Below are 57,671 nucleotides of genomic sequence, written 5' to 3' on the forward strand. Positions count from 1 at the left end.
CGAGCAATTTTTTTGTAAAACATGTAGTCACAATGGCTGTTAGTCTGTTTCTCATGCTGATTGTAAAGAATATACCTTTCAGTTTTTATGAAAGGTACGATAAATGGCTCTATGCGATTGGTATTGTTTTGCTAGGGGTAGTATTTCTATTCCCTCCGATAAATGGTGCACACAGATGGATACACATCGGAGGGTTCACATTACAACCTTCCGAGTTTGCTAAAATCATACTAATACTTTATCTATCGATTTATGCGAAAAAACACAAAGCAAAGATGTCTGAAGTTTGGACAGGAATGTTATTACCGCTCTTATATGCATTGGTTTACGTCGGTTTGATTGTCCTCGAACCGAATTTAAGCACAGCCATGTTTACGTTTTTGATAGCCGCAGTTACTTTGTATTACGGTGGTACGAAGCTAAGGTATTTTCTTGTAGCTGTTGTAGTAATTGTTATTGCAGTTGTAATTGCTTCAACGACAGGTCTATTGCATTCTTACCAGCTTGGTAGGTTGCGATACTTCTTCAGTGGGGAATTAGCACCGCAGGTAGAGATAGCGCTGAAGACTTTGAAAAACTCAGGACCAACAGGTGTGGGAATAGGTAACAGTTGGTTGAAGGTTTATGTTCCTGAAGCGGAGAGTGATTTTGTCTTGGCAGTCATTGGAGAAGATTTTGGCTTTTTTGGTATAATCCTTGTTTGTGTGATGTACATGTTTTTGAGTTATTCACTCATGAGATTGGGAAGTTACATAGAAGACACAGCACTTCGTGTCTTTACTTGGTCGTATGCAACAGTTATACTTTTCCATGTGACAATAAATCTTGGAGTTTTCGCCGGGCTTTTCCCGGTGACTGGTATCCCGCTACCTTTTATAAGCACAGGCGGAAGCTCCATGATGGCACTTTTGATAGGCTTTGGGATAATACTCTCAGGATTATTTGGAAAAGAAGAGAACGAAAAACGGGAGAATATAAAAATTTCAAAAGAAGGAGAGAGCATGTAAAATATGTTGGAGAAAAAAATAGCAACAGATAGACCGTTAAAGATAGCTGTTGCCGGCGGGGTTACTGGCGGGCATTTTTACCCAAATCTAGCGGTGTTGGAGGAGTTCCAGAAAAGAAGAGAGATTGAAGTATTATATTTCTGTGTTGAAGGTAAAATAGAAGAACGGGTACTTCCAAAGTTTCATCCGGAGTTCAAAAGGTTCAGTGTAAGGGTAAAGGGCTTGCGTAGACCGATATTTCATCCAGAAAATGTGCTAAGGTTTTCGAAGTTGGTTTTAAATTCGATAATCATAAGAAGAGAACTTGAAAGATTTTCTCCTGATTTTGTCTACGTATCTGGTGGTTATGTAAGTTATCCAGTTGCTTTAGCAGGTAAAAAGCTCGGTGTTCCTGTATACGTCCAAGAACAAAATACTATACCAGGGAAGGCGAACGTAACTATTTCGAAATTTGCTAAAAAGGTCTTTGTCTCATTTGAAGAATGTGTGGAAAAATTTCCCCAAGAGGTGCGAGAAAAGATAATGGTTACTGGTAATCCTATCTGGGCAAGGGAAGGGAAGGTAGAGCTAGTTTACCCCACGGTGATAGTTATAGGTGGTAGTGGCGGTAGCGAGTTTCTAAACAAAATTACGTTAGATATTGCAAAGTTACTGCCAGGTGTGCATTTTATTCTGTCTACCGGTGGCAAGAAAGTAGAAGGAGATGTTCCTGGTAACGTTCAAGTCGTGGATTATATAGAAAACATGTACGCATACTGGCGGAGTGTTGACTTGGCGATAACACGGGCTGGTGCAACAACTATTTCTGAGCTGATTTACTTTAACGTTCCTGCTGTTGTTGTACCTTGGGAAGGTGCTACTGAATCTCACCAGGTTGTAAACGCAAAAATCATTGAAAGAAAGGGACTTGGAGTAATGATTAAGGAAAGTGAGTATGAACCCGACAAGTTGGCTGAAACGATAAAACAATTACTGGCAAAAGGTAGGAATTTTCAAGAGCGCGAAAATCCTGCGAAGAGAATAGTAGATGAGATAGAACGAGACATATTAGCCATTTAGTCCTGTGAAAAACGAACATAATCTACAGCATGGAGGCATGGAAGATGGGATTTGAAAACGGCAAGAGAGAAAAGAAAGAAAAGATACACTTCATAGGTGTTGGCGGCATTGGAATGAGTGCACAAGCGATGCACGAACATTTCACTGGGAAAGAAGTCTCGGGTAGTGACCCCTACAGTTCTGAGAGAACGCAGTATTTGAGAAGTCTTGGAATAAAAGTTTACGACAAACATGAAGAAACGAATGTAGAAGGCGTGGATGAAGTCGTTATGACTCCCGCTATTCCCAAGGACAATCCGGAATACGTTGCGGCAATTAAGAACAACATCAAGATAACAATGCGCATAGACCATTTTAGAAGGATTTTGGAACCGTTCAAAGGTTTCGCTGTAACTGGAACGGATGGCAAATCTACAACTACTTCGATGCTCGCAAACAGTTTGATAAACCTCGGTGCTGACCCGTATGTTTTCTTAGGTGCGTTGCACAACAAATTGGAGCACGGAAACTACAGAAAAGGATCGGAAGAAACAAAAGTTGTGGTTTACGAACTTGACGAAAGCCAACCAGGATTTGAGCAGTTTTGTCCTGATTATTTAATAATAACCAACATACGTGAGGACCACTTAGAGAATTATCGTGACTTGGAACATTATTACAGCTGTTTCGAAACGCTTATCAAAAATTCGAAGTTCGTGGTCACATTTGCGGACGAAGGTAAGTACAAAGGACATGCAACATTTGGGTTATATTCTGGTGATTTCAAAATGGTTGAACGTAAACAAGAAGGCTTCAGGCAAATTGTTACAATAATTACCCCATGGGGGGAGAAAAAACTGTTTTTACCCGTGCCTGGATATCACAACGCTTTAAATGCACTTGCTGTTGTCACTTTACTCTCAAGTGTGGGGTACAATATAGATGATGTGCTGAACTCTTTCCATGATTTTACACTGCCTGGCAGAAGGTTCAACGTAAGTTACGACAACCCGAGCAGAAAGCTTACGATCGTGGATGATTATGCGCACACAGCGGAAGAAGTTGAAGTACTCTTAAAAACAGCCAAAGAGGTTTATCCAGACAGAAAGGTCGTTGTCATATTCCAACCACACCGTTATACAAGACTGAAGAGGGAAGCTGAGCGGTTCAGTAAGGTTTTACAGTTAGCTGATGAAATATATGTCACGGAAGTTTACGGTGCATTTGAAAGCAAGAACGGGGCGAGTGCAAGAAAAATTGTAGAGAGTATCCCCAAGGCAATTTTTGTAGAACAATTAGATGAATTGAAAAACCTGAAATTCGAAGATGGAGCAGTCTATATGTTTGTAGGAGCAGGGGATATATATAATGTATCGCAAGAGATAATAAAAGTTTTAAGTGTTCAGTGATACCAAGAATGTCCACATTAAAAGATATGGCAGTCCCTAAGAATGGGGAGGGTGGTCGGTGGTATTAAAGGAGATTTTCATAAAAGGTTTCAAGTCGTTCGCTGACCCAGTTCGATTGGAGGTATCAGATAGAGTAACAGTTGTTGTAGGTCCCAACGGCTCTGGAAAATCAAACGTGGTCGATGCGATACGTTGGGTGCTCGGTGAACAATCTATGAAAGAAATCCGTGCGCAAGAGCGCGAAGATGTGGTATTTTGGGGAAATGAGAAAAGACCACCCGCACAATATGCTTACGTGGAACTTGTTTTTGAAGATAACGGGAATAAAGTTTCTATTGCTAGGGAATTATCACGTGACGGGACAAGTAGGTATCTGCTCAACGGAGATGAAGTAAGGCTTAAAGATTTGAGAGAGCTACTGATGACACACGGGTTTGGAAAAAACCCGTATTCTATTATTGGTCAAGGTCAAATCGATAAGATAGTATCCGCCACACCCGAAAGTTTGCGTGCAATAATAGAAGAGATTGCTGGAATTGGTATCTATCGAGAAAAGAAGAAAGAAGCATTAGCAAAACTCGATGCAACGCAAATCAACCTCAGTAGGATAACAGATGTGCTTTTTGAGGTTGACAAAAATAGAAAATCACTCTACTTGAAAGCAAAAAGAGCAGAAAGATATCTTGAGTATTCTCAGGAATTAGAAAATGTGAAGAAAGAATATTATGGAGGAGTCTATCGTTTAGAAACCCAAAGACTTGCCGACATGGAAAGTTATTTCAATGAGTTGAACATCTCTTTGAAAGAGAAACTAAAGCAGCTTGCGCAACTTGAAATGAATTGGTCTACTCTCCGTGAGGAATTCAACCAGATAGACGTGGAAATGGAAAGTTACACAAAGACTTTGGAAGAGTTCAAGATACGAGAAGACCAGCTCAGGGAGATTAGAGAGAAATTTACAAAGAAACTCAATGAGCTTGAAAGTAAGTATATTGAAATAACAACACGTCTTGACATGTTGACGGATGAGGCAAATTCACTGAAAAATAGATACGAGGAAATAAAACTCATCGTCTCAAAAATAACGGAAGAGATTAATGAGAAAGAATCCGAGCTCTCAAAACTTGAAAAAGAAAAGAGCGAAATATACACGCAGTATTCTGAGCAAGAGAAGGAGATACTGAAAAAGAAACAAGAATACGAGGAGATAGAAAAAAGCCTTGCAAAAATCCACAATGAGATAGTTCGTTTGACGGAAACAAACCAAGATATCAAGCACCGACTTGAAATGATTCAGAGTCAAAGAACGTCCAAGGAAACAAGGAAGCAAGAGCTGGAGGAAGAAATAAACGACCTTGAGAAACATTTGCTTGAAATCGTAGAGAAAGAGAACGAACTTGTGAAGGAATTAGAGGTTGTCAAAAGTTCACTGGAAGAGTACAATCAAAGTAAAGAATTGAAAACTCATCAGCTGGATACGATTGTGCGAAGGCAGAAAGAAATACTAGCAGAAATCGATGTTTTGAATAAGCAAATCTCAGAGTATCAAGGATTTGGTTATTCAATAAGGAAGATATTCGAAAACAAAGACATATTTAAAGGACTCATAGACGTTGTTGCCAATCTTATTGACTTTGATAAATCGCTCTCTACAGCTTACGAAACACTTTTGGGCGGAGCGGTGCAACATGTTGTTGTAAAAACCGCAGAAGATGCAAAACAAATAATCGACTTCTTAAAAGCGGGTGAGTATGGTCGTGCCACTTTCATACCCTTGGATTTGATAGACGCTTCATTTTCGCCTATCAGCGGTATTGAACACGAGCCGGGATTCATTGGATATGCCGCGAATCTTGTAAATGTATCAGCAGAATACAGGAATTTACCACTTTATTTATTTGGTAACGACATAATTGTCAAAGATATCGACTGTGCAATAGAGATAAAAAGAAAGTATGAAATCAGGTCAAGGATTGTTACACTCGATGGTGAACTCATCTCAGGTCGAGGGGCTATCAGTGGTGGAAAAGCGAAGGAAGATTATTCGAACTCGTTGATAGCAAGAAAGGTTAGACTAAAGACACTACAAGAAGAACTTGAAAAGTTAGTTAATGAGAAGAGCAAAGTCGAAAAGGAGATTGAAGAAATCAGTAAAGAGATAAAGCAACTTCAAGAAAATATGGCAATAATAAGAGAAGAGCTTGCAAGTGTGTCAAGTAAGTCTCTCTCATCCAAACGTGTGCTCGAAGAACTCCAGAAAGCACTAAGGGATGTTACAAACGAACTTTCTGACTTAATCAAACTCGAGGCAGAATACAACGGAAAGTACGAAGGTAATATTGCTCGAATAGAATATTTGGAAGAAGAAAGCAAAGTGCTGGAAGAAAAACGAAAGGTTTTACAAGCAGATGTCAGCGAATTTTCAAAAGAACTAGAAGAGCATAGGAAAAAATTGGAGATTCTAAATGAAAATATCGCAACATTACGTGCGGAGTTGAAAAACCTTGCTGAAAGAAAACTACAATACACAGCCGAGAATGATAGAATAAACAACAGGTTGGAAGAAATTGCTAAAGAGGTGGCCGATGCTAAGTACAATATATCGCAACTTGAGCAGGAAATAAATGACACGAAGAACTTCCTAATAGAAAACGAAAGGGAACTGGAAAGTTTAAAAGCAACGGCACAGGATATCTTCACAAATATTAGAGAAAGAAAGAGCGGAAAAGAGGAAAAACTACAACAACTCCAGACATTGGAAGAGGAGATAAGCCGAATAAAAAGTGAGATAGAATCAACAAGGGAAAGAATCCATGAAATGGATTTAAGAATACAAGAAATTAGATTCAGGATTTCAAATGTTCCCGAGGAATACAGAAATCCCGTAGAGATAGAATCTGAGAGATTGGATGAACTCGCTCAGCTAATGAAGGATTTGGAGAATAAAATAAAGATGCTCGGTGCCGTTGATTTGAGTGCTATTGATGAATACAAGGCTGTTGAAAATGAATATAACGAGCTTGTGAAACAGAAATTGGACCTGGAAGAAGCAAAAAGGAAGTTGGAAGAACTCATTGAACAGACCGATATCCAAGCAAGAGAGCAATTTTTAAACACATACAACAGAATTAACGCAGCCTTCAAAGGATACATAGAAAACCTGTTCTATGGTGGAACGGGTAGTATGAGATTAATTGACGACGGGAATATATTTGAATCAGGCATAGAAATCGTGGTTTCAAAAGCTGGTAAAAAGGTCCAGAAACTCCAATTGCTCTCTGGTGGGGAGAAAGCGCTTGTTGGAATTGCACTTATAATGGCGATGCTTGAATCTAACAAAGGGGTTTTTTACGTTCTTGATGAGGTTGATGCCCCACTTGATGATTACAACTCAGAAAAGTTCAGAAGACTTTTGGAACAACAACAGTCGCAGTTCATAGTAATAACGCACAACAAGCTGATTATGGAAGCTGGGGATATTGTGCACGGGGTAACTATGGTTGATGGCATTTCAAAAATCATTCAAGTGAAGATGGAGGAGGTAACAGCATGAGGTATCTATACTTTTTGCAACAGTTTTTTGAAAGACTTCCAGCACCTGCGTTTATTAAAGACAATAAAGGACGTTACCTGTGGATAAATAAAGAACTTGAAAACGTTCTGGGGTTGCCGGAAGAAAAGATTATAGGAAAGCTCGAGAGCGAAATTTTTGGTATTGAAGAAATTGAGGAAATCGATAGGAAGGTCAAAAGAACTAGAAGAAACCACTCACATGAGATAGTTTACAACGGAAGACATTACAACATCCAGAGAATGCCTATCAGACTTGGTGATGGGAACTACGGTGTTGCCGGTGTGATGTTCGATATCACACAAAAGGTTCTTGAACAGAGCTTGTATAAACTACTGTCTTTTGTTGAAGAAAAAATTATGGAAGCTTTGGGTGAAGCTGATGGAGATATAGTTACGTTTGTAACGTCTTTTTCCAGAAAATTCCATGCACAGTATCCTCACGTTGCAGTTGTTCTTCTAATGAACAACGAATATTTAATAGGGACAAAAGATGAAAAGATTATAGAGAAGGCAAAAGAGATTAACGAAGTTAAAACATTCGTCCACGATAAGAAGACTTATCAAGTTGTTCCTATCGACCGTTTCAAATTTGTTGTTCATGTGCCTGAGCACTATACAAGCATGGCAAAAGCGCTGGCAGGATTCTTAGGTTCTTACGTGCTTGCTGCGTTAAAAGTTTTGGAAAATCAAAAGGTCTACAAAGATGTTATAGAAAAACTCAATTCAGTTACCAAGATTATCGAGCTTTGGAACAAAACCCAAACACTCGAAGAATATCTAACACTCATGCTCGATGAACTTGTAAAAGTTATCCCAGAAACGCAAAAGGCTTCTGTGTGGCTTTTAGAAAATGACGAATACAAGTGTGTCGCAGTTTACAACTACGATGATGAAGTTAAGAATCTTGTTATAAAGGCTTCCGAAGACAGTTATGGACCGCACATTGGCGAAAACAAAGTTGTGGAGTTGTTGGATGCATATAAGTTAAACAGGGAAAGTAAATACAAGGACCTCTGGGAAAAAACAGGGGTTACCTCTCCGAACTTTATTCCCTTGATTGGTAGTGTTAAGGTTGGTGATAAAAAGGTAATAATTATATCGCTTGATAATTTTGAAGGTAGTCGTTTTTCGGAGGCCAGTAAAAAAGTTTTGCAGATTTTTGTTGAATTGCTCTCAACATTCTTGTCTTCAAAGGAAAAATAAGTGGGAGTAAAAGGAGAGCAGAGAATTTGTCATTCCGCCTTGAAAAGTTACTGTCACTAAGGCAAAAGGAAGAAGAAGCTTTAAAAAATGAGCTTAGCAGAATCAGGGCAGAAATAAGAAAGTTAGAAGAAGAGATAGAACAGGTCAGCAACTCGAAAAAAATCACAGAAGAGCAACTGCGCAGTGGTGTTCAAACCGGTGCGCAGGTTGCTTTTTTAATCTACCTTGTTCAAATGTACGATGAACATTTGAAAAAGCTTAAGCTGAAACTGAGTAACATTCGTAAGATAGAGGAAGAAACCTTAAGAGCTTATCTTGAAAAACGAACCGAGCGCAGAAGTTTCGAAAAGCTCAAGGAAAGATATGTCAGAGCGCAGTTGCTGGAAGCTGACAGAAAAGAAAGAAAAATAATAGATGAAGTGGCTCTACAAAAGTACATAAAAAGTTTAGAAGGGCGTTGAAAAAGCGTGCTGAGTAGGAGGCGTTTAACGTTCAAATATGCTTGAACTCACGAAGATAATATCTGCTTTTATTGTATTTCCAGGATTTTTCGTTACATTTTTTGCGATTTTAGCATTTTATTTTTTTCTTAAGAAGAAAAAGCCATTAAAACCTCTGAGAGGTGCTTGGTTACCTATTCTATTCCTTTCACTATCTGTGTTCTTTTACATGGCTTCCTCAACCTGGTTCGTGAATTTGTTTTCTAAGGTTCTATACATTCCAGATACAAAAGACAAAGGGGATTACATCGTTGTTCTTGGTGGAGGAATTGATGAATACTCTGGAAGTGTTGAGGTAGGGAAACACACACTTAGGAGGTTGTATAAGGGGTATTTACTTTACAAGTCAAAACCAAGAAAGATTGTTGTTACGGGTGGAGTGGTTTCAAAAGGTATTCCGGAAGCTTTTGTTATGAAAGATGTGTTAATCTCATTTGGTGTACCTGAGGAAGATGTTATTGTTGAAGATAAAGCAAGGAACACCTTCCAAAACGCACAGTATACTCATAGTATAATTGGAGACAGACCTATTACTCTTGTGACGAGTGTAACACATATGAAGAGAAGTTTGCTGTCGTTCAGGAAATTTTTCAAGGAAGTTTACCATATCCAAAGCGACGTGCCTCTTGATTTTCGAAATGCCTTTCTTGATTACATACCCACATACAGAGCCTTTTATACTTTTTGCAATATAGTGTATGAGTTGGTTGGGATTCTTCAGTATGCGATTTTTAAGAGCTAATTTAATTTCTTTTTATTAGAGAGGTGAGAGACAAATGTTTCCACTTTACGATACAATACCAAGTTTGAGAAAACCTGTTGTGAATTATATGATTGTGATAACCAATATCCTTGTTTTTCTCTATGAATTAACATTATTTTGGGATCCAGAACTTCTCCAGGAATTTTTCTACACGTTCGGATTTGTTCCAGAGCGTATGTTCTATGCATTCCCTGTCTTACAGATTTTCACACATATGTTTGTCCATGGTGGGTGGTCGCATATAATCGGTAATATGTGGTTTTTGAAGATATTTGGCGACAACGTCGAAGATGCCATGGGGCATTTTAAATTCTTTCTGTTTTACATAACGGGTGGAATTTTTGCTTTGTTTTTCCATGTAATATTTAACCCGTTCTCCCCTTATCCATTGGTGGGTGCTTCTGGTGCAATATCCGCAGTTATGGGTGCTTATTTCATTTTGTTCTACTATTCACGCATAGTTTCTCTTGTCTTTTTCATCCTTCCATTTATCGTGGAAATTCCCGCGGTGATTTACTTATTTGTCTGGTTCTTACTGCAAGTATTGAACGGTATGTTAGCTGATGTCACAGGAACAGGTGTTGCCTACTGGGCACACGCTGGAGGTTTTATCTACGGCGTTCTTGTTGGAATGAGAATCAGGAAGAAAAGGTACTGGTATTGATTGCCATCGGTAAACTTTGAAAGGGGAGAGGGATTTATGATTTCTGGTAATTGGATGACCAAAAGAAAAAAGAAGATAATTATTATAAGCACAGGTGGAACAATAGCAATGGTGAAAAAAGGTAGGACTGTTGTTCCGTATGACAAGGGGAATGCACTTGTTACAGACATACCCGAACTTTACGATATCACCGATGTGGAGCTTTACGAATTCTCTAATATTCCAAGTCCTTACATGACTCCAAAGTTGATGTTTGAACTTGCAAGAAAGATAGATGAATTTTTAGAAGAAAAAGGATACGACGGAGCTGTCGTGACGCACGGAACTGACACATTGGAAGAGACAGCTTACTTTCTTGACCTCGTGTTGAAGACGGAAAAGCCCGTTGTCTTGACAGCGTCAATGAGGAACATCAGTGAGCTTAGCACGGACGGTCCACGAAATGTACTTTCATCTGTACTTGTTGCTTCTTGTGATGATAGCTACGGAATGGGGGTTGTTGTGTGTTTGAATGACGAAATACATGCGGCGAGGGAAGTGACAAAGACATATACGAGTAATGTGGCAACGTTTGATTCTCCAGGTTACGGTCCACTTGGCTTGGTGGATGAGAACAATGTGATATACTTTAGAAAATCACTGACAAGAGAGAAGATACCGACCGATAGAGTAGAGGAAAGGGTAGCTGTTGTTAAGACTTTTACAGGTGATGATGGCACAATTTTGCGTACTGTATATGAAATGGGTTACAAAGGGATTGTATTGGAGGGTTTTGGACGCGGTAACGTTCCACCAGAACTTGCTGATGTGGTTGAAGAGATTGTAAAAAAGGGAATTCCTGTGGTAATTACATCGCGATGTTTCAAAGGAAGGGTGTATCCAATATACGGATACACAGGTGGTGGCGCTGATTTGAGAAGACGAGGTGCTATACTCAGTGAACACCCACTTGCTCAGAAGGCAAGAATTAAACTGATGGTTGTCCTTGGAATTACGAACGATATAGAGGAAATAAGGAAATACTTTGAAAAGCACATAGGAGGGGTGGTAAGTGAAGTTGAGCATTAGACAACAAGCACTTCTCATAGTGCTTTTGTATGCTGCGATATTTTTCATAGCATTTGCAATTTCAAAAACATTGTTATACGTCTTCGTTTTTTCGCTGATATCCATATTAGTGGTAAATTTCATCTACAAAAATTTGCTGAAGATAAAAATCCCGCATCCTATCTCTGTGACTTTATCACTGATTATATATTTTGGAGTGTTAGTCTACGCATTTGTCAACATCATACCCTTAGTTGTTAACCAAATAGGCTCTTTCTATGAGTTCATGAAGAAGATTCTAGATTCAAAATATTGGGAAAATTACTTGGTTGACAATCCAGAACTGTCCAAAGTTATAGGTAACTTAGCTGACTGGGCAAGCCCAAGGATTTCAGAGCTGTTCAACAATTTCCTTTTGGATTTTGCTAAGAAACTTCCCGGTATTGGCGTTATTATTTTTTATAGCATACTCTTCACAGTCTACGTAACGATATACACTAAATGGACAACAAAATCACTACCAGGACTTTTCCCCAAGCGAGTTAGACCTCTGATAGAGGATTTCCTTACAAAATTGGGAAATTCTTTGCAAAGTTATGTTGATGTGATTCTTCTTGGAGCACTTATCGTAGGCGTGAGTTTCTATTTCCTTTTCACGATTTTCCTTCCAGAGTATACAATCCTACTTTCCTTTTGGGGATTCATAACTAATTTTATACCAATAGTCGGGGTTGTTATTGAGTGGATACCTATTCTGATAGTTACACTGGGATTGGGTTTCAAGAACTTTTTGATAGTGAATTCAATCGTTGCTATAGTTCATTTAGGTGCGTTTTTGTTCTTCATCTTTATCATGAAACACAAAGCTGATATCAACCCGGTTTTGATGTTGATATTCATCTTCTTAGTAGGGTTGGTCTACGGATTAGTTGGAACATTCTTCGCTGTGCCTGTTGCCATATTTTTTGTGACATTGTGGAACGAATTTATCAAAAGCGAGTTGGATGAAACAAGAATTTGATATCTTTTGATATCTTTGTTATTCAAATATGTGTTTTTCTTCAGGGAATAGTTTAGATTTAACCTCTTCCCTATATTTTTTAATAGCATCTAACATTATCTCGTAAGTGTTTGCGTATCTTTTTACGAATTTCAAATTCATTTGAGATAGACCTACGATGTCATGGAATACAAGAACTTGTCCGTCGCAAAATCTTCCAGCTCCAATTCCTATGGTTGGTATATTTATGCTTTCCGTTATCTTTTTTGCCACGCTCTCAACAACGAGCTCAAGAACGATTGCAAAACATCCAGCTTCTTCCAAAGCTTTTGCATCTCTCAAGAGCTTTTCTTTGCTTTCGTTTGTCTTACCTTGTACTCTGTGACCACCGAGTAGATTAACCGACTGGGGAGTAAAACCAAGATGTCCCATGACTGGTATTCCAGCACGGATAATTTGTCTTATTGTGTCTGCGTATTCTTCTCCACCCTCGAGTTTTATTGCGTTTGCACCGGCTTTAAGCATGAGTCCTGCATTTTCAACAGCTTTTTCGATGCTAACCTCATAGGATAAAAATGGCATATCCCCAACGATAAATGCTTCAGGAGCACCTCTTCGAACAGCCTTGATGTGCATTAGCATTTCTTCCATACTCACAGGTATTGTGGAATCGTAACCAAGCACAACGTTTCCCAGGGAATCACCAACTAAGATGATATCAACACCAGCTTCTGATGCTATCTTTGCAGTTGGGTAGTCGTAAGCTGTTACCATAACAATAGGTTCTTTGCCCTTCATATCTATAATCTTCCTCGTGTTAACTGCTCCCATTTTCCATCACCCCTTGCATTTTGGAAAAACAACTTCAGATAACAAAATTATACCACCTTTGTGGTATAATGACTACACATGGAAGATGTGTAGGAAAATTGAGAATAGACTAAAGGGGGTTAAAAAGATGAGATGGGTTTTGACAAATATCTATTCTTCATTTGAATCAGAAGATTTCAAGTCTGATTTAGTAAAGTTTGAAAAGGAGCTTTCAGAATTTCTAACGTGGATGGATGAGGAACTTCAATCAACAGAAAGAGTTGAGGAAAAGTTAGAGTACGTTATCAACAAACTTAACGAACTTTCCTTGCTTGGAGGGAAGTTGTACAGTTTCGCCAGCTTGACACTAAGTGCGGATGCGAACAACGAAACAGCAGCAAAGTATCTTGACATTATAAGAAGTAAATTTGTAGACCTTTCAATCGCAAGGACAAAGTTTAGGAAGTTTTTGAAGCAGGTAGAAATTGAAAACCTCGAAAATACCTCTTCAGAGGTTATTAAATCGCACATGTTTGTGATTAAAGAACAAAAAATGTTGTCAAAATACATGCTTTCTGAAAATGAAGAGAGAATCATCAATATGATGAGACTAACAGGTGGAAACGCATGGAATAACTTATATGAAAAAACAACATCAAATCTAACCTGCGAAATGGAAATAGACGGCGAAAAGAAAAAATTGCCTTTAATGAAAGTTAGAAATTTGGCGTACGATAAATCTCCAGATGTTAGAAAGAAGGCGTATGAATCAGAACTCAGGGCATGCGAAAGTGTTGCTGATGTTGTGGCACAGTGTCTAAACAGTATAAAGGGTGAGTTTTTGACTGAGGTGAAACTCAGGGGATATTCATCACCTCTGGAACCTATGCTTTTTGAGAATAGAATAACTGAGCAGACATTCAGCGCTATGATGGATGCTGTTAGAGAAAGTATGCCAAAACTGAGAGAATACCTAAAAAAGAAGGCAAAAATGCTTGGATACGATAAAGGTTTACCTTGGTATGACTTATTCGCACCACTTGGTGGATACGAACGAAAATGGAGTTATGAAGAAGCTAGAAGATTCATAGTGGATAATCTCTCAACATTTTCAAAAGAGCTTGGAGACTTCATAGATGATGCTTTTGAAAAAAGCTGGATTGATGCAGAGACAAGACCAGGAAAACGTGGAGGAGCGTTTTGTGCATCAATAAAAGCACTTAAAGAATCAAGGATACTCATGAGTTTTGACGGAACTTTGGATAATGTTCTTACACTTGCCCACGAGCTTGGGCATGCTTTCCATAACTATTGTCTGAAAGATGAAACACCTTTGAACAGTACTACCCCCGCTACTTTGGCTGAGACGGCATCGATTTTCAATGAGACGTTGCTTCTGAACATGATAAAGAAAGATGCGAAAAGTAGTGAAGAAAAGCTTGCACTTTTGGATAAAGAACTATCCGATGCAGTCCAGATAATAATAGACATATACAGCCGGTTCTTGTTCGAAAAGACAGTCTTTGAAAAACGCATATCAGGTCCTCTTAGTGTAAAAGAGCTTAAAGAGATTATGATAACTGCTCAAAAACAATCCTACGGTGATGGACTAAACGAAGAGATTCTTCATCCGTTCATGTGGCTTGTAAAACCGCACTATTATTCTCCAACATTCCACTTCTACAATTTTCCATACACGTTTGGTATGCTCTTTGCATTGGGTGTTTATGCCAAACGCGATGAACCAGGTTTCTTTGAAACTTACAAAAAGCTCCTTGCTTCCACAGGTAAGGGCACGGCAGAAGAAGTTGCAGCCAGCGTAGGGATAGATATAACCAGAAAAGAATTTTGGCAGTCTTCTCTGAAAGTGATAGAAGAGGCTATAGAAGAGTTCTTAAAGATTTAGTTTGGGACTATTTTAAGTGGTGGGGTGGTTTATTTGAACAACACAAGTGTTTACGGCTCAGTTGAACAAAGCCTGTTCGGACATACGCAAGAGGGTATACCTGTTCACGAATACACACTAATTAATAAACACGGTTTAATGATGAAAGTCCTTTCGTTGGGTGGCATTGTTCGTGAGTTATGGGTACCGGATAAAAACGGAAGGTTTGTTGACGTTGTACTTGGGTTCAACAGTGTTGAGGAATACGAACGCAATCCGGGATACCTCGGGGCTATTATTGGTCGGTTTGCAAACCGAATTGATAATGGAAGATTCCAAATTGATGGGGTTACCTATCAACTGGCATTAAACGACGGTGGTGGGAAAAGACCCAACGCGTTGCATGGAGGTGTGAAGGGTTTTGACAAGAGGGTTTGGAAAACCTTTGCTGAAGTAACTCCGGAAGGTCCGAAGGTTATCTTGAAACTCCGCGGTCACGATGGAGAAGAAGGTTATCCTGGAAATCTGGACGTAACAGTTATTTACACTTTAACTAACGAGAACGAATGGAAAATAGAGTATTTTGCAACGGCTGACAAACCTACGATCGTAAATTTAACGCAGCATACATACTTCAACCTAAATGGTGGTGGTAAAATCTACAATCATTGCGTTCTAATAAGAGCAGAAAAATATACCCCAGTTAATGAGAATTTAATTCCAACAGGAGAAATTGCACCAGTTGAAGGCACATCCTACGATTTGCGAAAGCAAATAAGTATAAAAGAAGCTATCGCTCGGCTAAGGAATGAATATCCAAACCTGAAAGGATTTGACATTAACTATGTGCTTTCGGAAAACCACGAAAACATTGAAAGATTTGCAGGAAGCGTATACAGTGAAGTGACCGGAGTAAGAATGGAGGTCTACACAACTCAGCCTGGGTTGCAGTTTTACACGGGAAATTACTTACAGGGGTTCCAAGGAAAATATTGTCAAATCTACGATGAGCATACGGGTTTCTGTCTTGAGACTCAGCATTTTCCGAATTCACCAAACCATGAAAACTTTCCAAAAACAGTGTTAAGACCAGGGGATATATACCACTACGTAACACGTTTCAAGTTCTTGATAGGCTAACCCTAAGGAAAATTGTAAACAAAAGCCCCCGATTAATTATTCCGGGGGCTTTTGCAATTTTCTAGTTAGTGACTTACGCATTCCCTGCTATATCAAGGTTACTGATTAAAACTGAAGGTGTTATTATTCCCATAAACGCGCGTATATCATTTCCAATATCTTCAATATTACCAAGCATTTCTAAAAAGTTTCCAGAGATTGTTATCTGCTCAACTCCATGCGTGATTCGACCACCTTCAACTCTGAACGCCTTAGCACCCAGTGAGAAGTTACCGGATATTGGATTAGCTCCCGAGTGCATGCCTTCAACCTCAATGATTACAAGTCCATCGTCCAAGGATTTGAGTAATTCGTCAAACGACTTGTTACCGGGCTCAACATAGAGGTTGATTGGTTGAATACCTGTTCCCATAGCATTTCCGGTTGGTTCAACACCTTCTTTTTTCGCGGTCTTTAGATTATGCAGGAACGTTTTGAAGACACCATTTTCGATGATTGTTTTCTCTTTCGTCGGAACGCCTTGTGTATCAAAAGGCGCACAGCTTATGCTCAATGGATGATACGGCAAATCCTTGACTGTCAGAATGTCACTACCTATCTTTTCTCCAATCTTCCCTTTCAAAGGTGATAAGTTCTTCTGTGCGTTCTCAGCACTAATCATAGAAATGAGCATTCCTAAGATATCTGAAAAAACATCGTTTCTAAGAATTACTCGATACTTTCCACTTTTAACAGATTTCGACCCAACGAGTGCAAGAGCTTCGTCACGGGCTTTTGAACCAACGAGGATAGGATCGATTGCTTCCGGTTTTCTTCCAATAGCAAATTCTACCGCTGACCTCGGTGATACATCTTTTGCAACTGCCATCGCGTACATGAAGCCTCCACCGTTTGTGTAGGACAAATCAAGTCCAAGTGTGTTGGCTAATCTCATTTCGTTCATCTGTTGCCCATAGACCGCCATATCGTTTATTATATCCGAGCTTTTCCTAATTTCTTCATGAGCTTTCTCAACGTAAGATAACCTTTCTTTCACAGAGAGTTTTTCAAAACTACCATCGTACGGTTCAATCTTTGGATATTCACCTTTACCATCGTAAAAATACTCTACATCTTCACTATCGATTATTGCGATATTGCTCAGTGCATCTTCAAAAACCTTTTCGGGGTCGTCCAGAGTTTCTGTATAAGACATTCCCAGCTTTCCATCTTTCAAAAGTTGTAGAGTGATTTTGAATTTACCGGCGTCTGTGTATTGGTCCATCGTGCCATTTTGATACCTAACCTGGAAGTTTTTGTTTTGAGAGTAACTTAACTGTGCTTCCACACCATGTGCTTTTGCAAGTGCAAATATTTTATCTTTGAATTGTTCAAATGTCATGCATTTCGCCCCCCAACGATGATTTCCCTAACCTTTATCGTCGGTTGCCCAACGTCTGCTGGTATTGAACCACTGTAAGAACCGCACATACCTTGACCTCTTGCAACATCGTTTCCAACCATCTCTATTTTCTGGATGATTTCGTATCCTTTTCCTATCAATGTGGCACCCTTTACTGGTTTTGTTATCTTTCCGTTCTCTATTAAGTATCCTTCGTTTACAGCGAAATTGAATTCTCCCGTTGCCGGATTCACAGAACCTCCGCCCATCGTCTTTGCGTACAGACCATATTCTACCGAGGCGATGATTTCTTCTGGATGATAATCACCCGGAAGGATGAATGTGTTACTCATTCTCGATGTTGGTGCGAATGTGTAGTCTTGACGTCTTCCACTTCCCGTTGAAGGCATTCCCATCCTTCTTGAACCGAGTTTATCTATCATGTAACCTTTGAGAATCCCATTTTCGATTAGCACAATTCTTTGTGTAGGTGTTCCTTCATCGTCGATGTTTGCGCTTCCCCATGCGTTCGGAATTGTTGCATCGTCAACAGCGCTGACGCATTCCGCTGCCACTTGCTGACCAAGTTTCCCAGCGAAAACAGACATTCCACGCGCAACAGAAGATGCTTCTAACGCATGACCGACAGCTTCGTGGAAAATAACCCCGCCAAATTCGTTCGAGATTACGACGGTCATCTTTCCGGCAGGTGCTGGTTGAGCGTCAACCATTCTTACTGCGATTCTTGCTGCCCTCACACCAGCTTGTTCAACATCGATTCTTTCCAAGAATTCTGGTCCCATGGCAGCACCTGGTCCATAAAATCCGGATTCCATCTGCCCATCTTTTACAGCAACTGCGTTAATCATCAGCCTTGTGCGTACTCTGTTGTCTGTCACAAATACGCCTTCTGTGTTGGTAATTAGCACATTTTGATCGTAATCCCAGTATCTTACAACAACCTGGGCTATCGTTGGTGAATATTTCTTAGCTGCCTCGTAGGCTCTTTTCATATAACCAACTTTCGTCTCTTTTCTAACTTGTTCTGGTTTCCACAAAACAAAATGCTTGTTTTCTAACTCTTTCTTTCTCAAATCGATGGAGAAATCCTTGAATTTAACCTCACCAAGAGCTTCCCCTACTCTCTTGGCAACAGCGAGGATGTTATCTTTCGATAGGTCGTTTGTGTATGCGTATATTGCCTTATCCCCGAGAAATCCCCTTATACCAATTCCGAACATTCTACCCGTTTGTGCCAGCTCTACTTTGCCATTTTTTAATTCGATGTTCGTAGAATACCTATCTTCTACAAAGACTTCTGCAAAATCCCCCCCGTATCTGAGAACCGTTGCCAAAATCTCTTCAACAAATGGTTTGTCAAATCTGTCCAACACAATCTCACCCCTCTTCTCACAGTTACCAACAGCATCACTACCTCGTAACTACATAGTTCGCTTTTCGAACTAATTGTTTAGATTATTATACCATATCTAAGGAAAGTTTGTCAAAATCTGTCATAAACTGTTATCTTCTTTCAAAATAGCTATCCAATTGGTCAAACGTGATTTTCATCATTATTGGTCTTCCGTGAGGGCAAGTGAGGAGATTTCTACGTTTTATCTCATCCAGCAACATTTTTGCTTCATCTACGCTGAGTTTATCACCGGTTTTTACAGCTGTTTTGCATGCTTTTGATGCAAGAACGTGTAAGATGCTCCTTGGTTTGTTGAAAGGAATGCGGTATTCTTCGAGCATCTCAATTAACGTTTCCTGAGCCTGCGTTATTTTTAAAAGCGAAGGGATTGATTTCAGCACAACCTTTACGCTGTTCTCAGATTTCTCCGTTTCTAAACTGAACCCGAGTTCTTTTAATTCATTTTCTAAACTTTCCAAAACACTTGCCAAGCTCTTTCCAATAGAGAACTCCACAGGTATCAAAAGATTTACTACTTGGAATTGGCGTTCCTTTAGTTGTTCGTAGATAATTCTTTCGTGGGCGGCGTGGAAGTCGACAATGACGATTCCGTCACTATCTTCGAAAAGGATGTATCTATTTTTTATTATTGTAAACTCGCCTACTTTTTCTAAATTTGTGGGGCTCACAACGTGCGGAAAGAGAACAGATGGTTGTTTTGAAGTTGTGAAATCAAAAGGTTTTTCATAATTTTGGACATTTCGATATTTTTCTTCGTATCCGGTAACACCTTCGAATGAATAGCCTGGTTCTCTAACTCTGTGAGTTTCTGACCGCTCAACAATTCTTTCAACATCCCTAAAAACGGTTTCGTTGTTGATATGGAATATTTTGGATTCATCTTGGTTATCACTTGTTGGAGCAAACGGTTTTGGTACATGATTCTCAATTTTTTCAACGAGCATTTGAAATCCTTCGAATTTTCTCAGTGTATCTCTTACACATCTGGCTATAGCATCGTAGACCATGCGAGGTTCGGAGAATTTAACCTGCAACTTTTGTGGGTGGATATTCACATCTACTTCTCTTGGGGAAACTTCGATGAAAATTACAGCGAATGGATGAGTGCCTTCGATAAGAGCTTCCCCATACCCACGTTCAAGAGCGATATGGAGAAGGTTATCTAAAACGAAACGCCCATTTACAAAAAATAATTGACCAGAACGATTTTTTCTAAAAAACTGAGGTGAAGAGATTATGCCAGAGACTCTGATTATTCCATCTTTGCAATCCTCGATTATCTCAAAAGATTTCACTTCGGGGAAAATCAATTTGAATCTTTCTAATAAGTTTGATGAAGGTGCGTTGTAGATAATTTCGTTGTCGACTTTGAATAGGAATTTTATTTCAGGTTTTGTGAGCAAAAACCTTTCAATTACTTCAGTCACCATTCTTCTTTCGATTTTTTCCGATGAAAGGAACTTCCTTCTGGCAGGAATGTTGAAGAATAAATCGAACACTTCAACGGTGGTCCCTCTTTCTCTGAGGGTTTCACTGACCCTTACAACCTTTCCTCCAACCATCTCAAGCTTGTTGGATTCATTACCGTTGGATGTAGTTATCACCAAGCGCGATACTTCTCCAATAGAAGCAAGTGCTTCTCCTCTGAAACCATAGCTTGTGATATTGTAAATATCTTCTATAGAGGAGATTTTACTTGTTGTATACCTTTGAACAGCAAGCAGAAGGTCTTCTTTTGACATACCGGACCCGTTGTCGGAGACCTTAATATAGCTTTTCCCACCATCTTTTATCTGCACTTCAATATTGCTAGCACCCGCATCTATGGAGTTTTCCACAAGTTCCTTAACAACTGATGCAGGGTTTACAACCACTTCACCAGCAGCGATTTTTGAGACAACTTCTTCTGGTAATTTGATTATCCTTCGCCCATCGTTCATACTTGGGTACCCCTTTCTTGGCATTATCTCAAATCAATTATATCATCTCCACTGCAAATGAAAAAAGCCTGCCGAATCTGATTCCGGCAGGCAGAATACATATCTGAACATTTTTAATCTGTTTAGTAGATGTATTAGTAGATGTAATATTTACAGTCCGCCTGACATCGTTAAAGCAAAGCCTATTCCAGGTGTTGAATTGCTTGATGGTAGTAAAGAATTTGTTGTCGCTGTGAGCTTTAAATCTGCATTGAGTAGGAAAAGGTTCATTCCAACACCTATGGTGTGTGAGTAGTTTATCTGGTTATATCCAAGCATATAATATGCTCTCGCAATACCGATGTTCAATCCTGCGTAACCTTTTACAGCCCAATTACCGTCGAGCCAATAGCTTCCCATAACTCCCCACATGATGAATCCGTCATTTTTGAAATAACCTGTTATTTGAATTGGTGGAGTGATACTAGCAGGAGTTAACAATCTTGCGACCGTTGGTTCAGAAATGGAATAAGTTGCTTCAAACGTAATATCTGTTCCTTGTGCAGTGTATGTAACTTTTCCATCACCGGTTACTTCGAATGCATACCATGCCTTTGCGGGAGTTATAACAATATTCCTCACTGCGACACCGAAGTTATCATTTCCATACCCAATCTCAACGGACAAACCATAGTTTTCAAAATGGTTGAGTTCATCCATTAAGCCGTCGATGTTCCCGGTTCTGACATCGTTCAGTGATACGAGGCTGTAAGCGCGAATCTTTCCAACACCGTTAAGCTCAGCGTATGCTGGAGTTGAAGAAGATGTGTAACTTACTGTCATCATAGTTTGTGACGGGTCGCTGAAAAGAACAGGGACAAACGCATTGCCTGCGACGTAGAAATCTCCAAGCAGTAAAGCAATACCACCATTTGCCATGATACTTGCGTTGAGAAAGTCTTCTTTTGTGTCATTGTAAGTGTGGTCAATGAGAGTATCTTCTACAAGCAGCTCAGCAAATGTCTTTGGCAGTTCCAAGGATATATTACCATCTACACGCACATAAGGAACAAGCCTGAGTGCCCCGAGTTTTAAGTTAAGATACGTTCCAAGACTGATAGGTGCAGACAGTTTAAAACCATTCGCTAAGGCATCAGCAAAAGCGGATTCATTGATGTTAACTTGTTCTTCATTCAAGAGAGCGTTGATGTTGTCCAGTGTTAGGATATTTTGCCCGAGTTCAAACTCCACAAAAGGAACAACCTTGATAAGTGCCGTTAAATCGTGTCTTACGAGCTCCACATTTCCGAAAAGGCCAAACGGCTGAATCACAAAGGAAAACGCTGCTGAAAAAACAACGAGCAAAAAGACTAATATACTAATTCTTCTCATCTCAATCACCTACCTTCAATTTCCAAGTTTGACTTCTGTTGCAACCTTCAAATCAACAGCGATGTAAGGAGCAATATTCAATTTACCGTTGTAATTCAATGAAATTGTTGAACTTGCGGGAAGTAGTATTTTATACGGTACATTGCTATTGGAAATTACTTGAAGCTTGTCGTTCGGAATTGTAACAATTGGCTGAGACACCCCAATTAACGTTGAAACCTCATCGTTAGAACCAAGTTTTAACACCGCTTGTAATCCCGTGGTATTTGAGTAATATCCGAATTTGAGCTCTACTTTGTTCAAAATATCTTTGACGTTATTGAGTGTGCTTAAATCAACTGTTCCAGATTTTATCAATATCTCGTTTTCTCCTGTTGATGCGCTAAGTGGCAGTGCAAACTCTAGAGATGCAGTGATTAAGCTATCTTTTGTCAATGTACCCGTGCCGGTTTCTATAATTATGGATAAGCTTAGAGGTGCACCTTCACTAATTAGTTCTTCTATAATAGTTCCAATATTTTCTTTTTGCCCTTTGCTGATTTTAAATTCTTTACCAGAAACGTTTAGAGTTACTGTTGCCGGAACAGTTGTTTCGGTTATATTAAAAGTTACTGTGGCGTCAACGTTTATATCTAAGTCCTTAACGAACGCAAAATCATCTTTAAAAATATCTCCGAAGTTTATTAACGTTCCAAGGTCTTGCTCAAACGTCTGACCTTTTAAATTAACCTCTGAAATTTCGAATTGTTCTATTACTGGTTGCACTATCAGCTTTACTCCTTCTCTTATATCCACGTTACTTACCGTCACAGTAGTAGGGACAACGGGAGTTATTGTCATTGTAAAGTTAGTAAACGTTGAAAAATCGAAGACTTTGTCTACAGCACTCAGGACGATAGTGCCAACTCCAGACAGGTTATGTGTTCCATTTCCGGTGTCGAAAATATTGGAGGTAACATTTAAAGAAACACCTGAGATATTTGTTACATCGTAATTGAGTTTAACTTTAATAGTTGCTTTAACAGAATTTGCAAAATCCTTTACCGATGAAGGTACTGGTTCATTGATTGTTACAGGATCAATGCTAATACCTGTAATTTCTGCGTTTGAAATTTTTATCGTCTGGTCTTCAGGCAGTTCAAGAGTGTAAGATATTTCATTCGAATTAACATTACCACTTATTTGCGCGTTTATAGTTGAAGGTAAAGAAATTCCCCCAAATGGTAATACGATTCCACCTGAAAGAGAAAGATTGTTACTTCCAAACGTGCCTGATACAGCTGTAAGTGTTACTCCGCTTAGTTTCAACAACATATAACCACTGTCGTTGGTAAAACTTACCGATTGGACATTGCTTGGCAAAGGTACGGTTACATTTAATGGGTAGTTTTCTATCTTTGTTACATTAACATTTGGTGTGATTGTTATTGAAGGTGGTGTTCTTAAATCTGCACTGACTGTTCCCGACAGTTCTACAACACCGTCGAGCACGATACCGTCACCAACTGTGAATAATTTGGTGCCATCAAATCCTATATTGCATGTTAGATTTAATGAGGAACCAGAACCTATCGTGATTGTTCCTGATTTTGCTGTGTAGCTTTGTGATATATTTCCGCTAAATCCTAATATGTTCAAATTCACATCAACGTTACCACCTAGTGCCAATTTCCAGGTGCCAGTTGTAATCGGTATATTCTGTGTCACGTTGATTGAAATTTTCCCGTCAGAGAGCTGAGTTGTATCAAGGTTCTTAAAGTAGTCCACCTTTTGATTTAAGAACTTCAATGTAGCTTGGGCTAAGCCGCTGCTTGATGAATCGAATTTTATTTTCACGGTTGATGTTTTTTTAATCATAACGTTAGTTAAATTTTTTGTGCCATTCACTGTAATTGGATAGCTTACTCCATCGACTATCATGAATGCGTTAGAAGCGGAAACACCATTGATTGTAAATTGCACATCGACACTTTTCAGATTTGCTTCGCTAAATATCAATGAGTTTAGCACACTTGATGGTAATTCGATAATATTTGTCCCGTTCGCCACAGGCATGGACTGATTTTCAGCAATTGTGAAACTGCCTATATCTACTGCATCAACAGATACTGACTGTTGAATTGGCTGAAGTGTTGGCAATGTAACTTTTCCAGTGACCGTTGAGAGAAAATATGAACTATCGACTCTATACTCAAAACTTTGCTCAAAGCTTTGGAATTCTGTTTGTATGGAATTCTCTATATCTTGTAAAAATGTCCCTGGGCTGTATTCGATGGAAGTTGCGTATTTGATACTTATAGGGTCTGCTTTGACAACAGATAAACCGGGGATACTTTCCTGTAGCAGACTATCTACAAAATCCGATACTTTCAAGTCCAGTGTTGTAATTGGGAACTCCAAATACTTCGTATACTGGACTTTTACCTTCTCAGGTGCTTTCGAAGGTAGTTTCAAACCGCAGGAAAACAAAAAAAGACCAATGAGTACAGCAACGAACACTAAATATAGCTTTCTCATGAATGTCACCTCCCAAATGATGTACTATTCTTTGGAAAATTATTTCCTGTATATTTAGACAACAAAATTTCAGAATTGTTCAATTCAATTATACTTCAAGAATTTTAAAACATAAATTGTAGGAATACAAGTAATTGTGGTAGAATATTACACATGAGAATGTGAAACAAAGAGAAGACCTGATTTACAAAGCGAGGGGGAAAATATGGCAAATATATTCAATTCAAATTTTGAAACTCTTAAGGTAGCGATGGATGTTCAGATGAAGAGACAAGAACTTCACGCTCAAAATATTGCTAATGCCGAAACTCCTGGATATAAACGAAAATATGTAGCATTCGAAGAGTATTTGCAAGAATCTAAAATGAAATTGAAACTGACAACAACAAACCAAAGACATCTTCCAACATCGCCAAAGATTGTAACTGCCAAGGAAGTTACAATGAAAAATACCTCCTTAACCAATGACCAGAACAACGTTGACATAGACATGGAAGTCACAGAAATGGTTAAAGATGCACTTAGATACCAGGTTCTCTCAAGATTGATGAGTGCAAATATAGATAGATACAACACGGTGATTAGGAATACTAGGTAATTTTGTGGTAAAATAAATTGAGAGGTGAGATGATGCAAAGTGAATTCAATATAATGAACATTTCATCAACAGGGTTGTCAGCTCAAAGGTTTAGAATAGAGCTTATTTCTACAAACATAGCAAACTCGGAGACGACAAGAACAGAAAAAGGAGAACCATACAGAAGAAAAGTACCCATCTTCCAAGAACTTGTAAGAAACATCCAGGGAAGGCGAGAAAATTCAGGTGTAATTGTGAAAAGTGTTTACGAAGACCCTTCGGAATTCAGAATCGTTTATGACCCAACGCATCCGGATGCAGATGAAAATGGGTACGTTAGATTACCAAATGTGAATATAATTCGTGAAATGGTGGACATGATAAACGCACAGAGAGCTTATGAAGCAAACGCCACAGCTATAAACACAACGAAGGCAATGATAACTTCCGCCCTGCAGATAGGGAGGTGAAGTAAGTGGTAGATAAAATCGGAGGGATTAACCATCTAAAACAGAATATTTCGATTCCAAGTGTTAAAAAGCAAAACGAAAGTGATTTTAGCAAAGTGCTTTCAGATGCGTTAAAGAGTGTGAATGAACAACAAAAGAATGTCGAGAAAATGGCTGATGATTTTGCCATGGGAAAGGTGAGCAACATACACGAACTCATTGTTGAAGCAGAAAAGGCATCTATATCGCTAAGGTTAACTGTTGAAGTGAGAAACAAGATAGTGGAAGCCTATAGGGAAATTATGAGGATGCAGTTCTAAAATAGGGGCATTCTACGGATGTTCAGAAAAGTTGGAAATTCTGAATTTTATACTTGTTTAACATAGCAAAATAATAAGCGGGGCTGTAAGCCCCGCTTTGTTATATATCAGCTCGAATTTTTTATTATTGACCTTTGACAAATGGAAGAACGAGTGCAACTGTACCGAGAACAACGCCTATCCAAGCAATCATGTTGACATTGTTAACTTTTTCCTGAACTACGTTAACTTTTTCCTCGACTACTTTTGCATCTGCTTTTGTATCAATCTTTGCTTGCAGGTCTTTCTGAGTGTTTTCTATAGCTTTTCTGAGGAGGTAATCAGTATCACCAATTTGCGCTGCAAGACCTGTGAGTATCTCGTTCAATCCTGAAATCTGTTCTTGCAAATCTGTGACACTTGCCTCGAGTGTATCAACTTGTTCTCTGTCAGCTTTCATGGAGAGGTTGTCGTAAATATTGACAATATCTTGGTCGTGCATGTCAAGTTTGAGGGTTAGCGATTCTATTGAAGTTGATATTTCCTCAAAGCTTGCGAGTTTTTCTTGAACTGCTGCGATCTGTTCGGAGAGAGTTCCAAGTGTGTCGTATATCTTGAGGATATCGCTGTCGTGGATATCAAGGGTTACTTTAATATCGTCAAGCATCGGGAGAATTTCGTCCATAAGTTCAGCTTTGATTTCTTCTTTTGATGACATCAAGGAAACTTCGACGTAAGATGTTATTCTTTCTTCAAGTGCTGCAAGGTTAGCAGAAAGTTCATAAAGCATGTCTCTAAGTGCTGGTAATCCTGTATCAATAGTGCTTTGGATGTTGAGAACTTTTGTCTCAAGTTCGGAAATTCTCTCATCTAATTCTGCCAACACTGTTTCAAATTCATCTGAAGAGACCTTTGTGCCTAATACATCGTAGATCATGTTTGTGTACTCTTCCAAAAGCTCAATCCTGTTGAGCAGGGTTTCCATATCTAGCTGTTGTGCGAAAGCGAAAATTCCAAAAAGAACGACCGCAATAAGAATCCCCAGTTTCTTCATACTTAATCCCTCCTTCTGAGAAATGTGATAAGTTTAAAACGCGAAGACAAACTGTTAAGTAAGAAAAAGAAATAATTCCAAACTCATGGTGACAAAATTTCAATAACACCAACCAAACTATATTATAGCACTACTTTACAAAAAGTTGTAAATAAATATCTTTAAGATTTCCACGAAATATTGTGCTTTTTTTGTTGGAAAAAGAAGAAATTAGCTTAATGTGTTTGTTAATCGTGTTTTTCCAAGAATTAAAATAATATCTCTTCACCTAGCTCAAGGTTCTTGACATACTCTCTATTATATTATATCATATCATTGCCCTTGCTCGGTTGTGGGAGTATTCCCCTACTTGGCAAGAGGATATTAGATGGAGGTGTAGTAGATGGAAAAGCAGGACATCATTAAAGAATTCCAGATTCACGACACAGACACGGGAAGCACGGCAGTCCAGATTGCTCTTCTAACCGCACGAATAAGACATTTGACAGAACACCTTAAGAAACATCCAAAAGACTACCACTCCAGACGCGGACTCATGAAAATGGTTGGGCGCAGAAGAAAGATGCTCAAGTACCTGATGAAGAAAGACCCAGAACTTTACAAACAACTCCTTGAAAAGTTGTCATTGAGAAAGTAAAAAATCAAAATTCCAAAGGGCGGGTAACCGCCCTTTACTTTTGGATCGGCAAAGGAACTACCGAAGGGGTGTAGAATAATATGAAACCAGTTGACTTGTATAAACTAGAAGCATACGATTACGACCTTCCCGAAGAGTTAATTGCTCAGGAACCTGTAGAGCCACGGGATCATTCAAGGCTCATGGTAGTGAACAGAAAAACGCAGGAGATTGAGCACAGAATTTTCAAAGACATTGTGGAATATTTAAATGCGGGTGACCTTCTGGTATTTAACACTTCGAAAGTAATTCCAGCAAGGATAATAGGTAAAAAAACTACAGGTGCTAAAGTTGAACTACTGTTGCTTGAGAAAATTGAACCAGGTGTATGGAAATGCCTTGTAAAACCTGGTAAGGCGGTAAAGGAAGGTACAGAAATTATTTTTAATGTTTACAGCAACGAAAATGTTGTGACAGCCAAGTGTGTAGGAAGGGCTGAAGAAGGTACACGACTTGTTGAATTTTCAACACAAAATGATCAAGAAATCTTTGCGATAGGGAAAGTTCCATTACCACATTATATAAAAAACGATAATATAGATTTCGAAAGATATCAAACCGTGTATGCAAAATACGAGGGTAGTGTTGCTGCTCCGACTGCTGGGTTGCACTTCACAGAACAACTATTAGAGAAGATTAGAGAGAAAGGAATTCTTACTGCCGAGGTTGTTCTCCACGTTGGCATTGGGACGTTCAGACCAGTCAAAGTAGAAGATATCCGTAAACACAAAATGCATGAAGAGTATTACGTTGTTCCTGAAGAAACAGTTCGTATAATCGAGCAAGTAAAAAACAAAGGTGGCAAAGTTTTTGCGGTTGGAACCACTAGTGTGCGAACATTGGAGACCATCGCTCGGCTACCCAAAGCGCCATCTTATTCTGGAAAAACAAATATATTTATCTACACACCTTTCGAGTTCAAACTTGTTGATGCGTTAATTACCAATTTTCATCTTCCAAAATCATCTTTGATAATGCTTGTTAGTGCATTTGCAGGCTACGAGCTGACAATGAAAGCTTACAAAATTGCTGTTGAGGAAAGGTATAGATTCTTCTCTTTTGGCGATGCTATGCTTATACTTTAAGTTAACAAAAAACATAGAATAAAATGTAACATACCAGCAGGCGGGAAGGGTGTATAATTATTAATCGAACATCGAGCGAATAAGCACTTAACAACAGAACATACTGATGTCTTTTTCAGATAAGTTCAGATAAGCGATACTCAACATACCGGCTTCCAAGAAAAGAGGTTTTGAAATGCGGATACTTGGAATAGACCCAGGATACGGTATTGTAGGTTACGGGGTTGTGGAGAAGATTGGCAACAAGATAATCCACGTAGCCCATGGTGCAATCACAACTGGTAAAGAAGAGCACTTTGAAGATAGATTGGATTACATTTATTCTGAGATTTCAAACATAATATCAACTTACAACCCTTCGATCGTGGCTGTTGAAAGTTTGTATTTTTACAAAAATGCGAAGACCGCTATTTACGTTGGTGAAGCACGTGGGGTTATCCTTCTTGCGATAAAACATTCCGGAATTCCTTTTGTTGAGTTCACCCCTCATCAGGTGAAACAAACAGTAACAGGATATGGTCGAGCTGAAAAGTCTCAAATCCAAAAAGTTATGAAAATGCTCTTAAAGCTTGACAAGGTCCCTAAACCGGACGATGCGGCTGATGCGCTTGCTGTAGCCTGGTGCGCTGCCGTAACCTCTGCTGGTCCCGGTCAGTTAGGTTTATTGAACCAATTTAATCGGTAGTGATAAAGGCACAGATGTTTCAAAAAGTTGCAGCATATTTCCGAGGTGGGCGATATGTATCACGTGTTTGATGTTTCGAAAAACCTTAAAGATATCTCAAAGAAAATAGGTATACAAGCAGAAGGGTTAATCAAAAAGATAATTTACGACCGAAAAAGAGAGTCGGTCTCTTTTGTTATAGAAGATTTCAAAGGTGATGCGCATTCTTTGAAAAGCGTGCTTGAAAATTTCATCGGTATTCACGTCGATTTAGTTCTTGAGAATGAAACAAAAGGACAGATAGAAAGCTTAGAGACACTACATGAAAAAGTAATGCAGCAACTAAACGGTTCAGGAAAATACGTGGAAAAGATAGAGATAAACGGAGAACATCTCAGGATATATGCTCTTGGTGAGTTCGGAAAGGCGCATGTGATTTCCAGACTGAAAAAAATAAAGCATTCTCTACCATTTAAAGAATACACTATTGACGTTGTTGAACAAACCTATGAAACTTCTCCAAAAGATTTAGCGGTGAATGGAGTATCACAGAATTCTGCTTATTTATCTCAAGCAAAAACGAGTGAACAATTTAATGGAAATGATGAAAATAGCACAGTGCATCTTCCGGGACCTACCGAACTTACGAACTTCAATCCTTCTGTCCTCAAAACACTCTACAGCCCATCAGAGCCCCCACAAGTTAAAAAGAGAGCAAAGCTTTACGGAAAGATTTTCAAAATTGATAAAGTATCTGATGAGATAATCAATGTATACATCACAGATAAAAAGGACTCCATCCTTGGTAAAGTCTTTAATTCAAAGGTAAAGGAGTTGGAAGACCGCCTTGCAGAAGGTGGTTGGTATATATTCAGCGGTTCGATTAATTACGACAAGAACGGAAATCTCTTTTTCAAAATAGATTCTGCGACAGAAATCCCTTCACTTGATAGAATGGACAATGCTACTGAAAAACGCATAGAGCTACATGCACACACAAAGATGAGTGATTTGGATAGCGTGCTCGATGTTGCCGAATACGTCAAAACAGCGAAAAAATGGGGTTGGGAAGCTGTCGCAATCACAGATCACGGGAATGTTCAAAGCATCCCAGAGTTTTACGAACTTGCAAAGTCAGAGGGTTTAAAACCCATCTTTGGTTGTGAACTTTACATCGCGAATGACCCAAAGAGGATAATGATAAACGAAATAGAAGGTTCGATAGAAAACGCCACTTATGTAGTTCTTGACTTAGAAACGACAGGTTTGAACCCCAGGCTTGATGAAATAATGGAAATTGGTGCCGTAAAAATTGTGGAAGGGAAAATTTCAGATGAATTCCACACATTAGTAAAACCAACGACGCTTAAAGAAAAAAGTTTGCAAATCACTGGTATCACAGAAGAGATGTTGAAAGATGCCCCGGAAATTGGTGAAGTAATTGACAAGCTCTGGCAATTTTTAAAAGATGCCGTTCTTGTTGCACATAACGCAGATTTTGACATCAGCTTTTTGAAGCACACATTTGCAAGATTTGGAAGGGAGTTCAACCCACCGTATATAGACACTCTTAGGCTGTCTCAAGCACTCTTAAGGAACCAAATGAAAGCGTTTTCGCTTGACAAACTTGTTGAACATTTCAAACTTGGAAAATTCCAGCATCATAGAGCATTAGACGATGCAAGAGTAACCGCAAGGGTATTCTTAGAACTCGTTGAGCTTTTGAAGAGAAAATCTATAACTACTTTTGACAGAATTAACAAACTTGTCGAGCATATAAATCCACTTTCAAAACATCCTCAGCACCTAACAGTTTTGGTGCAAAACAAAACAGGTCTTAAAAATCTATACAAGCTAATCTCAAAGTCCCATACAGAAACGTTCTTCGCAGTGCCACAAGTGCTTCGCTCGGATTTAGAAAAGCACAGAGAAGGCTTGTTATTGGGAACCGGATGTGCAAATTCTGAGGTATTTGAAATCGCTCTTGAAGGAGATAAAGACGCACTAAACGAAATTTTAAAGTTTTACGATTATGTTGAAATCATGCCTCTTGATACGATAGTCTCTGAAGAATTTACAAAAGAGGAAGCAAAAAAAGCTTACAAGTTGTTGTATGAAGTTGCTAAGGAATTAAACATTCCCGTTGTGATGGTTTCAAACGCACACTTTTTGGATCCTGAAGACATAAAGGCACGTAAAGTGTTATTGGCTCCACAAAGTAACATTGAGGATGCCGATGCCAATTATTATTTGCGCACAACAGATGAAATGCTCCAAGCCGCGATAGAAATTTTCGAAGATGAAAAAATAGCAAAAGAGGTTGTAATTGAAAATCCCAGAAAGGTAGCTGGACTTATCGAAGAAATCAAACCTCTTGAAAAACAGTTGCACCCACCAAAAATCGAAGGCGCGGAAGAAAAATTGAAGGAAATGACCTACAAACGTGCATACGAACTGTATGGAAATCCATTGCCTGAAATCGTTGAGAAGCGGATTGAGAAAGAACTGAACAGCATTATAGGTCATGGGTATGCAGTTCTCTACATGATTGCTCATCTTATCGTTAAAAAAGCGGGCGAGGATGGTTATGTTGTTGGTTCAAGAGGTTCGGTCGGTTCTTCTCTTGTTGCGCACCTTGTTGGAATAACCGAGGTCAACCCGTTGCCAGCGCATTACAGATGTCCTGATTGTAAATATTTTGAGCTCCATGAAGAAGTGGGCTCAGGATACGACCTTCCGGACAAACGTTGTCCGAAATGCGGAGCAAAATTGGAAAAGGCGGGTCAAGATATACCGTTCGAAGTCTTCATGGGATTTGAAGGCGATAAGGTTCCGGATATAGATTTGAATTTCTCAGGCGAATACCAAGAACGCGCGCATAAATTCATAGAAGAATTGTTTGGTAAATCACACGTTTTCAGAGCGGGAACGATAAGTACGATAGCTGATAGAAGCGCAATTGGATATGTCCGAGCGTATATGGAAGATAAGAACGGTAATATTGTAAACCCGCTCAATCCAGCCGAGCAAGAACGTTTGGCTATGTATGTCACAGGTGTTAAGAGAACAACAGGTCAACATCCAGGTGGACTCATGATTGTTCCAAGCGACTACGATATACACGACTTCACACCCTATCAACACCCTGCAAACGATAAAAAGTCAGGAGTCTACACCACTCACTTTGCTTACGAAGCTATCCATGATGACCTGGTCAAACTCGACGCGCTTGGTCACGATGACCCGACGATGATAAAACTGCTGTATGAATACAGTGGTGTGGACCCCATGACTATTCCTATGGATGATAAGGCTACGATGAGTATCTTTTCTTCAGTCAAAGCTCTAGGCGTGGATCCAGAAGAGCTTGGAACAGATGTTGGAACAATCGGCATTCCAGAGTTTGGAACGGATTTCGTTATGGGCATGCTAAGAGAGACAAAACCAAAGACCTTTGCAGAGTTAGTACGTATATCGGGATTATCACACGGAACGGATGTGTGGCTTGGGAACGCCCAGACGTTGATTGAGAAGAAAATAGCAACACTTTCGGAAGTTATCTCTTGTCGTGATGATATCATGATTTACCTTATCCACAAAGGTGTTCCACCGTCAAATGCATTTAAGATAATGGAAAACGTGCGTAAAGGTAAGGGACTGAAAGAGGAAGAAGAAAAACTGATGAGAGAATACAATGTTCCTGAATGGTTCATCGAATCCTGTAAGAAAATCAAGTATCTCTTCCCAAAAGCTCATGCAGTGGCTTACGTGAGCATGGCCTTCAGAATAGCCTACTTTAAAGTCCATTATCCACTTGCGTTCTATGCAGCGTTTTTCTCAACAAAAGGAGATGAATTCGATGCAGAGCTGATACTAAAAGGCAAAGAAGCGATAAAGAAAAGGTTGATGGAACTCAACAACAGTCCAAAAAAGGATGTTAAAGAGAAGAACGAAGAAAAGGTCCTTGAAGCTGCACTTGAAATGATTTTGCGTGGGTTTGGATTTAAAAAACCTGATCTGAGAAGGAGTCATCATTCAAGGTTTATAATAGATGGAAAAGATCTGCTTATACCGTTCAACAAAATTCGCGGAATAGGGGACAACGTAGCAAAATCGATAGTCCAGAAAAGGGAAGTCAAAATGTTTACATCCATCGAAGACCTCATGACAAGGGCAAAAGTAACCAAAGCACAAGTGGAAGTACTCAAACGATTGGGTGTATTGGACGGGCTACCAGAAACCGACCAAGCATCTTTGTTCTGATTTATTCCGATTTATTTTTGTTTATTACATTAAATAATTCGCTTTGTTTTGGCTCCTTAGTTAACTTTGAAATGTAAAGAAATTTCTTTTTTGGTATTGCAAAACTTAAAGAAGATATGCTATAATAAGCACTGAATTGATTAAGAGGAAATACAAACTTCGAAAGAGATTTGGAGGTGTTCTGATGTTGGCAGTAGTTTTACTAGTCATCCACACGATTATTGCATTAGGTCTTATTTGGATGGTTATGCAAGAAATGACAAAGTTTGCAGAACTTGGTGGAGCATTTGGAAGTGGTGCAGCCTATACGATGTTTGGCAGAAAAAAAGGATTAGATACATCAGGTAAGATAACTGTTGCGTTGGCTGTTGCGTTCTTTATTATGTGCTTTTTAACATCTTGGGTATTGTCCAGGTAATTGAAAAATAAAACTTTACCAAAGAGACGAAACAATTAACTAAGAGGGGTGTATCTGTTGTCCACATTAAAACTTCCTCCCGAAGAACAACTAAAAATATTGAAAAGAAATTGCGTAGACTTGGTTTCAGAAGAAGAATTGCTTGAGAGATTGAAATCTGGAAGGCCCTTGAGAGTAAAGTTGGGAGTAGACCCTTCGAGGCCAGATTTACATCTGGGTCATGCAGTAGTTTTGAAAAAACTCAAACAATTTCAGGACTTGGGGCACCAGATTGTATTAATCATTGGTGATTTTACCGCAATGATAGGTGATCCATCAGGAAGAAACACAACGAGACCTATGCTTTCAAGAGAAGAAGTTCTACAAAACGCAAAAACATACGCAGAACAAGCCTTCATGATTCTTGACAAAGACAAAACGGAAATTCGCTACAATAACGAGTGGCTTGGTAGAATGACATTTGCCGATGTTGTGAAGTTGGCTTCAAAATACACAGTTGCAAGAATGCTTGAAAGAGAAGATTTCGCAAAACGGTATGCTGAAGGCACACCTATCAGTATCTCTGAGTTTTTATACCCATTGGCACAAGCTTACGATTCAGTTGCTATCCAAGCGGACGTAGAACTTGGTGGAACAGACCAGCTATTTAATCTTATGGTTGGAAGAAAGATACAAGAAGAATACGGACAACAACCACAGATAGTTATGACAATGCCGATCATTGAAGGAACAGATGGAAAGCTCAAAATGAGTAAAAGCTATGGAAACTACGTAGGTTTTACAGATGAACCGAAGGATATGTATGGTAAAATAATGTCGATACCAGATGAATTAATTGTGAAATATGCAAGATTGCTAACAGATGCGGATGAAGATTTTCTGAGTAAGATGGAAAAAGAGATAAACGAAAAGACAGTTAACCCAAGAGACTACAAAATGTGGCTTGCAAGAGAAATAGTCAGACAATTCCACGGTGAACACGCAGCAAAGGAAGCGGAAGAATATTTCGTTACGGTATTCCAGAAAAAAGAAATCCCCGACGAAATGCCAGAAAAAGTTGTTGAACCAGGTGAATACAACATTGTGGAACTGCTCTTTAACCTGGGAATAGGCACGAAAAGTGAGATAAAAAGATTAATTATGCAAGGCGGAGTTTATTGGGATAACAGCCGTATTGACAACTTCAAAACAACAGTTTCAGTTGTTAGTGAACACATACTAAGAGTCGGAAAGCGTTTATTTATCAAAATTGCAGCTAATCAGAAGAGATGAGTTTTTGTTAAGTTGTCAATGGATTAGTAATTCTTCAGTGGAAATGTAGAAAAAATTTGCATCGTTAACGGACCCTGTGGTATAATATATGTGCATATTATGTGCGTTTGTGGTACAATAAATGTGAAATTAGTAGTTAAATGTAGATCACTATAAAGGGGGTAAGAGCATGAAAAAAGTTTTGACGATAGCTGTTGTTCTTTTAGTCCTCAGTATATCCATGGCAGCTTTTAGAGATATTCCAAAAGGGCACTGGGCAGAATCATTTGTAACCAGATTGGAAGAAGCTGGAATTGCAACTGGCTTCCCTGACGGAACCTACCGTGGTGACGAAGCAATAACAAGGTATCAGATAGCGGTTTTCCTTGTTAGAACTCTCGATTACGTTTTCCAAACGGTTGAAAGTAATATCAATGAAAAAGTGAGCGCATTAAAGCAAGATATTGAAGAACTTCAGATTGCACTCGAAGATGCGAAAGTTGTTCTTGATTTACATGACCAGGATATAATTAAGCTGTATGATCTGGTAAATTCGCTCCAAGACAAGTTCAACTACACAGATGAAGACGGCAATCAACAAGAGATTGATCTTGTTGCATTAAAGAACGACATTCAAGCGATAAGCGAGATTCTTAACGGATTAGCTGCTCAACTCGGTGATGTTGATTATCTATTGAGAAAGCAAATTGCTGACACAACGAAAGACCTGCAAGGAAAGATTGACGCTATAAACAAAAATATCGCGGATATAAATAACCAACTTGCAGCTTTACAGGAAGCACAAGTAATTTTTGAATCGAGGCTTAATGATCTCGATGAAACAATTGCAAATTCTTACGCTATACTATCAGATGCCATTATGGGAATTCAGGAAGAACTCAACACAAGCAACAACGAAATGAAAGATTTATTGGAAACAAAGGCGGATAAAGAAACACTTGCGACGCTAGTTTCAAGAGTTGAGTTGCTTGAAGAATATGTAAACATGATTTATGATGTGCTTGGGACAAAGGTTTCTGCAGAGGACTTTGAAGCAGCCATGGCAGGGTTAGACGATAGACTTTCTGAACTTGAAACTAAGGTGCTTAATATTCAGAGCACTATCGATACGGGATTACCAGCGATCAGGGACATGCTTTATGAGCTTTCTTCAAACTTGGCATCGCTTGAAGAAAGGGTAACAACATATACAGATGTTAGAGTTGAAGCTGTTGAAGAAAACCTTGGCATACTGGCAGAAAGAGTTAACCTGTTAGAAAATCAAGTCGCAAGCCTTGGACAGATTGTTGAAGAAGTCAAAGCTGACAAAAGCGAAGTCGAAGATGTAAATAAGAAGTTAGAGGAACTAAAAGCTGAGAAATCCAAAGATGTAAAACGATTGGAACAGTTGGCGCAGTGGGGTATTGGGCTTGGTATTGTAGGTATAATAATAGGTTTGGTTGGTTGGTTCAAACCGTAATTTTGTTAAAGCTGTCGGCATTTATGCGAGGCTAGAAAGAATATAAACATCCAAAAAGGGGGGATGGTTAAGAAGTTTAACTTTAAAAGCTTGATTTTCCTTAGGTTTTGTTAATAAAGATTTTCACACCTAAACTCACAGGAGGAGGGAGAAGGTTATGAAGAAACTTTTAACGTTTTTGGTAGCACTTTTTGTAGTTGTTAGCGTCTTTGCAGCAGAAAAACCATTCACACTTGGTCCAAACGTAAAGTACACGGGAACAGTTAGCTTCTCACTTGGTGTAACAGAAAACGGTGTTGATATTAGCGGTGCATTGGTAAATGTTAATGCGTCTCTACCATTCGGACCAACAAGCGATACACAAGCTGGAGCAACGTTCGGTATAACATACACACCTTTTGGTGGAGTTAGCCTCACACTCTCGAGCATCACATTCTCCACACCATACTTTGGAGCATTCTACAGCACAGGTAAACAATTTGTAAGTGATTACTTCACTGGTAGAGTCTATAATCCTGATGGAACAACCCCATGGACGACAGCAATGGAAGATTTTGCAGATTCATTAAAACTCACGTTACCAGCAGTTGCAGGACTTGAAGTTTACTATCTTGACAAAACATCAGAAGGCACAGCAACATGGTTTAGCGATATGGTTCTTGTGAAATACACAGTTGCTGATTGGACAATCGTTGGTGGAACATACAACACAGGAGACACAACAACACACGAATTTGGTGCAGAAGTAAGAGGTGCACTTGACCTTGGAATACTCAAACCAAACCTCACAGTATTCGGTGGTATGGTTGAAGATGCAACAGAAATGATAGCAGCTTTCGATGTCAATTTCTCTGGTTCACTCGAGCCAGTTAAAGGACTTACTCTTGCTCCAACATTCAAATTTGCTGAAAACCTCGACAAACTTGAATACAGATCATCGAACATCGCAAATGAAAAATACTTCAGCCTTGGTGTAACATACACAACAACATTTGCACCAGTTACATTTACAGCACAAGTTACACCAAAAGTAAACTTTGCTACAGCAACACCAACAACAACACTTCCACTCGACGAACTTTCAGCACAAGTAGCAGTTGCACCAGTGACATTCTATGTCAAGACAACAAATGCTGACCTTCTGACAGAAAACCCATTCACACTCTATGTAAAAGCATCTTACGCAGATGCAATGATTAATGCTTCAGTTGCAGCAAGCTGGGCAGATGTTACAGAATTTGCAACATACACATACATTCACGGAACAGTAAGCATCAAGGCAACGCCAGAACTCACCCTCTACTCAGATGTTCGCAAGATTATAGCCACGGAGAACGACTTTGGATACAACGTTAGAGCAACATATAGCATCACACCAAATGTAAACTTGACAGGATTCTATGGAACATTAACAAAAGATGCATATGGTGCTTACACAGTAATCAATCCAGAACCAACATGGAATGTTAACCTTACATACACGGCAAGCTTCTAATAACAAGTAGAATGCAATTTTCAAACCCCGTCCGAAAGGACGGGGTTTTATTCTTCCAATTGAGGATAGCTATTAAAAAAGAATTATAGCATTATTCAACACAAAAAAGCCCTTCCATATGGAAGGGCTTTACAACTCAAATATTAAGCAACTCTTATCTTTTTATCGAATAGAATGCATTCAGTCCTTTGTAAATTGCCGCATCACCGAGTTCCTCTTCAATTCTAAGTAACCTATTGTATTTTGCAATTCTTTCACTTCTTGAAAGTGACCCGGTTTTAATCATACCGGCATTCGTTGCAACTGCAAGGTCTGCGATGAATGTGTCTTCCGTTTCTCCGCTTCTGTGAGAAATGACGTTTGTCATACCAGCGGTCTTTGCCATCTCGATTGCATCGAGCGTCTCTGTAACTGAACCTATCTGGTTGAGTTTTATTAGTATTGAGTTTGTGGCAAAGAGTTCAATTCCCTTGGCAAGTCTTTTGACGTTTGTCACATACAAATCATCGCCGACGATTTGGACCTTTCCGCCAACTTTTTGTGTGAATTTTACATAACTGTCCCAGTCTTCTTGTTCGAATGGGTCTTCGATAGAGATGATAACGGGCCAGTATTTGTCGATGAGCATTGAGTAGTATTCAATAAGTTCATCGCCAGTTTTTTCAGTTCCGTCGATGTTGTATTTTCCTGTTTCTTCATTGTAGAACTCACTTGCTGCGCAGTCGAGTGCGATGAAGATATCTTTTCCAGGTTCGTAGCCTGCTTGTTCAATCGCTTTTATAAGCAATTGAATAGCCTCTTCGTTTGAAGATAGGTTTGGTGCAAATCCGCCTTCGTCACCAACGGCTGTGACGTGTCCAGCATCTTTGAGTATCTTTTTGAGTGTGTGGAATACTTCTGCACCGTATCTGAGTGCTTCTTTAAATGAAGGGGCTCCTGCTGGAACGAGCATGAATTCTTGTATATCAAGGCTGTTATCTGCGTGTGCTCCACCGTTTATAACATTCATGAATGGGACGGGAAGTACCTTTGCATTTGCTCCACCAAGGTATTTGTAAAGTGGTAATCCTGCACTCTCAGCAGCCGCTCTTGCAACCGCCATTGAAACACCAAGGATAGCGTTTGCACCAAGTTTTGATTTGTTCTCAGTGCCATCAAGCTCAAGGAGAACCTTGTCGAGATAGACCTGGTCAAAGGCATTAAGTCCAACGACTCTCGGGGCAATGATTTCATTTACGTGTTCAACTGCTTTGAGAACACCTTTACCCATGTATCTTTTTTTGTCGCCATCTCTTAATTCAAGTGCTTCAAATTTACCTGTCGAAGCACCACTTGGAACTATCGCACTACCAAAGCTACCATCTTCAAGAAGAACTTCAACTTCAACTGTTGGATTTCCGCGGGAATCGAGCACTTCTCTTGCCCTTACATCGATAATCTCTACGTACATAAAAACACCTCCTACTTGTTTTGATAAAAATAAAGTTTAGAACCTACCGACATTATACCACACATTTGCATTAGTGACAATTTTCACCAACGTAACAATCGATGATACGATATTTTTGCACTTAGACTATCTTCACTTCGTGTGGTTTTAAGTTTATACCCTCAAACGATTCGTTGTGCCCAGCGATATTTGCGTAAACCCTGAACCCATTATCTCCATCCGTAACGGTGTAAGCGACAACAAACGTGTTGTGTGTTACATGTTCTACCCATGCGTTTGTGAGCCACTCATTTTCTTTTCTGAATTTTGTCCAAGCCATTACTTCACTTAGCAGGCTACCTTCTCTATTGAGTTGTTCTTCAACAGAAACTCCTGTAAATGCTCTGTTAAATCTGACAGCCTTCCAGAACGTCTGACCTTCTCCTGAGAGTGATGCATACCATGGGAATGGTTCTATAACGTCCTCTGTGAATATGGAATCGTAGATGCCTTTCATACCCACTTCATCACCGTAATAAATAAACGGAACGCCGGGTGCTGTCATGAGTAAGCCGAAGAAGACTTTTCTTTGTTCCTCTTGTTGAATGAGGCTTGCGAGTCTATGCATATCGTGGTTACCTGTGAAGTTGCTTGGTAGGTAAGGCTTTTTGCTGAGCGTTCTTTGGAAACAATCGACGATTTTGTAAACTGCTCCATGTTGCATGGATTCGCGTATGGCTTCGGTGAAATAGAAGTTGAACGAACAACCAATTGTTTGCGCATATCTGTCGACTATCTCCGGGTCGTCCCACACCTCTGTAACAGCGAATACATCTGAGCCTTTTACTTTTCTTGCTTTGTCCATAACAAGCTTCCAGTAAGCGACATTTTTGTCGTGATCGTATCTAAATCTGCCTTCCCTTATATCATAATCGTAGATGTGCTTGGCAGCATCGAATCTGAACCCATCAACGCCTTGGTTGAGCCAAAATTCAACGATTTCAAGTGATTTTTCGACGACTTCTGGATTTTCGTAATTTAAATCAGGCGAAGAGCCTCCGAAAACCCCATAATACCACTTTCCATTTCTGTTGTGCCAAAGTAATTCTTCATCCCAGTGTCTTTTTTCGCTTAAATTGAAGTGTGGTTGAGCCCAGAGAAAATAGTCTACGTATGGTTTTTCACCGTTCATCGCCGCCTTAAACCAAGGATGCCTATCTGAGACATGATTGAGTGGAAGGTCAATAACGACCTTTATTCCTTTTTCGTGGAGCGCATCAACCATCGCTTTGAAATCTGAAAGTGAACCAAATGAAGAGTTTGTATCAAAATAATCTATAATATCGTATCCATGATAACTTGGTGATTTGAAATGTGGTGTGAGCCAAACAAGGTCAACGCCGAGCATCTTTAGATAGTCTGCTTTCTGGGCTATACCTTTGAAATCACCGATCCCATCATCGTTTGAATCTGCAAATGACCTAACAAATATCTCGTAGCCAATCATCTACCTTCCCTCCAATTTAGATATTGAAAGCATGTTGGGAAATTATTGTCCCATAAGCTTTTTGACTATCGCTTTGAAATGGTCTCCGCGTTCTTCGAAGTTTTTATACGCATCATAACTTGCACCAGCTGGCCCCAAGAGCACGTAATCACCTTTGCCTGCCATTTTTGATATTTCAACAACGGCTTCTTCGATATCTTTGTATCTTTTGTAATTAATCTTTCGTTCTTTCAAATACGGCTCAATCTGGTCTGCAATTGGACCGACTATAGCAACGTGTTTGCACTTTTTCTTTATTTCGTCTGCCAATTTTGTGTAATCTTCGTTTTTACCCTTTCCTGCGATTATCAAGAAAAGATTCCCATCGAAATTTTCGAGTGCTTTCAATACTGCCGCAGCGTTTGTAGCTTTTGAGTCGTTGTAATAATGCGCACCGTTTATCGTCCCGCAATACTCCATTCGATGTGGGAGCGGTACAAAGTCTTCGAGCATGCTCATTTCAAACGGAAGATTTAGGACTTTTAAAACAGTTTTCGCAGCGGCGATGTTTTCGACATTCTGTTTTGTTCGAATATGGAATGGGATATCATCGAATTTGAAATCGGCGGTGAATGGAACACGTTTGGCTTGGACGAGCGAGAGCCTTTTGAATGTTTCCATGTCCTTGGGATTGTAGATGAAGTGGTCTTCGTTGTCTTGAAACTTTGTTATTTTAAATTTCGATTCAATATAATGTTCCATTGATGGATGCCAATCGAGATGGTTGGGGTATATGTTTGTTATAACTGCCACGTGCGGTTTGAAGTATTCTGCCCAATAGAGCTGGAAACTACTGATTTCTATAACAAGATACTCAGGTTTTTTACCTTCAATCAGAACCTGTGCTATTGGTATGCCGATATTTCCAGAGAGTTGAGAAGTTGCAGATTTTGAAATGAGATGGTGAATCATAGATACAGTTGTGCTCTTTCCAACGGAACCTGTGACAGCGATGATGGTTGGCTTCCATTCGAGGTTTTTCGTGAAGTAAGTGATTTCTGTGTCAACGTGTTTGCCTAGTTCCTTTGCTTTCATGAGAATGGGATGGTTGTATGGAACACTTGGGCTGGTTAGTATAACGTCTGCTTCGAGGATTTTTTCACTGTTGGTTCCCTCTTCGTAAGGTATGCCAGATTCTTCTAAGTATTTCTTGTCCTCTTCTGAAAGCTTACCACCTTCGCTTACAAAAACTTCCTCCCCAAGTGATTTTAAATATCTTGCCGCATATTTGTTACTTAACCCAAACCCCAGGAGTGCGAATTTCAAACAAATCACTCTCCTTTTTAAGTCTAAATTTGACTGAATTTTCTCAAATTCTGAATATATTTTATCACAAAGTAGGTTGTGAAACCGATTTTTGTGGAAATGTTCAATGAATGTTCATATTTCTAATTTCTAAGCCTATACTCTTGTTCTGAGATTTTCGAATATTGTTTGACTTTGCGAATTGTTTTATGATATACTATACTTTAGTACACTATACAAATGTAAAGTATATATTATCAAACGTTATTGTTGAATAATAAGCAGGGGTGATATTTATGCTTTACAAGTGCGTTGCTTTGCTGGATATGGACGCTTATTTTGCTTCCGTTGAGGAAGCGAAGAATCCTTCGTTGAGAGGGAGACCTTTTGCGGTAATTGGGAATGGTGAAAGACCTATAGTGATAAGTGCGAATTATGTGGCAAAAAGCTTTGGAGTGAAGACTGGGATGGTTATAACACAGGCACGAGAACTGTGTCCAAAGATTATTTTTGTGAAAGCGGATTTTTCACAATACGAGTTCACAACGTTGAAGATTATTCAACTTGTTGAGAAATACTTTCCTGTCTACAAAGAGGCAAGCATAGACGAGGTGTATATCGCTGTTGATAGTGTTGGAGATGTATCGTATGGGTTGGAAAGGCTCAAAGATTTGAAGGAAGAGATAAAGGAAAGGCTCAACCTTACTTGCACAATAGGAGTGGGGCAAAATCCGATAATTGCAAAGAGTGCGTGTGAAATAGCCAAGCCGGATGGTTTCTTTGTTGTTCGAGATTTTGAGGAATTCGCAAAGGATTTACCAATAAAGAATGTAATAGGGATAGGTAAGGAAAGTGCAAAGATTTTAGAAGAGTTAGGAATAGAAACGTTGGAGCAATTTTTGACCGATAAAAGGTTGGACAATTTAAGTGGATTTCAAAAATTAAAGACGTTGATTTTAAAAGAATACACAGAGCCTGAATTTTTCAAATTTGTCCCTCCAAAGAGCGTTGGTCATTCGCTTTCGTTGGATAGACACGTGAGCAATTTGGATGAGTTACTCGAGGTGTATAAATATCTTACATTCGGTCTATACGCAAAGCTTTTGAGAGGGCGGATGGGCGCAAAGAGTGTAAGTGTGTATTTAAAAGATAGATTTGGCTCTTTTTCAATCTCCCGTTCGTTTATTTTCTACACAAACGATTTTCTTCTCATCTCCAAAGTTGTTGAGAATTTGGTCGAAAAGTTGTTCAAAGGGTATCCCGTTTCGAAAGTAGGCATTTCTCTGAATAATTTGAAGTTAATCGATGGTGTTCAAAGTTCGCTATTTTGGGACGAACAACAGAAAAGGTTTAAGAAATTGGCAGAATTTGAGAACATCTTTTTTGGAGGCTATTTTGTGTTGCGTACTAAAAAGATAGTTTAAGGTTATTTTGAGATAATTTAGACAGCTAGAAGTTTTGAGGTGTTATAATTAATAGGAGAGCAATTATAGGAGCTGAGGATATGTACGAGATAATCGATGTAACAGAATCTGTAAAGGTGTTGAGGGCGCCTGTTAATGTGGTGTTTTACTTCAAACACAACATGGGGAAAATCGAGTGCTTGGTTATCGATACCGGAAGTAGCAGTGAGTATGGGAAAAAGATACAGAAATACCTTGAAAGCCAAGGTGTGACTAAGTTATCTATACTTAATTCACACTTCCATGCAGACCACATTGGAGGAAATAGTTTTTTGCAAGGGAAAACCAAGTGCAAAATTTACACAACGGATTTTGAAAGTGTTTTCATTGAACATCCCCAGCTTGAGCCTATGTATCTCTGGGGAGGACCTCTTTTTGAAGGAATAGATAACAAATTTCTAATGGCAAAACCTTCAATAGTTACAGACATTGTAGAATATGGTTGGTCTTCTGAACTCGATGTTGAAATCATACCACTCAAAGGACACTCTTTTGATATGGTTGGAATATTGATTGATGATGGTGCAAAGAGGGTGTTGTTCGTAGCCGATGCTGTCGTTTCTATGCAAACAATAGAAAAATACAAGGTTTATTTCTTATATGACGTGCGCGAACATCTGAAAACTCTGCAAGGTCTAAATAAATGGGTAGAAAACATAGATGTTATCGTACCAAGTCACGGTGAGATTTTTGACTTTAGTAAGGACAATTGGCAAAGTTCAAAAGAGGAGTTTTTAAAACTAGTGAGGGAAAATGGGAAGGTTATAGAAGATATTTTAAACTTTATTTTGAGAATTCTCGTGGAACCGATGACGATAGATGAGATTTTGAGCGAGATTGCATCTAACTTCTCAATTCCAATTGATGCAACATCTTATGTGTTACTGCTCCAAACTCTCAAAGCCTATTGTAGTTATCTGGTTAGTGTAAACGAGGTAGGTCTTACTTTTGAAAGAGAGAAATTAGAGTATATTCGGATGCATTGAGCTAAGAACCAAAAATCGGAGGTTTGAATGCAATGGAGGGATTTTTAAAAAAACGTTCGGAAAATGTGCGTAAGGTTACCTTGGTAGTATTATTTGCTGGTGTTTTGTTCTGGGTTGCTACTATATTTTATTTCTCAACCCGACCGCCTGAAGAATCGCACCAGCAATCGAGTTTTGCGTATAATGTTATAAAGAAAATCGATAGTATTTTGGATTTTTCCGACACGCAGCTTTTCAAAAGAGTTGAGAGAAAGTTGAAGTTGATTTGGTTTGGAACAGAATACGTGCCAGCGGAGATGTTGATTAGAAAGACGGCACATTTTGGGTTGTATTTTGTATTTGGATTTTTAGTTGCCTTAACATTTTTTTGGTGGAAGGGGGACATAATAATATCGGGGATAACAGGTTTTACAATTCCTTCAACGTATGCGATTTTTGATGAATACAACCAAATTTTCTATCGCCGGGGTTCTTCACTCAACGATGTCGTTATTGATGCTTTTGGAGCATTAGTTGGTGTTGTTGTATTTTTCTTGCTACTTGCTGTTTTCTGGGGAGTAAAAAGATTAATTAAGGTGTTCAAATGAACTTGTTCGAGGTTGTTAAAGACGGCTGAAGGTTGTTGATTGTATCTTAAATGTTGTTTTACCTGAGAGGTGAGAAGATGCGTATGAAAAGCATGCTTAAGCGGATCTTTAGTAGTTTTGTAGTGGTTGCTTTGCTTTTGTTTAGTTCTCCAAGTTTCAGTCAAAAAATCCTCTACACATACGCTCAAAATGCTGAACCAAAGTTCATGTTAAGTGGTGGCAATATAACAGGTCTTTGCCACGACATCGTTCAAGAAATGAACAAAGAACTGAGAAGTGAAGGGATTCGGATAGAATACAAATCGAAAGAGTTGAGAAGTATCTCTGAAATTTTTAACGCACTTTCGAAAAATGAGATTCAAATATTTATTGGAGCTGCTTATAGTGAGAAACGCGAAAGTTATGCTACGTATCTCCAGCCTCCACTTTACGGATTGAGAGAGATGTTTCTTGTTAATTCAATGGATTTGATGAGATTTGCTGAGAGACAGTATGTAAAGATAGGTGTTATTGGTGACACAGTAACATCAGAAAGCTTACCTTCTATTGGTTTAAGGCAGGAAGCTATTGCGTTCAAGAGCATAAACGACGCTATCAAAGCACTTGAAGGCAATGAAATAGATACAGTGTTTTATTCCAGCCTCGCGCTTGGATATACACTTAAAAATTCAAAAGGAAAATTCGAAACCTTGAAAGATCCTTCGGAGAAGTATTACCATTACGTTGTTCTTTCAAAGAGCGTAGACAAAGATGTTGTGGCTAAGATACAGATTGCTTTGGAGAAATTACACAAAGATGGAGTAGTGAGGGCACTTATAAAAAAATACGGTCTGAATGATTATGTCATTCCTGGGAACGTTGTTGAGATACTTGCGGTTGATTGGGAACCATACGAATGGTACGACACGGTAAGGAAAGAATGGGTAGGTGTGGATGTTGACGTTGTTAGGGCAGTTTTAAGTAAGATGGGGTACGAGGCAAGTTTTTTGACATTTCCATGGTCAAGGTGTGTAGAATTGATGAAAATCGGAGCCTACGATGGAATTATGAGTTTGAGGATTACCCAAGAACGCTTGGCGTTCTTAAGATTTCCAGAAGAACCACTTAGCACAGGAAAGGATGTTTTGTTTAAGCTTAAAAATTCAAAAATTAACTTTTCACGTTTGGAAGATATACCAAACAGCGTGTTATGTGGCTATAGCGAAGGTTATGCTTATGGCGACTGGTTCTGGGACGCAAAGTTCAAAAAGATAGCTGTTCCAGATGACATCACCGGCTTTAAGCTTTTAAAAAGTGGTAGGATAGAACTTTTTGTCTCTAACTCAATGGTTGGGAAAGAATTAGCAAAAGAGTTAGATGTTGATGTCGAGTGCTCACCTGTTTTTGGAGAGAAGATGATTTATTACTTGGCTTTCTCGAAAAACTATCAGGGAAGTTATCTATCAAACGTTTTCTCTCAAAGATTGAAAGAGTTTAAGCTTACAGATGAATATTTGAGAATTTTGAGGAAATATGGGATAACTTATGACGATTTTTGGAGATGAAAGAGATTGTGATATAATGATATTGAGGACCAAAATAAGATGGCGTGCGTTAATTTTTATTTGACTTAGTTTTTTGATGACCTTAGTAGGTGATAATATGAGAGACAAAAATAAAAAAGGAAAGACTGACAGGATTTATTTGGTTATTAACATCGTTATACTCGTAATTATCACCATCCTTTTTGTATGGTATGCAACCAATTACTACAGTAGTTGGAAAAAACAAATGGAAACTTTTATGAAAAACGTTGCTGTTAGCCTTTCATATCCTGCTTGGACTTATGATAAAAGAGTGATTGAGCAACTTGCCGCAGTTGTGATTGAAAAAGAGGAGATAGTATCTGTGGTAATTTACGATGACAAGAACGACAAGCTTGCGGTCAAAGAGAAAGAGTCGAAGCTGACAACGTTTGATTTATTATTTGGAACAAAGCGATTTGTTAGAGTGTTTAGTTTAATCTATGCAGATACCTACGTTGGGAAGGTTATTTTCACTTATACAGATAATTCAGCTAGGAAATTTTTGGTTGTCACGGGAACTGGTGCTGTGTTATTCTACATAGTATCTTTCCTTTTGGCTTCAAATGTAAAAAAGAATAAAGAGCTTGCAGCCATGGTCGATGAACTCAATGAACTGAATGCCGAACTTGAAGCAGCATTTAACGAGCTCGAAGAGACACAGAATAAAATAATCAACGCAGAGAAAATGGCTGCGTTAGGGAAACTGATGGTAAATATTGCACACGATATTAACACTCCTGCGGGGATTATATATTCCTCACTGACTGAACAGCAAAATAGACTTGTTAACGTAGTAAAGAAATTCGAAGCGGATGAACTCACCGAAGAGGAGTTCAAAAGCTGTGTAGACACAATATTAGAACTAACTCAAATAATGCTCCGGAACGCGAGAAGAATCATAGAACTTGTCCAAAGTTTGAAACGCACTGCCTTGAACGAGATGGTACAAACATGGTCAGAAATCAATGTAAAATCTGTTGTTAACGATGTTTTGAACGCAATGCACCCGAGGTTGAGAAAGACAAAGATAGAGGTTGTCACAGAGATAGATGATAACCTTGTAGTTTACACCATCCCAGGCGCAATAGCGCAGATATTGATGAATTTGATAGACAACGCAATAGTCCATGCTTTTGAATACGATAATCCTGGCAAGATAATGATAAGGTGTGAGAAGATAAAAAGCCAAAGTGATAAAGAATATCTGCTCTTAACATTTTCGGATAACGGGAAAGGGATGGATGAGGAAACGAAAAAACGAGCTTTTGAGCCGTTTTACACAACTGATAAAGAATCTGGAACAGGCTTGGGGTTAAGTATCGTTTACAGTCTTGTTGTCGATGTACTCAGTGGCGATATAGAACTTGAAAGTGAGATTGGAAAAGGGACAACATTACGAATTAAAATACCTTTGACAAAAAAGAACGGGTGATTTGGAGGTGTAATTTTACCCCTATAAACACCAGTAACTTTTTTGCTATCTGTGAGGTGAAGAAAACGTGCCTAGCTTCTTGAAGAAATCGGCATCAAAGGAAAGTAACGGGGAATTTTGGAAAATTTTGGTTGTAGATGATGAACCCGATGTGCATGCTATCACATCGGTGGTTGCTAGGGATATAGAGTTCGAGGGAAAGAAGGTAAAACTTTACAGCGCGTTTTCTTCAGAAGAAGCTAAGAAAATACTCCAAAATGTGCCAGATATAGCCTTGGCTATAATTGACGTTGTTATGGAAAAAGATATGTCAGGACTTGAATTGGTTAGATATATCAGAGAGGAGTTGAAAAATCCATATATAAGGCTTGTCATCAGGACAGGTCAACCAGGGTTCGCACCACCAAGAGAAATTGTTCTTAAATACGATATAAATGACTACAGAGAAAAAGCAGAGCTCTCAAGTAATGGTTTGTTTACCATGATAATCGCAAGATTGCGTGAGTATAGGGACATCGTGGAACTTGAAACCCAAAAGAGACTTTTAGAACGTAGCGCATTCTATTCCTCTGTTGTGCTCAATTCGAATGTTCAAGATTTTGAAGATACGTTAACAGAAGCACTGGACAGCTTTTCTAAAATCCTAGGATTGACTGTGAAGATTGAGAAACTTGGCGAGATAAAAACTGACAAATTCAACGGAACTTTTCCGATTGTAAATCTGTCTTGGGATCATGACAAGAGCGTAGAATTTAGTTTGAGGAAAGAAAGAGACATAAGCGAGAAAATGAAAGTAGAATTTTCTAAACCGCTGACACTCCATCAATTGAATATCATATCTATGTTTTTGGAGCGTTACTTAGTCACTGTAAATAATTACGTGCTGTCAAAAGATTTAATAGAAACACTCTACAAAGTAATTTATATCATTTCAGAAGTTACTGAGACAAGGTCGCTTGAGACTGGCGAGCACGTAAGAAGAGTTGGAAAGCTTGCTAAGTTGCTTGCATCAAAATTTGGATATGAGGGGGAATATCTTGAGTTCTTCGAAATCGCCGCAATGCTCCACGATGTTGGAAAAATAGGTATACCGGATGCTATTTTGAATAAACCCGCGAAGTTGTCGGATGAGGAATTTGAAATCATGAAAAGACACACGGTCATTGGTTATGAAATTCTTTCCACTGTTGAACATCCGCTCTTCAAGTTGGCTGCAAATATCGCACTTTATCATCACGAGAATTGGGATGGAACAGGGTACCCGAAAGGATTAAAAGGGGAAGAGATACCACTTGAAGGTAGAATCGTTAGTATAGTCGACGTCTACGATGCACTACTTTCTGATAGGGTTTATAGACCTGCATGGAGTGAAGAGGATACGCTTAGATACATAAAAGAAAATTGCGGTAAGAAATTTGACCCAAGAGTGTGCGAAATCTTTTTTGAAAACTATGAAGAGGCTAGAAACTTATACGATTTCAAAAATTCAAAAACTGAGTGATCAGAAAAAAACTAGTGCACCGTTATTAAATCTTTCAACTTTTCGAATGTTTTTTCACCTATTCCTTTTACATTTTTTATTTCTTCAATGCTTTTAAAGGGACCATTGTTAGTGCGGTAATCGATAATCGCCTGTGCTTTTGAAGGACCAATACCGGGGAGCTTTTCAAGTTCCTCCAAGCTTGCTGTGTTAATGTTAATCTTTTCGTTGCTTAAACTTACCTGAGTTGGTTGTAATTCGTTATTCTTTTGCTCAATAGACTCGTCTTTATTTTCTTTTTCAAGAGTGGTTACATGCTGAACAGTGTTGTTTTGAACTTGAACGCCCAAGTTCTCAACTTTTATTCGTTCTTTCAATTTTTCATAAGTTTTTTGACCTATCCCGGGAACGTTCATCAGGTCTTCCGGTTTTGTAAATGGGTGCTCTTTTCTGTATTCAATTATCGCTTGTGCTTTTGCAGGTCCTATTCCCGGTAGTGTCTGGAGCTCTTCAATTGATGCGGTGTTCAACTCTATTATCGATGGCACGTAGTTACGTTGGGTTTGTGCAGTTAAGCCATTTTGGTTTTCACTTTGTTGGTCATTTAAACTGGAAACTTGGGACTTAAGTCTGTCGTAACTGGGATGAAAAAATACACCTGAGAAAACTATCAGTGCGGAAAATATCAAAAAGAATGTGTGCTGTTCTTTTGAAAATTTCTCATAAGCACTTTTAAAGAATTCCACAAAGGATTTTAAAAACGAATTCGAGAAGCGAGAATCAGAAAAGTTGCGATTTTCCTTCGATCCAGAACCATAAGAAAAATTCCCAAGCGTAAACATGATTTAAATCCCCCTGAGACACACCCCGTTCGTTTTGCTTGTCTTTTACCCTCCTATTCTGCTTACCTTTGCCCCTGCTATGTGACCGTATTTTGATAATTCTGCCCAGTCTTGAGAATAATAAAAACTCTTCGCTTGGTTTTCGTTGGTGAAAATGCCAAGGCAGATGACATATCCTGCGTTTGTGGAAATACTGAACGCACTTATGCCCAGTGTTCTTAAATTAACCACTGATTTGAACGCTTCTTTCGAACTGGATATTGGGTCCGTTTTTATCGTCCAGAACCCCTTGGAAGGATTTAGCTCGGGCATCACATTGGTCGGTGTTACGATAATATATTTGCTCTCACTAACGCGATCTAATATATAGTTTTGTGTTAATTTGGCAATCTTTAGAGCTGTTTCTCCATCGACGATGTATACATAAGCATCCGTCAAAATGCTTTCTGGTAAGTTCTCTGCCATTCTCGAAACTAAAAGGTTGTAATCGAATTTTGTGATATCTTTGAGAAATTTGTTTTCATCTTGTTCTGGCTTTGGTTGTTGAGTTTCCGATACAGTTAATGGAGCTTGCTGCACTGTTTTGCTTTCGGAAGTTTTTGCATCTTCAATAGAAGTCGTCTTTGTTGCTTGTGTGAGAGGTATCAAATTTTCTGTTTGCTCGCTTTTTTGAGCTGGAATCTGTAATGCTTGTTCAGATTTAGTTGTGGTAGTTGTAGTATCAGTAGCAAAAGATACCGATGGTGTGAGTTGAGAAAGTGTACTTTCTGGAGCTGGCTCAATGATTATTATAGTTTGGGTTGCCGTTTTCAGAGTTTTTTCAACGGGTGGATTAGCGTTAGCACCTAAGTCTTTTATCACAACCTCCACTTTTGATTTTTGCATTTTTAAGTAAAACGCATACAAAGCCAGCGATATAGTGGCTAACGAAAGGACTATGATAACAACCGAGAGGACTTTCAAATCAAAATCCGTTATTTCTTTCCATTTTCTTGAGCCTATTGGGATTCTTTGCTTCATCCTGAATTATAGCCCCTCTTCACAATATTTTATGGTAAGTTCTATCGTAGCTTCCACATCTGGTTCGTAGACCATTTCATTTGGAGTGTGGATATATCTTGTAGGTATCGATATTGTAGCACTTGGTATACCTGCTTTCGTTGCCTGATAACCAGCCGCATCTGTACCTCCGAATATCAACACTTCCATCTGGTGTGGTATGTTGTGTTTTTCTGCAAGTTCTTTTAGTTTGTCAACAATGTATCTATTGCTTATAGAAGCCATGTCTTTGATTTTTATGCAAGCACCTTTCCCAAGTTCCATAGGTACTCTCTTCAATCCTTTTGGCGTATCTCCAACACCTGTAACATCAATGGCTATTGCAACGTCAGGGTCTATATCGTATCCAGCCACGTGGGCACCAATAAGTCCCACTTCTTCTTGAACGGCAAAAACACCGTATATAGTGTTAACAGGTTCTTTGATACGTTTGAATACCTCGATGATAACTGCACATCCGATTCTATCATCCATAGATTTGCTTATTAAATATTCACCTTGTTTGTGGAAGTAGCTATCAAATGTTCCAAATGTTCCTATTGGGCAAAGTCTTTGAGCCTCTTCTTTTGATTTCACACCAACATCAACAAAGAGTTTTTCAAACGACATCTTTTGGATGTTGTTTTGAAGTTCTTCAGGTGTTTCACCTTCGATTCCTACAATACCAATAACATCCCCAAATCTCAACCTCGATTGGTATATCGTGTATGGAGAAACGCCTCCGACTCTGTCTATTTTGAGAAAACCTTTATCATCAATATTTGTAACAACAACGCCGATTTCATCCATATGAGCATCAAGAAGGACTTTTTTATCACTCTTTCCCTTCTTCCATACAATTAAATTACCAATCTTGTCTATTCTGTAACCATCGATGTGTCCTTCAAGTTCCTTGAGGATTACCTGGGTTATCTCCGATTCTCTTCCACTTGGGCTCTTTGCCATCGTCAGTTTCTCAACCAATGTTTCCAACACAATGAACACCCCCGTTTTGTTTTTAGTTTTGTGCTTGTTTTTTCACTAAATTCAATTATACCACAACTTATGGATGGGACAAACAATTAATTAAGGTTTAAACAACACAATCTAAACACAATCTAAATTTTTCGAGCACTTTTGTGTGGTATAATCAGAATTGCAAAAATTTTCGATTTAATCTAAGGGGAGCGCGAGAAATATGGCACTTGAATTGGAAGTGCTCAATGAATGCACCTTGTGTCCGAGAATGTGTAAAGTAGATAGAAGAACCGATAAAGGTGTTTGCACAGTAGGTTATCTCCCAAAGCTTTCCAATATCGTCTTGCATAAAGGTGAAGAACCACCTTTGTCAGGAGAAAAAGGTGCCGCCGCCGTGTTTTTTACAGGCTGCCAGATGAAGTGCATATATTGTCAGAACATGGGTTTTTCACAAAGGGGTGTGGGGTTTGAGATTACAGTTGAGGAGTTAGCTTGCGCATTTCTAAAGGTCCAAGAAGCGGGTGCAACAACGCTTGATTTGGTCACCCCAACCCCCCATCTACCCTGGATTATTAAGGCATTGGATATGGCTAAGGAAAGAGGCTTTTCATTACCTGTTGTTTACAACACATCAAGCTACGAGCGTGTGGAAATACTTAGAGAAATCGAAGGATATATTGATATATATCTTGCCGATATAAGGTACACGGATAACGAGTATGGAAAAAGGTATTCAAAGGTGCCAGATTACTGGGATGTTGCACAGCAAGCAATTGCTGAGATGTATCGGCAAGTTGGTCCTTTCGATGAAGCGAGGATGAAAGGGTTGATAATACGAATACTCGTTTTGCCAAACAACGTCAGTGGTCACGAAAAAGCCCTCGAGTTCGTTGCTAAACTTGACAAAAGAATACCTGTTGCCTTGATGTCTCAATACATACCACACTTTGGTGCAAAAAATGACCCATTGATAGGCAGAAAGATAACAAAACAAGAGTATGAAAGTGCCCTTGATAAATTAATAGAACTAGACCTCGATGGTTGGATGCAACTCGATGAAAAAGAAAGAGTTACAACAGCACCGGTTGATTGGAGATGCAGGTTATAAAATTATAAAGATTCGCAGTTCCTAAATCCAAAAAGGAGAGCCATCGTATGAGTGGAAGTTCATTCACAGGGATAGACCCATCCGCGACATTATCCGTTACTGTTACTCGTGGATGTCCACTTAACTGTGCACATTGTGGCGGTCATTATTTAAAGCATATGGTTCACGTTGAAGAACTGGAAAAGTATGTAGACAGATACAAATCTTTCCTCATCAGTGGTGGAATGTTACCAAATGGTGAAATACCTTTTGGCACATACATAGGTTATTTAAAAGAGCTCAAGGAAAAGCATGGTCTGAAGTATAACTTCCACATTGGGTTTCCTATACAGCCACCCTATGAAATTGAAGAAGTTGCCGACGTGGTGAGTTTTGATTTCTACGCTGATAAGAATGTTCTTAGAGAAGTATACGGTATAGAGAGAGGACCTGAGCAGATTCTGAACGCGGTTTTGCCATTAAAAGTGAAAAAAGTGCCACATGTGACGATAGGTGTGTTATGTGGTAAAATATCTCACGAGGAGAAAGCGATAGAAATACTTTCGAAATATTTCGAAAGTATTGTGTTGAACGTATTTATTCCTACTCCATTAACAAAGTATGCGAATTGTCAACCACCAGAAATCGAAGAGATAGTGCAGATATTTGCGAAAGCAAGTGATTTATTTAAGAATGTTGTGCTCGGTTGTATGCAACCGAAAGGTGAATACAGAAAAGTGTTACAAGAAAAGGTGCAAAAGTACGCAGGGTTCATTGTGAAGCCGATAACGAAAAGTTACGATTTCCAAGGTTGTTGTTCATTCTATGTTATATGATTTTGGAGATAAAAATACGAAGAAGTGAAGGTGACATATATGAAAAAGAACATTCTTGATTTTAGCTATGAAGAACTGGTTGAAGAATTTTCAAAGTTTGGACTTGAAAAATTCCGGGTTGACCAGGTGTGGGATTGGATATTCAAAAAAAAGGCATTTGATTTTAACGGGATGACAAATTTATCGAAGGAACATAGGGCTCTGCTTTCGGAAAGATTCTACATAGGAATACCTGAGTTGTTGGATATGCAAATTTCCAAAATCGATAAAACTACCAAATTTCTCTGGCAACTGGAAGATGGCAACACTATAGAATCCGTTTTGTTGTTCCACCCTGATAGAGTAACTGCTTGCATCTCATCTCAAGTCGGTTGTCCCGTTAAATGTGCATTTTGTGCAACTGGTCAGAGCGGTTATGTCAGAAATCTTTCTGCTGGTGAAATTGTTGCTCAAGTTATTGCGATGGAAAAAGAAAGGCGTGTGAACATCGGTAATATCGTTTACATGGGTATGGGAGAACCGCTTTTAAATTACAACGAAGTGGTAAAAAGTGTGCGTATATTGAACCACAAGAAAGGTAAGAATATAAGTATGAGAAGAATTTCGATATCAACGGTAGGTATACCGGAAAAGATAGTGCAACTTGCGAACGATTTGCCCGAGGTAAAACTGGCAATTTCGTTGCATGCACCAACGAACTACAAAAGAGACTTGATTATCCCTATGAACAGAAAGTACTCTGTCGAAGAGATAATCCATGCTGTCAAAGAATATCAAAAGATTACCAAAAATCGAGTTACATTTGAATACATTCTCATTAGGGAATTCAACGATTTTGTGGACGATGCAGAAAAGCTTGCGGAACTTCTCAGAGGTATAGGTGCTTACGTGAACCTTATTCCTGTTAATCCTGTTGAAACCGACAGCGAAATCAAAATGGAAAGACCACATCACTGGGCTATTGAACGGTTCAAAGAAATATTAGATAAGCATAACATCGAAAACGAGATAAGAAGAGAAAAGGGAACAGATATAGACGCAGCTTGTGGGCAGCTGAGAAGAAGGCACATTACAAGCAGGAAAGCGAAACAGACTAAATAAGGGAGTGGTGCTGTTGATAGATAAGAGAATCAAAAAATCAAACGGTTCTTCAAAGAAGAAAAAACACATTGGCGTAACTATCATCTCTTTCCCAGTCTTAGTTGTAATAGTCATAATTCTGGCGATTATTTCAGGATTACTTACCTTTTATCTGGTAATGTTCCTGGAAACCAAAAAAGGGACCGTGCTACTTCCAAATTTTGTAGGGGCTGATATTCAGATTGCAGAAAGACAGCTGAAAGATTTGGGTTTCAAGGTTGAGAAAGTTGGAGATGCAGGAAGAGTAATTAATATGGACCCACCAGGAAATACCGTTGTGAAAAAAGGGAGAAGAGTAAAGCTTTTCACAGAAAATGCAGTTCAAAAATCTCTTATTCTTCCAGATTTTAAAGGGACATGGTATGAGAGTGTTCAAAAGATATTTGATTTGATGGGAATACACTCAACCATCAAAAAGGTCCCAGAGGCGGAATTGGGTGGCACAGTTATACAAACATCACCAACTCCTGGTAACAAAGTCGTCACGGGCGATATTGTTACATTGTTTGTAAGTAGTGGATCTGGTAAAACAGACACGAGCATTCCTGAAAACGCTCAGAATTCAGCTGAATCGAGTGATATAAAGTTGCCATATTCTGCATCAGAAAATGCACTGGAGGTTATACCTCCATCTGTCCCTACTGAATCTCAAAACTTTGGACAGACTGCCCCGACACCTGTTTCTACACCAGAGGATATCGGGAAACGTCAGGAAAACCAAGAAAGTACAAATAATTCAAACTTCCAAGGGGGGCAGTTTTAAAATATGAAACAGGGAAGAAGATTGGGAAGAGTTATCAAATTTTATTCTAACCTTTTGGTTGTACAAGACCTTGAAAACGGTGAAAAGCTTCTGTGCAAGCTACGTGGTAAATTCAAAAAACAAGGTATCAGACCTATTGTTGGAGATGTTGTTGAGTTTGTAAGGGTGGTTGGTAACGAAGGTGTTGTGGAAAATATTCTCAATAGAAGCAACGAACTCAAAAAGCCGAGTGTTGCAAATGTGGACCAAGTGGTTATAGTTACGACCCTTGAAAAGCCGGAAGTTCCATACGATATACTTGATAGATTCATTGTTCTGGTGGAATATGAGAATCTACCTATTGTTATAGCTCTCAACAAAGTGGATTTGTTGTCCGAAGAACAGATACAAAAATTCGAATCGATATATGGGAAGCTTTATCCAATAATAAAGACAAGCGTGACTCAAAGGATAGGTTTAGAGGACCTAAAAAGGTATCTTACAGGAAGAGTATCTGTCTTTGCTGGGATGTCTGGTGTTGGAAAAAGCAGTTTGTTGAACGCGTTGGAAAGTACACTTAGACTAAGAACAGGCGAGATTTCCGAAAAACTGGAACGAGGCAAGCACACAACAACTGCAGCTGAGCTACTCTCACTTTCTTTTGGTGGGTGGGTAGTTGATACTCCTGGATTTGCAAGTCTTGAGATTTCACACATAAAGCCTTTGGAACTACGCGAATTATTTATTGAATTTGAAAATGACAAATGCTTTTTTCCAGATTGCTTGCATTTGAACGAACCAGAATGTTATGTAAAAAAGGCTGTTGAAAAGGGGAAGATAAGTTCTACAAGATATGAGAGCTATGTGAAATTCTTAAATGA

At 39.0% G+C, this 57,671-nt stretch carries 47 protein-coding genes (2 of these 47 cut by a window edge); 34 read left to right on the forward strand and 13 right to left on the reverse strand.

The window, feature by feature from the left end; translation table 11 throughout:
- From FERPE_RS09305 to FERPE_RS09350, 10 genes are all read left to right on the forward strand, one after another.
- Positions 1-1,007 carry the 3' portion of an FtsW/RodA/SpoVE family cell cycle protein gene (locus FERPE_RS09305; protein WP_014452371.1) on the forward strand. 109 nt of this gene lie to the left of the window's left edge, so 1,007 of the gene's 1,116 nt are visible here — the last part of the coding sequence; the start codon falls outside the window, past its left edge; it ends in the stop codon at positions 1,005-1,007.
- 3 nt (positions 1,008-1,010) lie between these two features.
- Positions 1,011-2,066: a UDP-N-acetylglucosamine--N-acetylmuramyl-(pentapeptide) pyrophosphoryl-undecaprenol N-acetylglucosamine transferase gene (locus FERPE_RS09310; RefSeq protein WP_014452372.1), complete on the forward strand. Its 1,056-nt coding sequence runs from the start codon at positions 1,011-1,013 to the stop codon at positions 2,064-2,066.
- A 44-nt stretch (positions 2,067-2,110) separates the two neighbouring features.
- Positions 2,111-3,454, forward strand: coding sequence for a UDP-N-acetylmuramate--L-alanine ligase (gene murC / locus FERPE_RS09315; RefSeq protein WP_014452373.1), 1,344 nt, complete (start codon positions 2,111-2,113; stop codon positions 3,452-3,454).
- A gap of 58 nt (positions 3,455-3,512) precedes the next feature.
- Entirely contained in the window at positions 3,513-7,007 is a 3,495-nt protein-coding gene (gene smc / locus FERPE_RS09320; RefSeq protein ID WP_014452374.1) for a chromosome segregation protein SMC, read from the forward strand.
- Positions 7,004-8,230 carry a PAS domain-containing protein gene (locus tag FERPE_RS09325; RefSeq protein WP_014452375.1) on the forward strand — a complete coding sequence of 409 codons (1,227 nt, stop codon included), beginning with the start codon at positions 7,004-7,006 and terminating at the stop codon, positions 8,228-8,230. The genes smc and FERPE_RS09325 overlap by 4 nt, the downstream gene beginning before the upstream one ends.
- Positions 8,231-8,256: 26 nt before the next feature.
- Positions 8,257-8,691, forward strand: a complete 435-nt coding sequence (gene fliJ, locus FERPE_RS09330) for a flagellar export protein FliJ (protein ID WP_014452376.1) — start codon at positions 8,257-8,259, stop codon at positions 8,689-8,691.
- Positions 8,692-8,899: 208 nt separating this feature from the next.
- Complete coding sequence (locus FERPE_RS09335; RefSeq protein WP_245530411.1) at positions 8,900-9,472, forward strand: YdcF family protein; 573 nt, start codon at positions 8,900-8,902, stop codon at positions 9,470-9,472.
- A gap of 34 nt (positions 9,473-9,506) precedes the next feature.
- A complete protein-coding gene (locus FERPE_RS09340) occupies positions 9,507-10,157 on the forward strand; it encodes a rhomboid family intramembrane serine protease (protein WP_014452378.1) in 651 nt (216 codons plus the stop codon).
- A gap of 36 nt (positions 10,158-10,193) precedes the next feature.
- Positions 10,194-11,225 carry an asparaginase gene (locus FERPE_RS09345; RefSeq protein ID WP_014452379.1) on the forward strand — a complete coding sequence of 344 codons (1,032 nt, stop codon included), beginning with the start codon at positions 10,194-10,196 and terminating at the stop codon, positions 11,223-11,225.
- Positions 11,209-12,225 (forward strand): AI-2E family transporter, encoded by a 1,017-nt coding sequence (locus FERPE_RS09350; RefSeq protein ID WP_014452380.1) that lies wholly within the window; start codon positions 11,209-11,211, stop codon positions 12,223-12,225. The genes FERPE_RS09345 and FERPE_RS09350 overlap by 17 nt, the downstream gene beginning before the upstream one ends.
- Before the next feature lie 18 nt (positions 12,226-12,243).
- Here FERPE_RS09350 and panB read toward each other — a convergent pair whose 3' ends face one another.
- Positions 12,244-13,035, reverse strand: coding sequence for a 3-methyl-2-oxobutanoate hydroxymethyltransferase (gene panB / locus FERPE_RS09355; RefSeq protein ID WP_014452381.1), 792 nt, complete (start codon positions 13,033-13,035; stop codon positions 12,244-12,246).
- A gap of 127 nt (positions 13,036-13,162) precedes the next feature.
- Here panB and FERPE_RS09360 point away from each other — a divergent pair, with 127 nt between their 5' ends.
- Both FERPE_RS09360 and FERPE_RS09365 read left to right on the forward strand, forming a co-directional pair.
- Entirely contained in the window at positions 13,163-14,920 is a 1,758-nt protein-coding gene (locus tag FERPE_RS09360; protein WP_014452382.1) for a M3 family oligoendopeptidase, read from the forward strand.
- A 33-nt stretch (positions 14,921-14,953) separates the two neighbouring features.
- On the forward strand, positions 14,954-16,039 hold the full coding sequence (locus FERPE_RS09365) for an aldose epimerase family protein (RefSeq protein ID WP_014452383.1): 1,086 nt from the start codon (positions 14,954-14,956) through the stop codon (positions 16,037-16,039).
- A 73-nt stretch (positions 16,040-16,112) separates the two neighbouring features.
- Here FERPE_RS09365 and FERPE_RS09370 read toward each other — a convergent pair whose 3' ends face one another.
- The 5 genes from FERPE_RS09370 to FERPE_RS09390 all read right to left on the reverse strand — a co-directional run bounded on the left by FERPE_RS09370 (position 16,113) and on the right by FERPE_RS09390 (position 24,683).
- Complete coding sequence (locus tag FERPE_RS09370) at positions 16,113-17,420, reverse strand: TldD/PmbA family protein (RefSeq protein WP_014452384.1); 1,308 nt, start codon at positions 17,418-17,420, stop codon at positions 16,113-16,115.
- Positions 17,417-18,814, reverse strand: coding sequence for a TldD/PmbA family protein (locus FERPE_RS09375; RefSeq protein WP_014452385.1), 1,398 nt, complete (start codon positions 18,812-18,814; stop codon positions 17,417-17,419). The genes FERPE_RS09370 and FERPE_RS09375 overlap by 4 nt, the downstream gene beginning before the upstream one ends.
- Positions 18,815-18,944: 130 nt before the next feature.
- The gene (gene mutL / locus FERPE_RS09380; RefSeq protein WP_014452386.1) at positions 18,945-20,795 is read right to left on the reverse strand and encodes a DNA mismatch repair endonuclease MutL; all 1,851 of its coding nucleotides are present in this window, start codon (positions 20,793-20,795) and stop codon (positions 18,945-18,947) included.
- Between the two features lie 150 nt (positions 20,796-20,945).
- Complete coding sequence (locus FERPE_RS09385) at positions 20,946-22,166, reverse strand: hypothetical protein (protein ID WP_014452387.1); 1,221 nt, start codon at positions 22,164-22,166, stop codon at positions 20,946-20,948.
- Between the two features lie 15 nt (positions 22,167-22,181).
- Positions 22,182-24,683: a translocation/assembly module TamB domain-containing protein gene (locus FERPE_RS09390; RefSeq protein WP_014452388.1), complete on the reverse strand. Its 2,502-nt coding sequence runs from the start codon at positions 24,681-24,683 to the stop codon at positions 22,182-22,184.
- A 214-nt stretch (positions 24,684-24,897) separates the two neighbouring features.
- On the opposite strand from FERPE_RS09390, the gene flgB reads away from it, so the two are divergent.
- Genes flgB through fliE form a run of 3 tightly spaced genes read left to right on the forward strand, consistent with a single transcriptional unit; the run spans position 24,898 to position 26,029 of the window.
- Positions 24,898-25,281: a flagellar basal body rod protein FlgB gene (flgB, locus tag FERPE_RS09395; RefSeq protein WP_041263529.1), complete on the forward strand. Its 384-nt coding sequence runs from the start codon at positions 24,898-24,900 to the stop codon at positions 25,279-25,281.
- Positions 25,282-25,313: 32 nt separating this feature from the next.
- Entirely contained in the window at positions 25,314-25,730 is a 417-nt protein-coding gene (gene flgC / locus FERPE_RS09400; protein WP_014452390.1) for a flagellar basal body rod protein FlgC, read from the forward strand.
- A 5-nt stretch (positions 25,731-25,735) separates the two neighbouring features.
- Complete coding sequence (gene fliE / locus FERPE_RS09405) at positions 25,736-26,029, forward strand: flagellar hook-basal body complex protein FliE (protein ID WP_014452391.1); 294 nt, start codon at positions 25,736-25,738, stop codon at positions 26,027-26,029.
- 124 nt (positions 26,030-26,153) lie between these two features.
- Here fliE and FERPE_RS09410 read toward each other — a convergent pair whose 3' ends face one another.
- Complete coding sequence (locus tag FERPE_RS09410; protein ID WP_014452392.1) at positions 26,154-27,062, reverse strand: hypothetical protein; 909 nt, start codon at positions 27,060-27,062, stop codon at positions 26,154-26,156.
- Positions 27,063-27,444: 382 nt separating this feature from the next.
- Between FERPE_RS09410 and rpsO the strand changes: the two genes are divergently transcribed.
- From rpsO to FERPE_RS09450, 8 genes are all read left to right on the forward strand, one after another.
- Positions 27,445-27,699, forward strand: coding sequence for a 30S ribosomal protein S15 (gene rpsO, locus FERPE_RS09415; protein WP_014452393.1), 255 nt, complete (start codon positions 27,445-27,447; stop codon positions 27,697-27,699).
- A gap of 80 nt (positions 27,700-27,779) precedes the next feature.
- Positions 27,780-28,823 carry a tRNA preQ1(34) S-adenosylmethionine ribosyltransferase-isomerase QueA gene (gene queA / locus FERPE_RS09420; RefSeq protein ID WP_014452394.1) on the forward strand — a complete coding sequence of 348 codons (1,044 nt, stop codon included), beginning with the start codon at positions 27,780-27,782 and terminating at the stop codon, positions 28,821-28,823.
- A gap of 175 nt (positions 28,824-28,998) precedes the next feature.
- Positions 28,999-29,508: a crossover junction endodeoxyribonuclease RuvC gene (gene ruvC / locus FERPE_RS09425; RefSeq protein WP_014452395.1), complete on the forward strand. Its 510-nt coding sequence runs from the start codon at positions 28,999-29,001 to the stop codon at positions 29,506-29,508.
- Between the two features lie 54 nt (positions 29,509-29,562).
- Positions 29,563-33,750: a PolC-type DNA polymerase III gene (locus FERPE_RS09430; RefSeq protein ID WP_014452396.1), complete on the forward strand. Its 4,188-nt coding sequence runs from the start codon at positions 29,563-29,565 to the stop codon at positions 33,748-33,750.
- Between the two features lie 184 nt (positions 33,751-33,934).
- Entirely contained in the window at positions 33,935-34,168 is a 234-nt protein-coding gene (gene secG / locus FERPE_RS09435) for a preprotein translocase subunit SecG (RefSeq protein ID WP_014452397.1), read from the forward strand.
- Between the two features lie 57 nt (positions 34,169-34,225).
- Positions 34,226-35,440 carry a tyrosine--tRNA ligase gene (gene tyrS, locus FERPE_RS09440; RefSeq protein WP_014452398.1) on the forward strand — a complete coding sequence of 405 codons (1,215 nt, stop codon included), beginning with the start codon at positions 34,226-34,228 and terminating at the stop codon, positions 35,438-35,440.
- A gap of 169 nt (positions 35,441-35,609) precedes the next feature.
- Complete coding sequence (locus FERPE_RS09445) at positions 35,610-36,899, forward strand: S-layer homology domain-containing protein (RefSeq protein ID WP_014452399.1); 1,290 nt, start codon at positions 35,610-35,612, stop codon at positions 36,897-36,899.
- Positions 36,900-37,056: 157 nt separating this feature from the next.
- Positions 37,057-38,394, forward strand: a complete 1,338-nt coding sequence (locus FERPE_RS09450) for a hypothetical protein (protein WP_014452400.1) — start codon at positions 37,057-37,059, stop codon at positions 38,392-38,394.
- A gap of 154 nt (positions 38,395-38,548) precedes the next feature.
- Here FERPE_RS09450 and eno read toward each other — a convergent pair whose 3' ends face one another.
- From eno to murD, 3 genes are all read right to left on the reverse strand, one after another.
- Positions 38,549-39,844, reverse strand: a complete 1,296-nt coding sequence (gene eno, locus FERPE_RS09455) for a phosphopyruvate hydratase (RefSeq protein WP_014452401.1) — start codon at positions 39,842-39,844, stop codon at positions 38,549-38,551.
- 121 nt (positions 39,845-39,965) lie between these two features.
- Positions 39,966-41,330, reverse strand: a complete 1,365-nt coding sequence (locus FERPE_RS09460) for an alpha-amylase family glycosyl hydrolase (protein WP_014452402.1) — start codon at positions 41,328-41,330, stop codon at positions 39,966-39,968.
- Between the two features lie 42 nt (positions 41,331-41,372).
- Positions 41,373-42,635 carry a UDP-N-acetylmuramoyl-L-alanine--D-glutamate ligase gene (murD, locus tag FERPE_RS09465; RefSeq protein WP_014452403.1) on the reverse strand — a complete coding sequence of 421 codons (1,263 nt, stop codon included), beginning with the start codon at positions 42,633-42,635 and terminating at the stop codon, positions 41,373-41,375.
- A gap of 275 nt (positions 42,636-42,910) precedes the next feature.
- Here murD and FERPE_RS09470 point away from each other — a divergent pair, with 275 nt between their 5' ends.
- The 6 genes from FERPE_RS09470 to FERPE_RS09495 all read left to right on the forward strand — a co-directional run bounded on the left by FERPE_RS09470 (position 42,911) and on the right by FERPE_RS09495 (position 50,148).
- Complete coding sequence (locus FERPE_RS09470; RefSeq protein WP_014452404.1) at positions 42,911-44,038, forward strand: Y-family DNA polymerase; 1,128 nt, start codon at positions 42,911-42,913, stop codon at positions 44,036-44,038.
- An 80-nt stretch (positions 44,039-44,118) separates the two neighbouring features.
- A complete protein-coding gene (locus FERPE_RS09475; protein ID WP_014452405.1) occupies positions 44,119-45,063 on the forward strand; it encodes an MBL fold metallo-hydrolase in 945 nt (314 codons plus the stop codon).
- A 32-nt stretch (positions 45,064-45,095) separates the two neighbouring features.
- Positions 45,096-45,650 (forward strand): VanZ family protein, encoded by a 555-nt coding sequence (locus FERPE_RS09480; protein WP_014452406.1) that lies wholly within the window; start codon positions 45,096-45,098, stop codon positions 45,648-45,650.
- Positions 45,651-45,727: 77 nt separating this feature from the next.
- Positions 45,728-47,194 carry a substrate-binding periplasmic protein gene (locus FERPE_RS09485; RefSeq protein ID WP_014452407.1) on the forward strand — a complete coding sequence of 489 codons (1,467 nt, stop codon included), beginning with the start codon at positions 45,728-45,730 and terminating at the stop codon, positions 47,192-47,194.
- A gap of 97 nt (positions 47,195-47,291) precedes the next feature.
- Positions 47,292-48,647 carry a sensor histidine kinase gene (locus tag FERPE_RS09490; RefSeq protein WP_014452408.1) on the forward strand — a complete coding sequence of 452 codons (1,356 nt, stop codon included), beginning with the start codon at positions 47,292-47,294 and terminating at the stop codon, positions 48,645-48,647.
- Positions 48,648-48,714: 67 nt separating this feature from the next.
- Complete coding sequence (locus FERPE_RS09495; RefSeq protein ID WP_014452409.1) at positions 48,715-50,148, forward strand: HD domain-containing phosphohydrolase; 1,434 nt, start codon at positions 48,715-48,717, stop codon at positions 50,146-50,148.
- Between the two features lie 11 nt (positions 50,149-50,159).
- Here the strand turns inward: FERPE_RS09495 and FERPE_RS10795 are convergent, their stop codons facing one another.
- From FERPE_RS10795 to FERPE_RS09510, 3 genes are read right to left on the reverse strand one after another with little or no spacing between them, the layout of a single operon-like run.
- The gene (locus tag FERPE_RS10795) at positions 50,160-50,969 is read right to left on the reverse strand and encodes a ComEA family DNA-binding protein (protein WP_014452410.1); all 810 of its coding nucleotides are present in this window, start codon (positions 50,967-50,969) and stop codon (positions 50,160-50,162) included.
- A gap of 45 nt (positions 50,970-51,014) precedes the next feature.
- A complete protein-coding gene (locus FERPE_RS09505; protein WP_014452411.1) occupies positions 51,015-51,989 on the reverse strand; it encodes a hypothetical protein in 975 nt (324 codons plus the stop codon).
- Between the two features lie 6 nt (positions 51,990-51,995).
- Positions 51,996-53,000: a M42 family metallopeptidase gene (locus tag FERPE_RS09510; RefSeq protein WP_041263535.1), complete on the reverse strand. Its 1,005-nt coding sequence runs from the start codon at positions 52,998-53,000 to the stop codon at positions 51,996-51,998.
- 205 nt (positions 53,001-53,205) lie between these two features.
- On the opposite strand from FERPE_RS09510, the gene FERPE_RS09515 reads away from it, so the two are divergent.
- The 5 genes in view from FERPE_RS09515 to rsgA are tightly spaced (at most 47 nt apart) and all read left to right on the forward strand, a layout consistent with a single transcriptional unit that may run on beyond the window.
- Entirely contained in the window at positions 53,206-54,093 is an 888-nt protein-coding gene (locus FERPE_RS09515) for a radical SAM protein (RefSeq protein WP_014452413.1), read from the forward strand.
- A gap of 47 nt (positions 54,094-54,140) precedes the next feature.
- The gene (locus tag FERPE_RS09520) at positions 54,141-54,908 is read left to right on the forward strand and encodes a radical SAM protein (RefSeq protein ID WP_014452414.1); all 768 of its coding nucleotides are present in this window, start codon (positions 54,141-54,143) and stop codon (positions 54,906-54,908) included.
- A 39-nt stretch (positions 54,909-54,947) separates the two neighbouring features.
- Entirely contained in the window at positions 54,948-56,009 is a 1,062-nt protein-coding gene (gene rlmN / locus FERPE_RS09525; RefSeq protein ID WP_014452415.1) for a dual-specificity RNA methyltransferase RlmN, read from the forward strand.
- A 13-nt stretch (positions 56,010-56,022) separates the two neighbouring features.
- Positions 56,023-56,811 carry a PASTA domain-containing protein gene (locus tag FERPE_RS09530; RefSeq protein WP_014452416.1) on the forward strand — a complete coding sequence of 263 codons (789 nt, stop codon included), beginning with the start codon at positions 56,023-56,025 and terminating at the stop codon, positions 56,809-56,811.
- 3 nt (positions 56,812-56,814) lie between these two features.
- On the forward strand, positions 56,815-57,671 hold the 5' portion of the coding sequence (gene rsgA, locus FERPE_RS09535) for a ribosome small subunit-dependent GTPase A (protein ID WP_014452417.1). The gene runs 31 nt beyond the window's last position; 857 of the gene's 888 nt are visible here — the first part of the coding sequence; its start codon is at positions 56,815-56,817; its stop codon lies off the right edge, out of view.

The sequence above is a fragment of the Fervidobacterium pennivorans DSM 9078 genome, assembly GCF_000235405.2.
GTDB lineage: Bacteria > Thermotogota > Thermotogae > Thermotogales > Fervidobacteriaceae > Fervidobacterium > Fervidobacterium pennivorans.

Bases quoted from the DNA above. Each gene is read 5' to 3' on its own strand.
- mutL (WP_014452386.1), bottom strand. From the start codon at position 20,795: ATGAACGATGGGCGAAGGATAATCAAATTACCAGAAGAAGTTGTCTCA.
- FERPE_RS09515 (WP_014452413.1), top strand. From the start codon at position 53,206: ATGGCACTTGAATTGGAAGTGCTCAATGAATGCACCTTGTGTCCGAGA.
- FERPE_RS09310 (WP_014452372.1), top strand. From the start codon at position 1,011: ATGTTGGAGAAAAAAATAGCAACAGATAGACCGTTAAAGATAGCTGTT.
- FERPE_RS09520 (WP_014452414.1), top strand. From the start codon at position 54,141: ATGAGTGGAAGTTCATTCACAGGGATAGACCCATCCGCGACATTATCC.
- FERPE_RS09445 (WP_014452399.1), top strand. From the start codon at position 35,610: ATGAAAAAAGTTTTGACGATAGCTGTTGTTCTTTTAGTCCTCAGTATA.
- murC (WP_014452373.1), top strand. From the start codon at position 2,111: ATGGGATTTGAAAACGGCAAGAGAGAAAAGAAAGAAAAGATACACTTC.
- flgC (WP_014452390.1), top strand. From the start codon at position 25,314: ATGCAAAGTGAATTCAATATAATGAACATTTCATCAACAGGGTTGTCA.
- FERPE_RS09490 (WP_014452408.1), top strand. From the start codon at position 47,292: ATGAGAGACAAAAATAAAAAAGGAAAGACTGACAGGATTTATTTGGTT.
- FERPE_RS09485 (WP_014452407.1), top strand. From the start codon at position 45,728: ATGCGTATGAAAAGCATGCTTAAGCGGATCTTTAGTAGTTTTGTAGTG.
- secG (WP_014452397.1), top strand. From the start codon at position 33,935: ATGTTGGCAGTAGTTTTACTAGTCATCCACACGATTATTGCATTAGGT.
- FERPE_RS09470 (WP_014452404.1), top strand. From the start codon at position 42,911: ATGCTTTACAAGTGCGTTGCTTTGCTGGATATGGACGCTTATTTTGCT.
- FERPE_RS09340 (WP_014452378.1), top strand. From the start codon at position 9,507: ATGTTTCCACTTTACGATACAATACCAAGTTTGAGAAAACCTGTTGTG.
- FERPE_RS10795 (WP_014452410.1), bottom strand. From the start codon at position 50,969: ATGTTTACGCTTGGGAATTTTTCTTATGGTTCTGGATCGAAGGAAAAT.
- FERPE_RS09390 (WP_014452388.1), bottom strand. From the start codon at position 24,683: ATGAGAAAGCTATATTTAGTGTTCGTTGCTGTACTCATTGGTCTTTTT.
- FERPE_RS09325 (WP_014452375.1), top strand. From the start codon at position 7,004: ATGAGGTATCTATACTTTTTGCAACAGTTTTTTGAAAGACTTCCAGCA.
- FERPE_RS09410 (WP_014452392.1), bottom strand. From the start codon at position 27,062: ATGAAGAAACTGGGGATTCTTATTGCGGTCGTTCTTTTTGGAATTTTC.
- FERPE_RS09360 (WP_014452382.1), top strand. From the start codon at position 13,163: ATGAGATGGGTTTTGACAAATATCTATTCTTCATTTGAATCAGAAGAT.
- FERPE_RS09450 (WP_014452400.1), top strand. From the start codon at position 37,057: ATGAAGAAACTTTTAACGTTTTTGGTAGCACTTTTTGTAGTTGTTAGC.
- ruvC (WP_014452395.1), top strand. From the start codon at position 28,999: ATGCGGATACTTGGAATAGACCCAGGATACGGTATTGTAGGTTACGGG.
- rpsO (WP_014452393.1), top strand. From the start codon at position 27,445: ATGGAAAAGCAGGACATCATTAAAGAATTCCAGATTCACGACACAGAC.
- FERPE_RS09370 (WP_014452384.1), bottom strand. From the start codon at position 17,420: ATGACATTTGAACAATTCAAAGATAAAATATTTGCACTTGCAAAAGCA.
- FERPE_RS09430 (WP_014452396.1), top strand. From the start codon at position 29,563: ATGTATCACGTGTTTGATGTTTCGAAAAACCTTAAAGATATCTCAAAG.
- rlmN (WP_014452415.1), top strand. From the start codon at position 54,948: ATGAAAAAGAACATTCTTGATTTTAGCTATGAAGAACTGGTTGAAGAA.
- eno (WP_014452401.1), bottom strand. From the start codon at position 39,844: ATGTACGTAGAGATTATCGATGTAAGGGCAAGAGAAGTGCTCGATTCC.
- FERPE_RS09480 (WP_014452406.1), top strand. From the start codon at position 45,096: ATGGAGGGATTTTTAAAAAAACGTTCGGAAAATGTGCGTAAGGTTACC.
- FERPE_RS09335 (WP_245530411.1), top strand. From the start codon at position 8,900: ATGGCTTCCTCAACCTGGTTCGTGAATTTGTTTTCTAAGGTTCTATAC.
- FERPE_RS09345 (WP_014452379.1), top strand. From the start codon at position 10,194: ATGATTTCTGGTAATTGGATGACCAAAAGAAAAAAGAAGATAATTATT.
- queA (WP_014452394.1), top strand. From the start codon at position 27,780: ATGAAACCAGTTGACTTGTATAAACTAGAAGCATACGATTACGACCTT.
- FERPE_RS09460 (WP_014452402.1), bottom strand. From the start codon at position 41,330: ATGATTGGCTACGAGATATTTGTTAGGTCATTTGCAGATTCAAACGAT.
- FERPE_RS09505 (WP_014452411.1), bottom strand. From the start codon at position 51,989: ATGAAGCAAAGAATCCCAATAGGCTCAAGAAAATGGAAAGAAATAACG.
- panB (WP_014452381.1), bottom strand. From the start codon at position 13,035: ATGGGAGCAGTTAACACGAGGAAGATTATAGATATGAAGGGCAAAGAA.
- FERPE_RS09475 (WP_014452405.1), top strand. From the start codon at position 44,119: ATGTACGAGATAATCGATGTAACAGAATCTGTAAAGGTGTTGAGGGCG.
- FERPE_RS09385 (WP_014452387.1), bottom strand. From the start codon at position 22,166: ATGAGAAGAATTAGTATATTAGTCTTTTTGCTCGTTGTTTTTTCAGCA.